Origin of the sequence: Baekduia sp., from assembly GCF_035685985.1 — a bacterium.
In the GTDB taxonomy this organism is placed as follows: domain Bacteria; phylum Actinomycetota; class Thermoleophilia; order Solirubrobacterales; family Solirubrobacteraceae; genus Baekduia.
This window is the reverse complement of sequence record NZ_DASRZV010000021.1, coordinates 1-46,053: the sequence shown is the minus strand read 5'-3', so window position 1 is coordinate 46,053 and position 46,053 is coordinate 1. Positions and strand designations below refer to the sequence as shown.

General features: G+C 70.0%; 40 protein-coding genes and 1 pseudogene. 21 read left to right on the top strand and 20 right to left on the bottom strand.

Annotation, left to right across the window (positions count from 1 at the left end; translation table 11 throughout):
- Positions 1 to 186 precede the first annotated feature (186 nt).
- The 5 genes from VFG42_RS11495 to VFG42_RS11475 all read left to right on the top strand — a co-directional run bounded on the left by VFG42_RS11495 (position 187) and on the right by VFG42_RS11475 (position 5,379).
- Positions 187 to 567: a hypothetical protein gene (locus tag VFG42_RS11495; RefSeq protein WP_324908459.1), complete on the top strand. Its 381-nt coding sequence runs from the start codon at positions 187 to 189 to the stop codon at positions 565 to 567.
- Positions 564 to 1,022 (top strand): hypothetical protein, encoded by a 459-nt coding sequence (locus VFG42_RS11490; RefSeq protein ID WP_324908457.1) that lies wholly within the window; start codon positions 564 to 566, stop codon positions 1,020 to 1,022. Before VFG42_RS11495 ends, VFG42_RS11490 begins: the two co-directional genes overlap by 4 nt.
- Positions 1,023 to 1,257: 235 nt before the next feature.
- Positions 1,258 to 2,577 carry a sigma-70 family RNA polymerase sigma factor gene (locus tag VFG42_RS11485; RefSeq protein ID WP_324908455.1) on the top strand — a complete coding sequence of 440 codons (1,320 nt, stop codon included), beginning with the start codon at positions 1,258 to 1,260 and terminating at the stop codon, positions 2,575 to 2,577.
- A gap of 95 nt (positions 2,578 to 2,672) precedes the next feature.
- The gene (locus VFG42_RS11480; protein ID WP_324908453.1) at positions 2,673 to 4,790 is read left to right on the top strand and encodes a hypothetical protein; all 2,118 of its coding nucleotides are present in this window, start codon (positions 2,673 to 2,675) and stop codon (positions 4,788 to 4,790) included.
- Complete coding sequence (locus VFG42_RS11475) at positions 4,768 to 5,379, top strand: hypothetical protein (protein WP_324908451.1); 612 nt, start codon at positions 4,768 to 4,770, stop codon at positions 5,377 to 5,379. Before VFG42_RS11480 ends, VFG42_RS11475 begins: the two co-directional genes overlap by 23 nt.
- A gap of 28 nt (positions 5,380 to 5,407) precedes the next feature.
- Here the strand turns inward: VFG42_RS11475 and VFG42_RS11470 are convergent, their stop codons facing one another.
- Positions 5,408 to 6,184, bottom strand: a complete 777-nt coding sequence (locus tag VFG42_RS11470; RefSeq protein ID WP_324908449.1) for a hypothetical protein — start codon at positions 6,182 to 6,184, stop codon at positions 5,408 to 5,410.
- 707 nt (positions 6,185 to 6,891) lie between these two features.
- Between VFG42_RS11470 and VFG42_RS11465 the strand changes: the two genes are divergently transcribed.
- The 7 genes from VFG42_RS11465 (at position 6,892) to VFG42_RS11435 (ending at position 15,776) form a co-directional block, all read left to right on the top strand.
- Positions 6,892 to 7,638 carry a hypothetical protein gene (locus VFG42_RS11465; protein ID WP_324908447.1) on the top strand — a complete coding sequence of 249 codons (747 nt, stop codon included), beginning with the start codon at positions 6,892 to 6,894 and terminating at the stop codon, positions 7,636 to 7,638.
- Positions 7,635 to 8,033, top strand: coding sequence for a hypothetical protein (locus VFG42_RS11460; RefSeq protein WP_324908445.1), 399 nt, complete (start codon positions 7,635 to 7,637; stop codon positions 8,031 to 8,033). The genes VFG42_RS11465 and VFG42_RS11460 overlap by 4 nt, the downstream gene beginning before the upstream one ends.
- Positions 8,030 to 8,620: a TcpE family conjugal transfer membrane protein gene (locus VFG42_RS11455; RefSeq protein ID WP_324908442.1), complete on the top strand. Its 591-nt coding sequence runs from the start codon at positions 8,030 to 8,032 to the stop codon at positions 8,618 to 8,620. Before VFG42_RS11460 ends, VFG42_RS11455 begins: the two co-directional genes overlap by 4 nt.
- Positions 8,605 to 11,022, top strand: coding sequence for an ATP-binding protein (locus VFG42_RS11450; RefSeq protein ID WP_324908440.1), 2,418 nt, complete (start codon positions 8,605 to 8,607; stop codon positions 11,020 to 11,022). Before VFG42_RS11455 ends, VFG42_RS11450 begins: the two co-directional genes overlap by 16 nt.
- A gap of 250 nt (positions 11,023 to 11,272) precedes the next feature.
- Positions 11,273 to 13,222, top strand: coding sequence for a hypothetical protein (locus VFG42_RS11445; RefSeq protein ID WP_324908438.1), 1,950 nt, complete (start codon positions 11,273 to 11,275; stop codon positions 13,220 to 13,222).
- Positions 13,219 to 14,184, top strand: coding sequence for a lytic transglycosylase domain-containing protein (locus VFG42_RS11440; protein WP_324908436.1), 966 nt, complete (start codon positions 13,219 to 13,221; stop codon positions 14,182 to 14,184). Before VFG42_RS11445 ends, VFG42_RS11440 begins: the two co-directional genes overlap by 4 nt.
- Entirely contained in the window at positions 14,181 to 15,776 is a 1,596-nt protein-coding gene (locus VFG42_RS11435; RefSeq protein WP_324908434.1) for a type IV secretory system conjugative DNA transfer family protein, read from the top strand. The genes VFG42_RS11440 and VFG42_RS11435 overlap by 4 nt, the downstream gene beginning before the upstream one ends.
- 27 nt (positions 15,777 to 15,803) lie before the next feature.
- Here VFG42_RS11435 and VFG42_RS11430 read toward each other — a convergent pair whose 3' ends face one another.
- The 12 genes from VFG42_RS11430 to VFG42_RS11375 form a co-directional block, all read right to left on the bottom strand.
- Positions 15,804 to 17,336, bottom strand: coding sequence for a DUF5677 domain-containing protein (locus VFG42_RS11430; RefSeq protein WP_324908433.1), 1,533 nt, complete (start codon positions 17,334 to 17,336; stop codon positions 15,804 to 15,806).
- A gap of 183 nt (positions 17,337 to 17,519) precedes the next feature.
- Positions 17,520 to 18,254, bottom strand: coding sequence for a hypothetical protein (locus VFG42_RS11425; protein WP_324908431.1), 735 nt, complete (start codon positions 18,252 to 18,254; stop codon positions 17,520 to 17,522).
- Complete coding sequence (locus VFG42_RS11420) at positions 18,217 to 18,660, bottom strand: helix-turn-helix transcriptional regulator (protein ID WP_324908429.1); 444 nt, start codon at positions 18,658 to 18,660, stop codon at positions 18,217 to 18,219. Before VFG42_RS11420 ends, VFG42_RS11425 begins: the two co-directional genes overlap by 38 nt.
- Positions 18,597 to 21,680 (bottom strand): MobF family relaxase, encoded by a 3,084-nt coding sequence (gene mobF / locus VFG42_RS11415; RefSeq protein ID WP_324908427.1) that lies wholly within the window; start codon positions 21,678 to 21,680, stop codon positions 18,597 to 18,599. Before mobF ends, VFG42_RS11420 begins: the two co-directional genes overlap by 64 nt.
- Before the next feature lie 105 nt (positions 21,681 to 21,785).
- Positions 21,786 to 22,286 (bottom strand): sigma-70 family RNA polymerase sigma factor, encoded by a 501-nt coding sequence (locus VFG42_RS11410; RefSeq protein ID WP_324908425.1) that lies wholly within the window; start codon positions 22,284 to 22,286, stop codon positions 21,786 to 21,788.
- 158 nt (positions 22,287 to 22,444) lie between these two features.
- The gene (locus VFG42_RS11405) at positions 22,445 to 22,687 is read right to left on the bottom strand and encodes a hypothetical protein (RefSeq protein ID WP_324908423.1); all 243 of its coding nucleotides are present in this window, start codon (positions 22,685 to 22,687) and stop codon (positions 22,445 to 22,447) included.
- A complete protein-coding gene (locus VFG42_RS11400) occupies positions 22,687 to 22,914 on the bottom strand; it encodes a hypothetical protein (protein WP_324908421.1) in 228 nt (75 codons plus the stop codon). Before VFG42_RS11400 ends, VFG42_RS11405 begins: the two co-directional genes overlap by 1 nt.
- A complete protein-coding gene (locus tag VFG42_RS11395; RefSeq protein WP_324908419.1) occupies positions 22,914 to 23,204 on the bottom strand; it encodes a hypothetical protein in 291 nt (96 codons plus the stop codon). Before VFG42_RS11395 ends, VFG42_RS11400 begins: the two co-directional genes overlap by 1 nt.
- 167 nt (positions 23,205 to 23,371) lie before the next feature.
- Positions 23,372 to 23,785, bottom strand: coding sequence for a hypothetical protein (locus tag VFG42_RS11390; RefSeq protein ID WP_324908417.1), 414 nt, complete (start codon positions 23,783 to 23,785; stop codon positions 23,372 to 23,374).
- A gap of 150 nt (positions 23,786 to 23,935) precedes the next feature.
- The gene (locus tag VFG42_RS11385) at positions 23,936 to 25,546 is read right to left on the bottom strand and encodes a ParB/RepB/Spo0J family partition protein (RefSeq protein WP_324908415.1); all 1,611 of its coding nucleotides are present in this window, start codon (positions 25,544 to 25,546) and stop codon (positions 23,936 to 23,938) included.
- 248 nt (positions 25,547 to 25,794) lie between these two features.
- Positions 25,795 to 26,097, bottom strand: coding sequence for a hypothetical protein (locus tag VFG42_RS11380; RefSeq protein WP_324908413.1), 303 nt, complete (start codon positions 26,095 to 26,097; stop codon positions 25,795 to 25,797).
- 218 nt (positions 26,098 to 26,315) lie between these two features.
- On the bottom strand, positions 26,316 to 27,206 hold the full coding sequence (locus VFG42_RS11375; protein WP_324908410.1) for an ArdC-like ssDNA-binding domain-containing protein: 891 nt from the start codon (positions 27,204 to 27,206) through the stop codon (positions 26,316 to 26,318).
- Between the two features lie 285 nt (positions 27,207 to 27,491).
- Between VFG42_RS11375 and VFG42_RS11370 the strand changes: the two genes are divergently transcribed.
- Positions 27,492 to 33,497 carry an AAA family ATPase gene (locus tag VFG42_RS11370; RefSeq protein WP_324908408.1) on the top strand — a complete coding sequence of 2,002 codons (6,006 nt, stop codon included), beginning with the start codon at positions 27,492 to 27,494 and terminating at the stop codon, positions 33,495 to 33,497.
- A 125-nt stretch (positions 33,498 to 33,622) separates the two neighbouring features.
- Here VFG42_RS11370 and VFG42_RS11365 read toward each other — a convergent pair whose 3' ends face one another.
- Positions 33,623 to 34,810, bottom strand: coding sequence for a hypothetical protein (locus tag VFG42_RS11365; protein WP_324908406.1), 1,188 nt, complete (start codon positions 34,808 to 34,810; stop codon positions 33,623 to 33,625).
- A gap of 99 nt (positions 34,811 to 34,909) precedes the next feature.
- On the opposite strand from VFG42_RS11365, the gene VFG42_RS27540 reads away from it, so the two are divergent.
- From VFG42_RS27540 to VFG42_RS11340, 6 genes are all read left to right on the top strand, one after another.
- Positions 34,910 to 35,119, top strand: a complete 210-nt coding sequence (locus tag VFG42_RS27540) for a helix-turn-helix domain-containing protein (RefSeq protein WP_414642372.1) — start codon at positions 34,910 to 34,912, stop codon at positions 35,117 to 35,119.
- A 42-nt stretch (positions 35,120 to 35,161) separates the two neighbouring features.
- Complete coding sequence (locus VFG42_RS11360; RefSeq protein ID WP_324908404.1) at positions 35,162 to 36,400, top strand: site-specific integrase; 1,239 nt, start codon at positions 35,162 to 35,164, stop codon at positions 36,398 to 36,400.
- Between the two features lie 52 nt (positions 36,401 to 36,452).
- Positions 36,453 to 37,250 carry a hypothetical protein gene (locus VFG42_RS11355; protein WP_324908402.1) on the top strand — a complete coding sequence of 266 codons (798 nt, stop codon included), beginning with the start codon at positions 36,453 to 36,455 and terminating at the stop codon, positions 37,248 to 37,250.
- A gap of 119 nt (positions 37,251 to 37,369) precedes the next feature.
- Positions 37,370 to 37,765, top strand: a complete 396-nt coding sequence (locus VFG42_RS11350; RefSeq protein ID WP_324908400.1) for a hypothetical protein — start codon at positions 37,370 to 37,372, stop codon at positions 37,763 to 37,765.
- Positions 37,766 to 38,483: 718 nt separating this feature from the next.
- Positions 38,484 to 39,173 carry a hypothetical protein gene (locus VFG42_RS11345; protein WP_324908398.1) on the top strand — a complete coding sequence of 230 codons (690 nt, stop codon included), beginning with the start codon at positions 38,484 to 38,486 and terminating at the stop codon, positions 39,171 to 39,173.
- Between the two features lie 273 nt (positions 39,174 to 39,446).
- Positions 39,447 to 40,421, top strand: a complete 975-nt coding sequence (locus VFG42_RS11340; protein WP_324908396.1) for a glycosyltransferase — start codon at positions 39,447 to 39,449, stop codon at positions 40,419 to 40,421.
- Here the strand turns inward: VFG42_RS11340 and VFG42_RS11335 are convergent.
- The 3 genes from VFG42_RS11335 to VFG42_RS11330 form a co-directional block, all read right to left on the bottom strand.
- A complete protein-coding gene (locus tag VFG42_RS11335) occupies positions 40,382 to 41,158 on the bottom strand; it encodes a glycosyltransferase (protein WP_324908394.1) in 777 nt (258 codons plus the stop codon). The two genes, VFG42_RS11340 and VFG42_RS11335, sit on opposite strands and share 40 nt — an antisense overlap.
- Positions 41,155 to 41,913, bottom strand: coding sequence for an acyl-CoA desaturase (locus tag VFG42_RS27535; protein WP_414642375.1), 759 nt, complete (start codon positions 41,911 to 41,913; stop codon positions 41,155 to 41,157). Before VFG42_RS27535 ends, VFG42_RS11335 begins: the two co-directional genes overlap by 4 nt.
- Positions 41,914 to 42,163: 250 nt before the next feature.
- Positions 42,164 to 42,961: a hypothetical protein gene (locus VFG42_RS11330; protein ID WP_324908392.1), complete on the bottom strand. Its 798-nt coding sequence runs from the start codon at positions 42,959 to 42,961 to the stop codon at positions 42,164 to 42,166.
- 157 nt (positions 42,962 to 43,118) lie between these two features.
- Here VFG42_RS11330 and VFG42_RS11325 point away from each other — a divergent pair, with 157 nt between their 5' ends.
- Together VFG42_RS11325 and VFG42_RS11320 are read left to right on the top strand one after the other, a co-directional pair.
- Positions 43,119 to 43,436: a hypothetical protein gene (locus tag VFG42_RS11325; protein WP_324908390.1), complete on the top strand. Its 318-nt coding sequence runs from the start codon at positions 43,119 to 43,121 to the stop codon at positions 43,434 to 43,436.
- Between the two features lie 30 nt (positions 43,437 to 43,466).
- Positions 43,467 to 44,237 (top strand): FkbM family methyltransferase, encoded by a 771-nt coding sequence (locus tag VFG42_RS11320; RefSeq protein ID WP_324908388.1) that lies wholly within the window; start codon positions 43,467 to 43,469, stop codon positions 44,235 to 44,237.
- 178 nt (positions 44,238 to 44,415) lie between these two features.
- Here the strand turns inward: VFG42_RS11320 and VFG42_RS27530 are convergent, their stop codons facing one another.
- The 3 genes and pseudogenes from VFG42_RS27530 to VFG42_RS27525 form a co-directional block, all read right to left on the bottom strand.
- Positions 44,416 to 44,826, bottom strand: coding sequence for an RNA polymerase sigma factor (locus VFG42_RS27530; protein ID WP_414642371.1), 411 nt, complete (start codon positions 44,824 to 44,826; stop codon positions 44,416 to 44,418).
- A gap of 404 nt (positions 44,827 to 45,230) precedes the next feature.
- Complete coding sequence (locus tag VFG42_RS11310) at positions 45,231 to 45,425, bottom strand: hypothetical protein (protein ID WP_324908384.1); 195 nt, start codon at positions 45,423 to 45,425, stop codon at positions 45,231 to 45,233.
- Between the two features lie 296 nt (positions 45,426 to 45,721).
- Positions 45,722 to 46,048, bottom strand: a pseudogene (locus VFG42_RS27525) (M20/M25/M40 family metallo-hydrolase); the annotation flags it as partial.
- Positions 46,049 to 46,053 lie beyond the last annotated feature (5 nt).

Sequence of the window (46,053 nt, the reverse complement as noted above, 5' to 3'; positions counted from 1 at the left end):
CCCGCCATCGCCTACCTCGCCCGCAAACAAGCCGACGGCAAGACCCGCAAAGAAGCACTCCGCTCCCTCAAACGCCACCTCGCCCGCACCATCTGGCACCACACCCAGACCGCCACGACTTGACATAGGAGCAACCCCGCGACCGTTGACGCGGCCCGGGGGCATGGCCCAAGGAGCCGTAACTCCATGAGCACCCGGGACGCTATCCCGGATGACGACGCGCGCGTCGTCATCCCCGCGCACTTGCGCGGCATCTTGCGGCACGCCGCTGAGACCAAGCTGCAGGAGGCCTGCGACGTGGCCTTCCCGCCGGACCGGCGCGATGAGGTTGTCGACGCCGTGCACGTCCTCGACGCGCTCGAGGCCGAGGAGGTCTCTGTCGGCCTCGTCACGACCCTCGTCCGCGACGCGATCGCGGAGACGGACGGCGAGCGCGTCGAGCCGCACACCATCGAGGCGATCCGCCTCAACGACCGGCTGTCCGGTGTCATCCGGGAGTTGGTCGAGTTCCGCGACACCCTCGGCGGCCTGGAAGGTCCCGAGGCGGCCGGCGGAGGTGCGCGATGAAGGTCGTCGGCACCGGCGCGCCCGTCGCGCTCACGCTGCGCCTGCGCGAGCGGGAGCTGAGGGGCCTCAGTGACGAGCTGGAGCACCGCCGCCGCGTCGTGGACGAGGCGATGGAGACCGCGATCGACCAGGGTCGCGGGTTCGTGTCCGAGCGGGATGACGGGCGGACGTCCGCCGAGATCGTGCTCGCGATCGTGGCGATGCAGGATCTGATCACGCGTGCGGTTCCCAACGCGGAGAGCCGCTTCGTGATCACCGGGCCCACGTGGCTGCTCGGGCCTGCGATCCGTGGCGCCTCGATCGACGCCACGGAGCGCCTGGTCGATGCGCTGCGCAAGTTCGCCGACAGCGGTCGCTCAGCCGAGGGTCTTCGGGATGCCGTGGGCGACGCGTCGGCCTGGAGCGAGACGCTGATCGGGCTGGACCACGCCGAGAACTTCGGCTTGAAGGCCTGAGACCAGCGAAGGCCGGCGCCCGTCGCGTGCGGGCATGCGCCAGGGTGAGGAGATCCTGGCGCAGCATGAGGAGCACGCGAGAGGGCGCCGGCCGGCTGGGAGGGCGGACCGGCTCAACGCATCCACGTGCTCAAAGCGCACGATCGCGATGAGACTTTGAGCGCAAAACCGGTCCACGAGGATTCAGTCGACGAGGTTCGCGGTAAACCCTCGCCACCAATTGGGGTGAGGGGTAATGAGCGAGCTCGTCGACAGAGAGAGCAGCGGCCATGTGCTGATCGTCGACATGCCCTCAACTGGCTCTCATCTCTCGTCGCGCGACGCGGACATCGAGCGCGACTACGCCGAGCATCGCGCGGCGGTGCTCGGGATGCTCCGCGCCGACTTCCCTCATCTTCCGGATCCGGACGAGATCTACCAGGAGGCCTGGGCCGAGCTGCTGGCGCTGGAGGCCCGCGGCGAGGTGGTGCACCATCGTCGCGCGCTCCTGAAGAAGATCGCGTGGCGCCGCGCCGTGGACGCCGCCAAGCGCCGCCGCCCCGACGCGCTGGACCCGTCGAGCCCGGCGTTCGCCGAGATCAGCGACGATGAGCCGCTCCCCGACGAGCAGGCTCAGCTCCGGCTCGACGCCGATGCGCTGCGGGTCGTCGTGGAGTCGCTCGACGAACAGCAGGCCGCAGTCCTGAAGATGCGGTTCGACCAGCAGCTCTCCGCGCGCGAGGTCCAGGGCCGCCTGGGCATCAGCGAGAAGCGGCTGGAGGCGATCGTCACCGCGGCCTACAAGAAGATCGCCGCACAGCTCGATCCCGATCCCACCGGTGAGACGCGCTGGATCCGGCGCCAACGCAGCCTGCTGCTGGCCTGCGAGCTGGGGATCGCGTCGTCGCGGCAGCGTCGCCGCGCGCAGGCGATGGTCGACCGCGATCCCGCGTGCCGCGCCATGCTGCGCGCGATGCGGTCGGGCCTCGACGACGTCGCCGCCGTCCTGCCGGTGCCGGTACTGGTCGAGGAGCACGACCGGCTGCGCGGCGTCGCAGGCGCCACCGGTCGGCTCGACGAGTTGCTGGCCGGAGCGCGTCAGCTCGGCGAGCGGCTCACCGGGCGCGGCATGCCGGACAGCTCCGTCGCGGAGCAGATCGGCGTCGGCGGCGCGAGTGTCGGCGCTGGCGCGGCGACCGCCAAGATTGTGGCGTTCTGCCTCGTGCTCGGTGGAACGACGACCGCGGTCTGCGTCGACGTCGTCGACCATCTCCACGACCGGCCGGCAAAGGCGGCGGTGCCTCCGCACCGTACGAAGCCGCGCATCGTCGAGCCGGATCGGGCGCACGTCGAGGTCGTCCGACTGCTCAAGACCACGACCACGACGCGCTCGAAGACCAAGAGCAAGAAGACGAGCCACCGCGAGGTCCCGGTCAGCTCGCCCGAGTCGACGCCACCCGCGTCACCGGCGCCGAAGGGGAGCACGGAGTTCGGCCCGGGCAGCCTGGGCAGCACCTCGGCGCCGAAGCAGCCCGCCGCCGCGCCGCAAAACGGGGGAGGGGAGTTCACGCCGTGAGTCGACTAAGGAGCACCGGTTCTCTCCAGGAGGCTCGAATGACCCGACTTCTTCCGCTCCTTGGCGCACTGCTCGTCTTCATCGTCGCGGTGGCGATGCCACGCCCGGCGATGGCGGGCGGCTACGACGTCATCGCCTGCAACCAGACCGTGGCAGGCGGCGCCAACCACTCGTGGGGAGCCGCAGCCGACGGCGGCATGACCGCCTACACCGACTGCCCAGCCGGCCAGGGCATCGTCGCGCGCAACGTCTATGACGGCGGGGCTACGGGCTTCCTGCAGGGCGCCTACGCGATCTTCGATGCCCCGGACGGCACCTCGGTCGACTCGTTCAGCCTCGAGGTGGGCCTGCGGCGGAACGACTGCAACTGGGGCGTCGAGATCGTCGGCGGGAACCGCGACCTCGCCGGGAACGTCCTGTTCGGGCTGCCAGCGGGGCAAGCCTGCGACAGCTGGCTCCAGACGCCCGACGAGAACACGTTCCTGGGCGGCCGCTACGGCTATGCGGTCGGAGCGCCGCGCCTGCGGATCGAGACGCGATGCGCCGCCGCGTCCTGCTCGCGCAACGGCGTCGCGGCGATCCACATCAAGAACGTGGACGTCCGCGTACGCGACGACGTCCCGCCCGCGCTGTCCGCCGGCCGCGGCGGGCTCTGGGCGAGCAGCTCTTGGCTCTCCGGCACACAGGCGATCGGCTTCAACGGCAACGACGGCGCCGGCATCCAGCAGCTTGCCGTGGCAGTGGACGGGCAGACGGTCGCGTCGCAGGCGGGAGGCTGCGACTACACCTACGCCTCGCCGTGCCCGCAGCTGACGCTCGACCGGGATCTGGTCACGGCAGGTCTGGGCGTCGACGGCCCGCACACGCTCACCCTCTCCGCCGTCGACGGTGGCGGCAACCCGGCGTCGGTGTCGCGGACCGTGTACATCGACAACTCCGCGCCCGACGCGCCGCAGAACCTCAGCGTCGTAGGCGGCGACGGCTGGCGGTCGACGAACGACTTCACCATCAACTGGACGAACGTGCCGCCGAAGGCCGGCGCCCCGGTGGCCGCCGCGGAATGGGACCTGTGCCCGAGCCCGCTCGGCACCGCGAAGTGCACGCACGGATCGGTTGGCGGCAAGGACATCAAGACGGTCGAGCACCTCAAGCTGCCCGCGCCCGGCGCCTACACCTTGAAGCTCTGGCTGCGCGACGAGGCGGGCAACCAGGACGCGCGGCTGTCCGCGCCGCCGGTGACGCTGCGCTACGACGACGCCAGCCCCAACCTCGCGTTCCTGGCGCCGGACCCGAACGACCCCACCTTGGTCGCGGTCCAGACCAGCGATCGCGGATCGGGCGTCGCCACGGGCCAGATCCAAATGCGGCGTCAGGGCAGCACCGGCAACTGGCTGACGCTCCCGACCGCCGTCCAGGACGGCCAGCTCCAGGCCCACATCGACGACGAGCGCCTCGGCGATGGCGTCTTCGAGCTCCAGGCGACGGCGTCCGACGCGGCGGGCAACCAGCGCACCACGACGACCCGGACCGATGGCGCCGCCGAGACGATCTCGCTGCCGCTGCGCCTGAAGACCAAGTTCAAGTCCGGGGTCGTGGTCCGGCACGGACGGCGCGCGCACCTCGCGCGGTCGGCCTACGCCCGCTACGGCCAGCTCGTCCGGGTGCGCGGCACCCTCAAGAGCCCCGAGGGCAACCCGCTGCAGGACGTCGAGGTCCAGGCTTGGACCCAGATCAAGGACGGCGTCACGCCGCCGCGGCTGGTCGCCACCGTGAAGACGACCCGCACGGGCGCGTTCTCGTTCTTGGTGCGGAAGGGACCGAGCCGCGCGATCAAGATCCGCTACGCGGGCACGGCGCAGATCCGCAGCGCGACCGAGAGCCTCAACCTGAACGTGCGGTCGAAGACCTCGATGCGCCCGAACCACCGGCGGCGTGTCAACGGCGAGTCCGTCCGCTTCCACGGACGGATCAAGACCGGCCGCATCCCGCCCAACGGCAAGATCGTCGAGGTCCAGGTCTGGATCCGAGGCAAGTGGCGCACCTTCGACACGACCCACGCCAACCGCCGCGGTCTGTGGAGCTACGACTACCGCTTCGACGGCACGCGTGGGAACCAGAACTACCGCTTCCGTGCGAGAGTCCCGCGCGAGACGGGATATCCGTTCGCGACGGGCCGATCGGGCGTCGTCCGTGTTCGAGTCCATGGGGTCTAGGGGGAGAGACTCCTCGCCGCAAGCCTCTGTGCCAAAGGGAGACACGATGCTGCACCGACTGCTCAACCGCCTCAGCTATGCCAACGTCGTCGCGACGATCGCGCTGTTCGTCGCCTTGGGCGGGACCTCGTACGCGGCGCTGAAGCTGCCGAAGAACAGCGTTGGCTCGGCGCAGATCAAGACCGGCGCGGTGCATACCGGTGAGATCGCCGACCGCACGATCCGGCTCGGGGACATCAGCTTGAGCGCGCGCGGCTCGCTTCGCGGCCAGACCGGAGCCCAGGGCGCTCAAGGCAAGCCCGGGGTCGACGCCATCAAGCACTTCGCGGTCCTCAACTCGGGCGGCGTGCGGCTGCGGGGCGACGCGACGTCCGGCGGCAGCGCCGGTGGGGTCGGCAACTACACCGTCGGCTTCGCCGAGCCGATCAGCGGCTGCGCCTACTCGGCGACGCTCGGCACGGCCGACGGCTCCAAGGCGCCTGCAGGCCGGATCACGGTCAACGACCAAGGAGGGGCGGTGGGCGTCCAAACCTACGACGCGTCGGGCGCGCCCGCCGATCTGGGGTTCCACCTGATCGTCGCCTGCTGAGATCGGGCGGGTCCCGGCGCGAGGGCCGTCACTCGGTCGGCTCGTCCTCCTCGCGCATCAGACGCTGGAACCGATGCTCGCGCCACAGCGCTAAGGGCGTGTGCGACCGCACCCAGACCTGTCGCGCCGACTGGGGCAGACGGGACCGGGTCGGTCTGAAGGGCCTGACCCATTCGAGCTGGACGCCAGCGAGCCCTTCGCCGTCCTCGGCCTCGCGAGCGTCCCACTGCCACACCTTGACGTGCGCCTCCCAGCGCGACGCGCGGGCGTTGCGCGCCTGCAGCTCGATGGTGACGCGCACGACGTCGTCCTCGGGCAGGAACACCGCTCGATCGGCGTCCGGCGCGGGGTGTACGCAGAGCATGCCGTGGGAGGGATGCTCGGCGGCGGACGGATCGTCTCCGTTGGAGGCGATTGCCGCATGGATGTGGTCCGCCGTGCCGAGGCGCACGAACTGGAGCGTGCGGACGGATCGCGGCGGGACGGGCACGTGGGTCTGGCCGGCTGAAGCCAACTCGAAGCGCAGGGCGCCACGCGAGACCGACGGGACCTCGAACTCGGGGATCGGCCCGGCCTCCGTGGTCTCCGGGCCGAAGCGCTGGTGCACCGACACGACGGCCTCGACGTCGTCGGCTTGCGTCCGGCCCCGGTTGATGACGAGCAACGTCACGACGTGCGGGCGTCTCGGCTCGCCCGAGACGAAGATCGCCTCGTCGCTCTCGAGCGCGTCGTCGTCGTGCTGAAGCACGAGCTTCGGGCGACGCCACCACCGCTGGAGCGGTGAGCCGAACAGCGCGACGACCACCGCGGCGCACGTGCCGATGGCGCCCACCCACGTCGCAGCGTCGGATCCTCCGCCGTTCATCGCGACGTCCAAGGCTAGAGGCGCTCCCTGACGCCGACGCGCGAAAGGGGCGAGGGGTGATCGTGCCGGCCATCGACTAAGGAGCGATGGTTGCCTCACTCCGACCCAGGTCCACCACCTTCGAGATCACGGATGACTCGGCGACCGTGGAGACGATCTTCGTCCCGGCCCAGCGCCGTGGCTCGCGGTGGGACTCGCGGGTCGCGGCGGTGGTCCTGGCGGTGGGCGTTGTCGGTGCTCTCGTCGTGTCCGCACACCCGGCCGACCGTGCCGCGGAGGGCCGGTCGGCCGCTGCGAGCGCCCCGTCGCTGGCCACGGTCGCGCCCGCGCGGACGGCTCCGGCGCCTCGTACGCGGCCGCTCCCGCGGCGTCGCTCGGCACCGGTCAAGCATCCGAAGCGACGTCACCATCACCGGCGTCGCGCGACGCGCCGCCCGGTCGCGGTCCGGCCGCCCGCGGCATCGGTGGCGACGACCCCGGCGCCGCGCGTCGTACCGGCGCCCGCACCGGCGCCGAGGCCCGCGCGCTCGGCGGGCACGACCTCGCGGGAGTTCTTCTAGATGTCGCGCCGACCTCTCGTTCCGCTTTCGGTGATGCGGTGGCGCGCTCGCGCACCGCGCGTCGCGTTGATCGCCTGCTGCGCCATCTTGAGCCTCTCGGGGCTGCGCACGGCCGTCGGCGGAGACCGCGGCGTCGCGACGGCGCGAACGCAGACGGTCGCGGTCGACGGCTCCCTCGATGGCTTCGCCGAGGGCTTCGCGCGCGCCTACGTCGCGCCGCCGAGCGCCGATCCGTCCGGGCGTGAGCGTGGCCTGAAGGCCTACGGGTTCGTCGACGGGGCGTCGGCGCCCGCGAACGTCGACGGCATCCGCGTGCGGTGGTCGGCGGTCGTCGCGTCGCAGGCCCGGCCTGGGGGCGGGCGGACGGTCACCGTGCTGCTCGACGACGGCCGCCGGTCGTGGTTCTTGGCGGTGCCGGTGACCGTCGACCGCGCGGGACGGCGCTCCGTCCCGTCCCCACCCGCTCTCGTCGGTCCGCCGGCCGTCCGCTCCGATCCCGTCTCGTCGGCGGAGCTCGAGGTGGACGACGCCGAGCTGCGCCAGGTCGTCCAGCGCGTCGTGCGCCACTACCTCGCCGGCGATCGCGTGGACCTGGCCGCGGACCTCGCGCGCGGCGCGGTCATCACCGTGCCGCCGACGCCGACCCGTCTCGCCGACGTCGACGCCACGACGTGGGTCACGCGACCCAGCCGGGTCGCCGTCGCCATCAGCGCGTCGGGCCCTGAAGGCGTCCGGCTCGCCCTTCGCTACGAGCTGCGTGTCGTCCGGGCGGGCGGCCGGTGGCTCGTGCGCGGAATCCAGGTCAACCCACTCGACAGGGAGCAACAACCATGACATCCCCCGCTCACGCCTCCGACCGCCGATGCCGACCTCGTCGGCGCCTGCGGCGCCCCGACACGGATCGCGCCGCCACGGCGCTGCGGCGTCTCCGCCGCCTCGCGGTCGGCACGGTCATCGCGCTCCTCGTCGCGGCGCTCGGCGCGACGAGCGCGATGGCCGACCCCGGTCAGTTCGGCAAGAACCTCGGCGATCAGGTCAAGTCGCTGTCGACCGGGCTCTTCCTCGCGGTCGCCGGTCTCGTGACGCTGCCGATCCTCGGGCGGCGCGACGTCAACGGCGGCGTCGTCTTGGCGGGCCTGGTCGTCGTCCTCGGCGGGTTCATCTTCGCCCAGGACATGGTCAAGCATGTCATCGTCGATCTCTGGAAGACGCTCCCGGACGGGGCATGAGCGACAACCAGCTCATCCTCCGGTCGTACCGGCTGGCGTTCGAGGTCGAGCGGCGTCTCCATCGCATCGACCGCTTCCGGATCCCGGTCCCGTACGGCATCCCGCTCGTGGCGCTCGCGTACTGGGCGGCGGTGATGGCGGTGTTCCTGCTGCTCGGGACGCTGCCGATCGCCGGCGTCGCGCTGGGCGCGCTGCCCTGGCCCGTCCGCCTGGTCCTCCTTCCCGGCCTCGTGACGCGGGCTCTCTGCCGCCCGCGGCCGGACGGGCGGCCCACGCACGAGGCCATAGCCGCCTACGTCGCGTTCCTCGTGTCGGCGAGGCATCTTGTAGGACTCGCGCCTCCGCCTCGCGGTCACGGCTGGCTCGGCGCGGTCGCGATCGCCGCGGACGAGCACGCGGTGCGCTCCCCGCGCGGCGTCGTCCGCGGACCGTGCACGGTCGTTCTACAGCGGGCGGCGCGTCTGGAGCTCCGGGCGCGCGCGGTCTCGCTTGCGCTCCTCGATCGCGACGACGAGCTGCAGGAGCCGCAGGCCGTGGCGCTGTCGGCAGGGGCGCGGATGGAGGTGAGCCCGTGCGGCCGCCGCTGAGCTTCGCGTGGCGCAACGTCCTGTTCGGGGCGGACGCCGACGACGCCTGGGCGCTCTACCGCGTCCACACCGCCTCGTACGGCGGGCTGTCCGCGGCGGCGAAGATCGAACGGCTGGCCGCGCTGGCCAGCTACGCGACGGTCGCCGAGGCCGACTTCCAGATCCTCCGCGTGGCGCGGGCGTGGTCGGCAACCGTCTACGCGGACGCGGCGTCGACGCTGCTGGATCCCGCGCACGGGCACGCCGATCGCCTGGCCGGGCTGGTCGCCGAACACGAGGACCAGATCGGCACCGGCGGCGCGACGACCTCGGAGGTGTTCCTCTCCGTCCGGCTCGCGCCGCCGTCGGGCGTCCGCCCATCGCCACGCGGGATGCTCGGCGAGCTGCGCCGCGCGCTGGGCCTCAGCGACGCGCGGGCCATCTCACAGCGCCAGCTCGACGCCGTCCTCGATCGCGAGGGGACGGCTTTCGCGCGGGCAGGCGACTACCTCGACGTCGAGCGCGCGACGACGACCGAGTTGGTGTGGTTGCTCCGGCGCACGGCGCTGCGCGGACTGCACGAGCCGGAGTGCGATCCCTTGTGGCAGCCGCCCGCGCTGGTCCTGGACGCCGACGACGAGGACGGCGGGCGCCGGTTCCGGCCACTGGACGCCTGCATGACGGCGCTGCTCGACGAGCCGGTGACGGTCAGCCGCGACACGTTGGAGATCGGTGACACGGCGCAGGCCGTGCTCGTCGCCGGCGTGTTGCCGGAGACCACGGCCTTCCCGGGCCGGCAGGCCGAGCTGCTGTTCGCTCCGCTGGAGGCGGTCGGATTCCCGGTCGACGCCTGCTTCTCCGCGCGCTGGATCCCGAACGACGCCGCGCTGGCGCTGGTGCGCCGCCGGATCGTCGACGCCGATCATGCCTTCGACGAGGAGAGCCTCGGCGACCACGGCCCGACGTCGCGCACCGCGGCACGGCCGGAGCTGGTTCGCGACCTCGAGCAGGAGCTGACCGCGAGTGATCGCCCGCCGCTGCTCCGCGGACAGCTCGGCTATGCCATCGCGGCCTCGTCCTCGGCGGAGCTCGACGAGCGCGTGCGCACGCTGCGGCGCGAGCTGGCGCCGATCGCCCTGCACCGCCCCAAGGACATCCAGTTGCCCCTCTGGGTCGGCCACCTGCCCGCCCAGCTTCCGCGCGTGCGCCGGTACGACGACGTGCTCCTGCCCGAGCAGCTCGGCGCGATGGTCCCGACAGCGACCCATGCCGTCGGCGCCCGTACCGGCCTGCTGATCGGCCACACGATCTCCGGGTCGCGGCGTCCCGTGCTGTTCGATGTCCAGCAGGGCTCCCGCGAGGACGACGCGCCCGCGGTCCTGTGCACGGGCACGCCCGGCCGCGGCAAGACGACCACCGCCCAGCTCCTGGCGGTGCTGGCGTTCGTCACCGGGTCCTGGGTGGTCGACATCGACCCCAAGGGCGACCACCGCCTGGCCGAGGCGATCGGCGAGGAGCACGTCGACCACGTCGAGATCACCGCCGACGATCGCGACCGAGGTCGCCTCGATCCGATGCTCATCGCGCCGCGCGACATGCGCGTCGAGCTGGCCTACTCGTTCCTCACCGAGCTGCTCCCGGCGCCGGTCGCGCCGACGTGGCAGACCGAGATCCGCGCGGCCGTCGCCGAAGCCGTCGATCGCGGGGCGCGCAGCAGCGGCCTGGTGCTGGAGCGCCTGGAGCAGGGTGGGGAGGACGCGCACGCGGCGGCGCGCGCGCTGGAGATCCACGCGGCCTCCGGCCTCGTGCGACTGGGGTTCGCCGACCGTGGCACCGAGCCGCCGTCTGGCGCGCGCCGTCCGGTGACGAGCATGCGCATCGCCAACCTTGCCCTCCCGGAGGCCGGCACGCCGCGCGCGGAGCTGACGCCGGAGGAGCGCACCGGGCGCGCGCTGCTGCGGCTGCTGGCGGTTCACGCGATGGACCTGCTCTCCAGCGACCGCGCGCGGCACAAGCTCCTGATCCTGGAGGAGGTCTCGCAGCTGGTCGGTGACGCCGTCGGCCTCTCGCTGGTCATGCGGATCGTCAAGTGGTGCCGCAGCCAGAACGGCACGCCGATCCTCATAGACCAGCTGCTCGACGGCCTAGACGCCGTGGTCGACCTCGTCGGCTGGCACTTCGCCTTCGGCGTCAAGACCGAGCGCGAGGCCAAGCGGATCGTCAACCACATGGGCTTGGACGCCGACGACCCGAGACTCGTCTCGCGCCAGCAGCGCTTCCGGCGGGGGCAGTGCCTGGTGCGCGACTACGAGGGCCGCGTCGGCGCCGTGCAGATCGACCTGGGGAGCCTGCTCGCCGAGCTCGCCACCACGCCGCCGTCGCGTGGCGCCGCGCAGGACGATGACCAGATGGCGTTGTTGTAGGCGCTTGCTGCTCGCCGTCGCGGTGAGCGTCCTCGTCTCCGCGCCGAGCCCCGCCAGCGCGGAGACGACCCGGACGGCGTCGACAGCGGCGCCCGCCACGACGGCGGCGCCCGCCATGACGACGGGCGCCCCGCCGTCATCGTCTGACGACGCGTACAGCGACCCATCGCGCTCGCTCGGCGCGACGTCGCCGTCGTGTCGCTACGCGCTGTCGGACGTCGCGCGGCGGAGCTGCCGCGCGAGCGGTTCGGTGGCCGAGCCGCATCCGCTGAGCAGCTACGGGATCGACGTGCGCGTCGGGTTCTCGATCACCGATCCCGGCAAGTCGTTCCTGGCCGCGCTCCAGATGCTGGGCGCGGGGGTGTGGATGGCACTCCTGTACGTCGTCAAGGGCGTCCTGCTGTTGTTGGAGTGGTCGTTCTCGCTGGACCTCACCAACGAGGCGATGCCGCAGGTGCGAACGAGCCTTGCCCGCCTGCACGACCAGGCCTTCGGCGACTGGTGGCTGCTCCTGGCCATCTCACTGACCGGCCTCTGGGGGATCCACCGCGGGCTGGTCCAGCGGCGCACGACCGAGACGCTCGCCGGGTTGGCGGCCACCGTCGCGCTCATCGTTGGCGGCCTTGTGCTCATCAGTCGCCCCGACGACACCGTCGGCTGGATGGCACGGGCGACCAACGACGCGGGCATGACCGTGCTGGCCGCGGGCACGGGCGGCAGCGCGCGCAGCCCGCGCGACGCGCTGGCGTCCTCGATGGGCGAGGTCTTCGACACGACCGTTCGGCGCCCGTGGTGCGCGTTGGAGTTCGGCTCCGTCGACTACTGCGACAAGCGCATGGGGGACCGCGCGCATCCGACGAACGCCGAGGTCTGGTTGCAGTACCCCGCCCAAGGCTGGCAGCGTGGCCGGCTGCACACGTTGTTGGACAAGAAGCAGGGCGACCACTTCAACTTCGACCCGGTCCACAACACCAAGACGCTGCTCGGCATCGACGACGATCGCAAGCTGCCCGACGACGTCGAGACGCTCGTCCATCGCGATCCGCCGCGGGCCAGCCTGCAGGACGCGGGCGGGACGTTCCCGCGGCTCGCGCTGCTGGCGATCGTCCTGGTGGGCCTCAGCGGTGCCGTCGCCCTGTACTCGTACCTCGGCGTCCGGCTCGCGCTCGCCGCGGGCCTCGGCCTGGTCCTGCTTCTCATAGCCCCGCCGATGCTGTTGGCGCCGGCGCTCGGCGATGGCGGCCGCGCGACGTTTCTCGCGTGGCTCAAGCGCCTGCTGGCGGCCACGATCGCCAAGTTCATCTACGCCGTCTTCCTGACCGTCGTCCTCGCGGCCGGGCGCGTCTTCGGCAGCCTGGAGTTTGGGTGGTTCGGAACGTGGTTGCTCCAGGCCGCGTTCTGGTGGGGCGTTTTCGTCAAGCGCCACGACCTCATCAACTTCGTCGCCGGTGGGGTTCCGCACCAGCACGGCGAAGGGCTGGGTCGGGCGCTTTCCCACGGCTACTACGCGTGGATGCTCGGGCGCGGTGCCCGGCAGGCAGTGGGCCGCGCCGTCAGTCCGGTCGGTGCCGGCCGTGACGTGATCCAACGCGGGCGGCATGACCGGCAAGAGGCACGGGCCGCGGCCACGCGCTCGCTGGCCCAGGAACGCCTCGACACCCGTCATCGCGACGAGCTGGCGGCCGGTCAGACCCAGGGGCGCGGCGTCGTCGACCGGCGCGACGCGTTGCAGCGCGAGCTGCGCGCGACCGACCGCCGGCTCGCGGGGCACGACGAGGCGGTCGCCGTGGCCAACGCCACCAAGTCGAAGCCGCCCGCGCCCAACGCCGAGCAGCGCCAGCTCCTCGAGCACCGCGAGCACCTGCGCGGGCTCCTCTCCGACCCCGTGGCCGCGGAGGCCGAGCAGGTCGTTCGTCACGCCGATCGCAACCGCGCGCTCACCGGCGACCCGATCACCCAGAAGGACCTCGAAGTCCATCGCGCGCGCCGGTCGTCCGAGCTCCGAGACGTGCGGACCCCGGAGACGCGCGAGGAGCGCGATCTGCTCGCGGCCGCCCAGGCCGGTCCAGGCGAGCGGGCAGCTCAAGAGCGTGGACGTCGCTGGCTGGACGACGACGAGCTGAAGCGGCGCCGCGCGGACGAGCTGGCCGAGCTCCGCGCACGCCGACGTCGACAGCGTGCCGGGCGGGGGCGGCGATGAAGCTCGTCGGCGGTCTCGCGGCCTCGCTGCTCGCGGCGTTCGTGCTCCTCGCCGCCGTGCTCACCGGCTGGACGCTCACGTCCGGCGCGGCCGGTCAGACCGACTGCGCGGGCGCTGGGCTCGCCGGGACCGTCCCGGCGGAGCTCCAGCCGCTGTTCAACGATGCGGCCAAGACCTACGCCTTGGGTGCCGAAGGTCCGGCGATTCTGGCCGGCCTGACCAAGGTCGAGTCGGACTTCGGCCGCAACATGGGTCCGTCGAGCGCCGGGGCGGTGGGCTGGACGCAGTTCATGCCCGGCACCTGGCGGCAGTTCGGCGTCGACTCTGACGGCGACGGTCGCGCCGATCCCATGACCGCGGCCGACGCCATCATGTCGGCCGCCCGCTACCTGAAGCACTTGGGCGCCCCAGGCGACTGGCACCGCGCGCTCCTGGGCTACAACCACGCCGAGTGGTACGTCCGGAAGGTCCTCGACCAGGCGCGATCGCTGACCGCGAAGGACGCCTCGGCGGACGCGTCGCTCTGCACGGACGACCTCGCGCTGCCGAGCGGCGCGGGCGGTCGCCTGATCGGCGGCGGCCGGATCGTCCCGATCCCGGGAGAGCCCGGGATGACGATCGACGAGCGGCTCGTCCCGGACATCCAGTTCCTCCGGGCGAAGTTCCACGTCACCGTGACGGCCGGCTACGCCCCGACCGGCCACGCCCAGCACGGCGAGCATCCGCTCGGTCTCGCGGTCGACCTCGTGCCCGGCCGAGGGGGAACCTGGGACGACGTCGACGCGCTCGCTCGGTGGGCCGAGCCGCAGCAGAACCATCCGCGACCGCCGTTCCGTTGGGTCGGCTACGACGGCGACTCCGGCCACGGCCGCGGCAACCACCTCCATCTCTCGTGGATTCACGGAGCCGCGCCCAACGGGCCGCCGGCGCCGTGGGTCCAGGTCCTGATCGGAAGCTCATGAACAACGAGAAGAGCACCAACAAGACCGAGCCGAACGCGCCGATCGAAGGTCTCGGCTGGATGATCGGCGGGCTGGCCATCGCGACGATCGTCGGATGGGCGGTCGTCGTGCTCGCCGGGCTCCTGGGGCACGGGCACGTGCCGCCGGTGGGACCCGCGATCGGGCTCGTCTCGCTGCTGCGCGTCCTGGGCTCGGGCCACTGGTCCGATCCCGCCGCGGCGTACCCGCCTGACGTGCGCGGGTCGCTTCCGGGTCCGGTCCTCTGGTGGTTGTCGGCCATGGTGGTGATCGGCCTGACCGCGACGCTCGTCGCCGCGTTCCTCCGCCACGTCGAGCCCGAGATCGCGCGCGAGCGGCTCGGTCGGCGCTCGTTCGACTGGCGCGGAGCCCGTCCTCGGCCGTGGGCGCGGTACCGGGACCTGCGCACCGGGCGGTCGACACCGGAGGGCTTCTCGCTCGGCCGCCTCGATGGACGGCCGGTGTTCGCCGACGAGGAAGCTCATGTTGTCGTCATCGCTCCGACGCGGGCCGGCAAGACGACGCGCTGCGTGATCCCGTGGCTCCTCGAGCACGACGGCCTCGCCATCGTGACCAGCACCAACCGCGACGTCATCGTCGCGACCCGCGAGGCGCGCGAGCGACGGGGCACGACCTACATCTACGACCCGTTCGGCACCGAGTCGCTGAGCTGGTCCCCGCTCGCGGGATGCGAGCGCTGGTCGGGCGCGCTCCGACAGGCGCAGTGGCTCGCCGACGCCTCCTCCGACGGCGACTCCGAGATCGCCCGCTACTGGCGCGGTGAGGCCGCCAAGCTCCTCGCGCCCCTGCTGCACGCCGCGGCTCTCGGCCAGCGCGACATGGCCACGGTGCTCGCGTGGGTCGACGCGCAGGAGACGCGGACGGTGACCACGATCCTCAACGCCGCCAAGGCGGATGCCGCCCGTGAGCAGCTCCGCGCGATCACCGAGCTCGACCCGCGCAACCGAGGCACCACCTACATGTCGACCGGCTCGGTCCTCGCCGCCTACCGGTATCCGGAGGTCCAGGAGACCGATGAGGCCGGCTTCGCTCCCGACCGCTTCCTCGCCTCGGCGGCGGACACGCTCTTCCTCGTCGCCGAGGATCGGCATCAACAACTCGTCGCGCCCTTGTTGGTGGCGTTGCTGGCCGCGCTCCTGCACGAGGCGATCGAGAGCGGGGCCTTCCGAGACGGAGATCGCCGTCTCCGTCTCCTCCTCGACGAGGCCGCCAATGTCGCGCCGCTCGCCGACCTGCCCCGCACGATGTCCCAGGTCGCGGGCCACGGCATCCGCGTGGCCACCGTCTGGCAGTCGCTTGCCCAGATGCACGAGCGCTACGGCCGCGGCGCCGACACGATCATCGCCAACTCGACCGCCAAGCTCTACCTCGGGCCGATCACCGACGACGCGACGCGCAAGCACGTCGCGGGCGCGCTCGCGAGCCGCTCCGACGCGAAGGACGACCATGGCGCGACCGCGCGAGCGCTGCAGCAGCTCGTCGGCGATCGCGCGCTCCTGATCTCCGGGGCGCGCGCACCGGCCGTGACGACGCTGAGACCCTTCTGGCGCTGAGCTTCAACAAGACCGCCCGGAACGTCTCTATTCGAGCGTGTCTGCTTCAGAAGGGTCGTCGTGCACGTACATCGCGGCGTCGAAGGCTGCCCACACTGGCGCGAAGTCTCCACTGACATCGATGCCGTACCGGCCAAAGATCGCGACGATCCCCTCCTCGGCGATCTGGAGAGCGCTTCCGATCGCCTGCGGGCCGATCGTTCGTTCTGACGCTTGGAACGCGCCGATCCGGTGACCTCCGTGGATGGGCTCGTCGCAGATGACTGTGTCGCCGTCTCGCACGGACGGCCACTCACCGTGATTCTCGGATGACATCGGTACGAACGACAGGTCGTAGAGACGCTTCAGGTCGCACTCGATCGCCATCTTCCGGATGGTGGTGTCGGAAAAGGCGCCGACGTTGACGGGCTGCGCCCACTCGGCGAGCTCGAGGTTGACGCGGTGATCGAGGTACTCCAAGAACTGGCGCGCGTCGTCGTCAGGGTTGTCCCCGAAGTCGACCTTGATGTGATCTCTCAGGAGCTTGAGGTTCCCGAGGCCGTGCTCCTTGTACGCCTCAAAGAGTGCTGGGTCGTTTCGGCGGCTGAGCCATGCGCTCACGATGCGCGTCTCGACCAGAGGACGAACGTAGAAGCTCGCGGTCGCCGGCGACCACGCAGAGGGTCGATCGAGGAAATCGAGCACCAAGCGGTACATCCGGGACGCCATGCCGAACAGCACCGCGGTCGCGTCATCTGCTTCCGGGGCCGTGTAGGCAGTAAGTTGCGCGTCGCGCAGCTTGTCACCCAATGCTCGGGCAGCGTCAAGGAGCGTGCGAATCTCGGAGAGTTGGAGCACCGGCTCGGGATCGAGCGGGCCGTCGCCTTCATCTGTCATTGGGTTCTCGCTTACATCTACATGGAACCGGCACGGAGCCAGTTCGCGGCCGCGCCTCCAGAAGCCTCGGGCCCAGTCCAAGGACGACGAGTCCTCAGAGACTTCGATGCCGTGCATGCTGCCCCAGGTCGCGCGCATCATCGACTCGACCATGCGCTGCTCGCGCTCCGAAAGATTGTTGGGGTACTTCGGCGCCATCTCCATAACCGAGCCGACGGAGTACATGAACTTCCCGTGAGTCACCATTCGGGAGATAGCGGCCATGCGCAGTCGGGTGGAGCGCATCCCCGACTTGTCCATGTTGTCCTCGATCACGCTCTGAAGGAGCGGTATCCCGATGCTCGGGTCAGGTTCGAACGATTGGTCGCCGCCGACGAACAGCCAGGATGCAGGGCACGTCGGGAAGAGCGCGAGGGCGTGCGACAGGGCGGAGGGAATGGCGTGCGGTGTCTCGCGTTGGATCGCCTTCCGCGCGGCGATGCGATCGGCCTCTGGGACCAGTGCGAACGAACTCAACCGACCGTCCGCAATGCGCCGACCCTCTGGGACGAAGCGATCGATGACGTCCAAGGGCCGGTACACGGCGCGCCACTCCGACCGCCGCCCCAACATGACGGCGATCCACAAGAAGTCCGGCAGCATGTCGCGGTGCCAAGCAACCGTCTTGAGGTTGTCGTACTGCATCAGCGGCGGGATGAACCGCTTCCCGCGGCGGACGTGCCCTTCCAGCACAGATCCCTGCTTGGACCGCGAACCTCGGCGACGTCGACGTGGGTCCTCCTGCGACACGCTCCGACGTTAGCGGGGCGTACGGACTGCTTCAGTTCTCAAACGAGCGTCTCCGAGTATGACCCGAGCGCTTAACCGCTACGCCTTGGGTGGCGGCTTCTCGCTGACGATCGGCTTGCCGATCTCGCCGTCGACCGTCTTGACGTAGGTGGTCATCAAAGAGATCGCCCACTGACGGAACGCGAGCGCGGCATCGCGGGCGACCTCGGAGCGTTGGAGGATGGTCTCCTGTGCTGTACCGGGACCGAACGCGAGGCGGATCGCCGCCTCGTCGGCGTAGGTGAGCGTCGTGACGTTCGTGTCGCCGTCGTGGTGCGCGTAGGTCGGGAAGTCCTTCATGTCGGCGAGGACGGCGGCCAGCTCGTCATCGCTGGTGGCATCGGACTTGTAGGCGGGATCCGGCGACGGATAGTGGAACGTGTGGTGACGGATGCGCTCGAGCGAGCCCTTGCCAGCTCGTTGGAGGGCGCCGACCACGCGGGCGAGCTGCTTCCGCTCCGCGGCTGGAACCCGGGCCAGCAGCTTGCGGACGTCCGCGAACTCCTGGCGGTAGTAGTTGATGGCTTCGACGGCCTCCACCAGGTGCCCGGTGAGCAGGCGCACGCGGTAGGTGAAGTCCTGGCTGTGCTCCCGGTTCGAGCGGAGCAGGTCGTGCAGCGCGCGCTCGATGTCGTTGCGGGCCATCGACATGGCGACTACGAAGCGGGCCTCCGGCCTGTCTGGAGGGAACACGTCGGCGACCGGGTCGCCGGTGTCCTCGTCAGGTGGCTGCTCGTCACTCATGCGGGCGGGTCGACCGGGCGGGTCGACCACCAGATGGTACGGCTCGCGACCTGGAGCTTCTGCGCGACTCTCGCGTGCGACTGCGGAGATCGGGATCGCGATTGGCGCCTACGCCGGCCATCAGCGCGACGGGGGTGCTCTCCAACGCCGCGGCCACCCGTGCGATTGTCCGGACGCCCGGATCGATCTTCCCGCGCTCGATCCGCCCCCAGTACGACGCGTGCATGCCAGCACGGTCGGCAACGATCTCCTGCGTCAGGTCCAGCGCCTTGCGGCGCGTCCGCACGTTGGCCGCGAACTGCCGGAGCGGGTCGATGCCTGAGGAGCCCGGCCTCGGCGCGATGACCACTGCCGTTGGGGGCGGCGCATCCTTCAGCGCTTTGATCTCGTCGGGATCGAGGTGCCGCAGCTCGATGTACGCCCACCCGCCGGGCATGGATGGGGAGGAGTACCGAGCCACGACCTCGTCCTTGAACCTGAAGTCGCAGACCGAGCAGAGCCCGGTGGCACGTATGCGTTCTCCTCTGGGTGGCATGCGTAGTCAAGAGGGGCCGGAGCGGCAAACTCGCCCCTACAGCTCCATCCCCGGACCGTCGATGTCGGGCGCGCGCGGCAGTAGGTCAACCGCCGGCGCGGAGGCGGAGACGAGGGTCGCGGCATCGCGCATCCACCGCTCTCGCTCAACGAAGCCGGCAGGGCAGACGCCGAGGGTCGCGGTCGCTTCTCGATCACAGAGGACGATGCGCACCTGGTCCCGATCGATCGTGACCGGCGCGAGCGCGTGCTGTTGCAGGGGCCGGTCCGCGGCGACCCCGACGCTGGCCGCCTCGGCCTGCTGCGACCATCGTTCGATCGCCTCCATCTGCTGACCGATCTCGTGCTCGATGGCGGCGTGGCGCGACCGTCGCAGCCGCCCCAGCTCGGCCTGCTCCGCGCGCATGGCCTCGATCCGCCGCCGACCGGCCTCGATCTCGCGCTGGGCTGCCTCACGGCTCGATCGCCCGCGCCGGCGCGGTCGGCGACGTCGAGCGCCAGCTCCTTGCGGCGGCTGGGCGTGAGCATCGCGACGACGTCCTCGGCGACGACGTCGTGATCCGGCTCCAGCCCCGGCAACGCGCGCTCGACCGAGCCGGGGGAGACGATGTAGAAGCGCGCCTGCGATCGGTGCCGGCTCAGCGCTGTGTACCCCCACTCCCGGTAGAGCTCGTCCGAGCCGAGGACGAAAGCCTGGTCGACCGTCGCGCCCTGCGCCGCGTGCGCGGTCAAGGCGTAGGCGTGATCCAGCCGGCCCTCGTCGAGGTACGCGGAGTCGAGCCTGCGCTCCGTGCCGTCCGCGATCTGGAGCGAGACCGTTCGAGCCTCTAGGTCGACGCCTACAACTTCGCCGCGCATGCCGTTGACGACATCCGCGCGGCGATCGTTGTGGCGCGCGATCACGCGGTCGCCGACGGCGAACGCGCGCTCGCCGGCCGCCAGCTCGTCGGTGCCCAGGCGGCCGTCGCGATGCATGCGGTGCCGCGCCCGCGCGTTCAGCTCGGCGACGTCGGCCCGGCGGTGGGCGATCATGACGGCGTCGTCGCCTTCGGCGCGGCGACTCGCCTCCCACCAGTCGTCGACGAGCGTGTCGCGAAGCTCGTCTGCCGTCGGCCGGGCGACGAGCCGCCCGCGATCGCGATAGGCCTCGCTCCACGTGCGGACCTCGCCGCGACGCAGCTCGGCGAGCGCGTCGCGGTCCCAGACCTCGGCCTGGCGGTGGACCTGGTGCAGCTCGACCGCGCCCAGCTCGCGCGCGAGCCGCCGGAACGCCCCGCCTGCGTCGATCTCCGGCAGCTGACGGTCGTCGCCGACGAGCACGAGCTTCGACTGCGTCTCGGCGGCGTGGCGTGCGAGCCGGTCGATCGTGCGCGAGCCGACCATGCCCGCCTCGTCGACGATCAGGACGGAGCCGTTGACAAGGCCATTGCCTTGATCGATGTCGAGCAGGAGCCGCGCGATCGTGGCGCTGTCGATGCCGGCGAGCGACTCCATCTCCACCGCGGCGCGCGCGGCCAGGGCCGCTCCGAAGACGCGAACGCCCGCGGCCTCCCATGCGTCGCGCGCGGCGGTGAGACCGCGGGTCTTCCCGGTGCCCGCCGCCGCGCGGACGACCTGCACGCCGTCGCCCGACGTCGTCAAGCTACGCGCCATCGCCGACTGCTCGCCCGCGAAGCGCTTCTCCCGCGCGAGCCGCTCGTCGACCTGGTCGGGGACGAGCGCGGCGACGCCCGTAGCGCGGCGGTGAACGGCGTCGGCGACCAGGCGATCCTCCAGCGCGAGCATTTCGGGTGTCGAGTGGCGGGGGCCGCCGAGGTGCCCGCGCCGGCCGTCACGCTCCAGCTGGATGGCGTGGCGGGAGTCGAGCCAGCGGTCGGCCAACGCCTCGATCCGCTTCACGGTCGCGCCCTCGCGATGGGCCTCCGCCCAGTCCCGCAGGACGTCGCGACGGTCGAAGGTGGAGGACTGCTCCGTGATCCCGCCGGGCGCGGCCATCGCGTCGGCGGTGGCGGTGAGGTCCGGCTCGACGGTGCGGCCCGGAGCACGGCGGTCGAGGACCAGCGACAGCACCTGGCGGTCGAGCCCGAGCTCCGCGGCGCGTGCGCGCCATTCCTCGCGGAGGCGACCGGTCGGCACGTTGTAGTCCTTGGCCTTGCGGGTCTCCAGCGCGGCGACCTCCGCCGCGCGCGCGGACCGCGCGCCGAGGCGCGCGAGGCGCTCCCGGATCTCCTGACTGCGGCGCGAGAAGTGCTTCAGGACCTCGTCGTCGATCCCGCTGATTTCCGCGACGCCGTTGTGGACGGGCTCCCACTCGACGCCGAGGTTCTGGGTCAGGTGGTGGCGCAAAGCGGCTTGGTAGAGGAAGCCGGCGGTGCGGGCATGGGCGTAGAGCGCGCGGCCGTCGAGCGCGGTGGCGGAGCCGGCGGCGGTGGTGGTGTTGGCGACGACGGAGTGGGTGTGGAGCTGGGGGTCCCCGGCACGCGAGGTCCGGTGACGGAAGGTCGCGATCGTCAGCCCGTCGCCGCGCAGGCGGTGCTTGCCACCCCGGCCGCGCCGTGTCCAGGTCGCGTGGCGCTCCACGTAGTCGAGCGCGTCGCGGATGGCTTCGTCGTGGGCTTCGCGGGCGGCCGCGGAGACGCCCGGGTCGCCGATGCCGTAGATGATCGAGACGGACTTGGGCGCGGAGAAGGTGAGGTCGTAGGCGAGGACCTTCTTGGGGTTGGCGGTCGGCTCGGTGAGGACGTTGAGGAACTGCTCGTCCTCGACGGCGCCGTCGAGCCCGCGGTCCTCGGCGCCGTGACCGTGCCACTGGCCCTGGGCTTCGCCTCGGTGGGTGTAGTAGTCGTCCTTGCCCTTGGCGACGGTGTCGATGTAGTAGCGCGGATCGCCCTGTCCGCCGCCGACCTTGCCGATCGAGAGCATGTCCCGTAGTCGACGGGGGAGCCCAACCACCCTCGCGCGATCGCACCCGGTGCAAGTGTGTGCCGGTCCTAGTGGTGGGGGCCACCAGAACCGTGAGGGTGCTGCTCAGTGCTCGTCGCGGACGAGGCGAAGGTGGCGCCTGGCGCGCGTGAGGTGACGGTTGACGTTGGTCTTGGTGACGCGTCGGAGCGCGGCGATCTCGTCGTAGGAGAAGCCGAGGATGAGCAGGGCGAGCGTGTCGCGCTGCCTGGGCGGCAGCGCTGCGAGGACGCGGAGCGCGTCGCGTGCGGCGGTCTGCTCGGCGAGTGCGTCGCGACCGGGATCCAGGCCCGGGAACTGCTCGATGCTGGGCTCCCGTGCGTCGCGCTGGTAGAGGCGCCAGGCTTCGCGGACGGCGACGGTGCGCAGCCACGCGAAGAGGGTCGGGCCGCGGTCGGGCTGGTGACGCATCAGCTGCAGCCATGCGAACGAGCACGCGTCCTCGATGACGGCGTCGTCGGCGTTGACGAAGCGGCGGACGGCGGCGCGCAGCGCGGCGCTGTGGGTCTTGTAGAGCTGCGTCTCGTCGCCTCGGAGCGGACACGCCTGGGGCGGTTCGTGAGCCACGATCTCTCCTGTCGGTGTGGTGGGCTCGGTCGGGGCCGGCCCGCCCGGCGCGCGCAGTCCGGTGGTCCATGGAGAGATCGAGGTGCCGCTGGCGTTGGCCACCGGGCGAGCACGTCGGGCATGCTCGGCTTCCGTGCCGAGCCGCCAGGGCGACAGGTTCAGTGGCGTTCGAGGTCGACGCGCAGGCGCTCGACCAGGGTGTCGGTCAGCGCGTCGAGGACGAAGCGGGCCGCCGCCCGCCCGGCGGGCGTCGTGACGATGCCGTCGCGCGGCGTCACGCCGCTGGTGATCTGCAGCGTCGCGAGCAGTTCGTCGAGGCCATCCGCCTCGCCCAAGACTCCGAAAGCGAACCGCATCACGGCGTGGACGTCGTCCAGGCGCGGTGGCACGGGCACCGGCATCACGCCTCGCCCTCCAGGCGCTTGAGCTCCCAGTAGACGACGACGGTCTCGAAGTTCGCAGCGACGCGGTCGCCGTGCTCCGCTGCGCGCGCGAGCAAGTGCGGGTAGATGGCCAGCGCGCCGGTACCGCGACGCAGCATGTACTCGGCCAGTAGGTCGGCGAGGATCTCGTCCTCCTCGCGCAGCTCCTCGCGCTCGACCGGGTCGTAGTAGTGGTCCTCGCACATCACGCCACCTCGTTGTCGGGGTAGAGATGCAGCAGTGGGATGTCGTCGCAGCGGCGGGCGTGCTCGACGTAGTGGGTGACGAGGCCGAGCAGCTCGTCGTGGGAGGTCAGGCCGCGCTCGACGACGTAGGTCCGGCCGTCGCCTTCGGCCGGAGCGTCGGTGACGCGGACGACGCCGAGGATGCGCTGGCCGCGGACGATCCGCTGGCCGGAGGCCACGGAGTAGCGCGACAACTCGACCAGCGCGCCGACCGACGCGGCTTGTGGTGGTGCTGGGTGGTGATCGGGCATGGCCGACGCTTTGCGCGCCGGCGCGGGGTGGGAGCAGGTCCTTGTCCTCGGAACCTGGCTGTTGATGGTCTTGTCCGGACGAGGCCTGCGACCGCCCTGAGCCGGCGTGCTTGGCTACGGACAGGATCCGAATCAGCCGCCCAGCACCAACCCCATGCGCTTGCTCGTCACGACCTGGGGATGACTCGCTCCGCGAGACGGCAGGCCACCCGAGCGACCAAGTCCTCCACCTCGATCAGCGTGGTCGGCTCGACGCCGTCCCAGACACCGGCGATCTCCAGCGACGTCGTCCGACTCGAGGCCAGGTCCAGCTCGGCGCAGATGCCGGCGGCGGCTGTGTCGACGACTTGTGCCTCCTGGCAGTAGGTCAGTCGCAGATCGGTGCTGAGGCGCTCCAAGCGCTCGACCAGCAACGCCATGATGTAGACCAGCTCCTCGGCCTGAAGCTCGATCGGGAAGCGAGAGTTGATCGACACCGTCGCGATCTCCCAGACGACGACCCCGATCGCGTCTATCGGCCCAGGTTGCACCACGACCTCGTAGCCGATCTCGCGTCCGAGGCCCCAGAGCGCGTCGATCACGACGATCGCCCGGGTGCTCTGCGTCGTTGGCATCAAAGGCCTCCGTGATCCGGGGCGCCGCCCGGTGCGGCACCGTCGCCTAGGTCCATGGCACGCACGGATGCGTGCCACCGTGGCCTTGGTCGACGGGCGCACCGGGCACCCCTCGGCCTACGTCTCGTCAGGGGCCGCCTGTTCGCGGGCGCGCGTCAGCGCCTGCTCGTAGTCGGTGTTGGCCCGCGCGACGGCGCGCTCCAGCCGGGCCATGGTCGCCGGAATCGCCGGGCGGCAAAGCTTGCGCAGCGCCTTGGCGGCGTGGTCTTTGTGCGACGTCCACCGGGTCGCGGGCGCCCGCTGGCTGCCGTTGACGACCAGGCGGCTCGCGTGCTGCTCGGCGGCGATGACCACCAGCGCGCGGCCGTAGAGGTCGGCGGCGGTCTTGGCGCCGTCGATGAACTTCCACAGCCAGGCGATCGCGGCCTGCGGGTCGCGGTGGTCGCCGTAGTCGTAGCGCAGGCGCCCACGGCTGCCGTCCTTGCGGGTCTTGGTGACGTCGGTGCGCAACTCCTCGATCAGCAGGCGAACCCCACCGGCGGCGACGCGGGTGATCCGATCGCCGCTCTGCGTGTAGGGGGAGCCGTCGGGGTCGGAGCCGAGCAGGGCGTAGACGAAGAACCGCGCGACGTCCATGTCGGCCGGGTCGACGCTCGCCAGCTTGTCGATGAGCGCGCGACCGAGGTCGAGGTTGACGCCGTGGGCCTGGTCGGCCAGCTCCTGCATCTGCGCGTCGCGATCGCGCTTGGCCACCGCCGCCGGATCGACAGGCTTGTCGGTGGCCTTGCTCGCCGAGCGCTCGGCGGCCCGGTCGGCCACCTTCTGCTCCAGCGTGGCGTGGGTGCGCCTGATGGCGGTCTTGACCAGCTCGCGGTAGAGGGCGCGGTCGACGATGAGCGGACGGCCGCGCTCGAACTCGATCAGCACGCCTGCCGCGCGGGCCTGATCGACGTCCTCGTCCTCGAAGCGCACGGTCGGCGGTCCGTAGGCGTGGCGGTCGAGCTGCTTGTGCAGCTTCTCGGCCTCGGCGTAAAGCTCGTCGGTCTTCTTGCCCAGCCGCAGCTCTGCGATCTCGCGGCGGTCGACCGTGGAGAGGTGGGCGGCGAAGACCTTGCGGTCACCGGCGTGCGTGAGCGCCGCGTCCAGGACCCAGCCGGGCTGGCTGGCGAGCCGCTCGGCCACCGCGGCGTTGCCGTCGTCGAGGTAGGCGATGAGGGCGTCCAGCAGCTGGGGCGCGACGGCGCCGATCGCGCGCAGCTGATCGACGGCGGCGAGATGGACGATGCCCTCGCCGACCATCTGCTGGGCGCGCTCGGGCAGCTCGAGGAGCTTGACGCGCGCGGTCACGCGCGCCTTCGGCCAGCCGAGGGCCTGCGCGGCGCCGTCCTCGGTGAGGCCGCCGTCGAGCATCGCCCGCACGGACTTGGCCTCCTCGTAGGGGTTGAGCTGCTTGCGGACGATGTTCTCGACCGCGCGGTCGGTGTGCTCGGTCTCGGCGTCGCGCAGGACGTACGGGACCTCGGCCAACTTGATGGACTCGGCGGCGGCCATGCGGTGGAAGCCGGCGACCAGCTCGAAGTCGTCGTCGCGCTCCCGCAACACGACCGGCACAAGCATGCCCTTCAACTTGATCGAGCCGGCCAGAGCCGCGACGTGCTCCTCGTCGAGGCCCCGGACGTTGTCGGGGATGTGGATCCGCGCGACCGCGACGGTTCGCGTGGACGTCATGGTGGTGGACATCTGCTGGTTCTCCTGTCGGAGTCGGGACCCGCCGGGGTGGCGGGCCGGTCATCCGCCATCCGCACGCCCGCCTGGGCGTGCCACCCTCGGGTGGCGGTCGGTCCGCCAGCCCGGCGGGCTGGTTGGGACCAACCGGCCGCGACGCTGCGCCGGACGTCGACGAGGCCCACCGGTGATCCGGCCGCGGATCAGCCTGCGGTGCTCGCGAGCACCGCTGCGGAGGCACGCCGCGCCGATCACGAGCGTCCCCGCTTCCAAGCGGCCGTGCTGCCGTAGCCCTCGGTCTCGATCTCATGACGGACTCGGGCGGCGTCGCCGCGCCCGGTGGCCATCTCGTCCTGCACGGCGCGGACCTCCCGGCGGCGATCGGCCACCGGCTCGGGCGCGCGGCGCTTCAACTCGGCGATGGCTCGCGAGGCCTCCGCTCGCGTGCGCAGCGGGACGAAGCTCACGCCGCGCTGCAGCGCCAGCTGCCGCAGGTAGCGCTGCTGCTTGGCGGTCGGTGGAGGCCCCGCGGTTGAGGGCTGGTGCTCGGTCATGGCCGCGCCGCAGCACGGCGCGCGGGAACGTCGAGGGCTCGCTTCGGCCAGGACCCGCAGAAGCGACGGGTAGCGCAGGGGCCTGCCGTCCGCCCAGCGCGCCGTGCTATCGGTGGCCGGACCTGACCGAGCACCAACCCACGACCTCAGACCGAGCGTGAAGGGCGTGCGGAGCGACCGGCCGACGGCAGGATCGCCCCGCACACCCTCGGGCAACTTCAGCTCGGCAACTGGTCGGGACGGTGGGGAAGGACTGCGTCCTCGATGCGTCGCGCGAGGCAGTCGATCGTCTCGGCGGCCTGCTCGATGGTCTCCAGCGGCGCGCGCTCCGACCACGACGCCAGGTAGGGGATCGAGTAGCTCGACGTGTCCAATCCCAGGCTGGCCGTCACCGTGAAGGCGACCGCCTCGACGATCAACTCCTCCTCGGCGTACGTCACCGGCGGGCGGTCCTCCTGCTCCCGGATCTCCTGCATCAACATGTGCGACAACTCGTGCACCAGCGTCTTGACCCGCTGGTTGACCGAGTTGTTGGCGTTGAGGCAGATGCGGCGGCGGCCGATGTTGCAGTAGCCGCCGATGTTGTCGTCCAGCAGCTCGGTGTACACGCTGTAGTCGCTGTCGGCGGCGACGGCCGTCAGCGGGCGAAGGGCCCAGGCGAGGTCATCGCCCTCGACGGGAGAGATCGGGGGCTCCAGCACCGCAGGCCGGGCGGGCTCGGGCAGCGGGTCGACCTGAGAGCGGTCGAAGACCGGACCCATCCGGAACCGGATTCGGGGCTTCTTGTCCTTGTCGGCGCCGGCCGCCTCCCACTCGGCGATCGCCTTACGGCTCGGCGGCACCGGCATCCAGATGTACAACGCCTTCTCGCCCCGCCGCACGCAGTAGCCGAGCTCCAACCACTTCCGAAAGCCCGTGACGTAGGTCGCCTCCGGACACTGCATCGCGATCAACAGCTGGTTGGCGAAGCTGTAGTTGTGGAACTTCGAACGGGCACGCAGCCAGCTCCTCCAGCCCTCGCTGGACTTCAGCGCCTCGACGGCTTGCGCGGCACGGTGGCGATCAGCCTCCCGTCGTTCCTGGCGCTCGGCCTCGGTCGTGATCGACACGAGATCCTCCTCTGCCGAGGTCCCGCCGGCTGCGGGACCGTTGCCATCCCGCCGCACGCACGGACGCGTGCCATCGTGGGGTGGCCGGTTCACGCAGCTTGTCGGGGAACCGAGAGGGTTCCGCGCTTCGCGTGGGCTCAGCAGTTCGGGTTAGTGGCGACAGGCCCGCAGGTGAAAGGCGCGTGCTGCCCGGGCCAGGGCCATGCTCCGACGCAGCGCCGAAACTCGATGTTCCGCCAACTGGGGTATTAGCCCACCCACCAGGCGCGTACGATCTCTCACCAGGTGCCTGCCACGCACGCCGACCCTGAGCCCGACGCGGCACCGCGCCGCAACGCACCCGGCGACGGTGAGCGTCGCGCCCTGCGCGGATACCTGCCTCAGTACAAGATCTCGGCCGCTCACATTCTCGCCGCATGCGAGCAGGGCACCCTCGTCGCGGTCGCGGTCGCCGACCCCGAGGCCGGGCGCGTCGACGACTTGCAGGTCCTCACCGACGGCCCCGCCGGCCCGCGGGTCGACGCCTTCCAGGTCAAGTGGAGCCAGGACGCCGCGCCGCTGGCCGACGCCGAGCTCCGCGCGCTGATTGCCGATGCGGTTGACGGCCGCACCCGCCTCAGCGGCGCCTGGACCGACCGCCGCGACGCCGCCGGTGCCCCGCCTGTCCGACGCATCGTCGTGCATCTGCACACCAACCGGCCCTTGTCGACCGCCTCGCTGCGCGGCGACGCCGGCCGCGGGCGCGACCTGACGCTGCCGCAGTTTCTCCAGGACGTCTGGCGTCCAGCCCGCAACGGCGCGGTCCAAGACCTCGGCGACGTCCCTGAACCCTGGCGCGACTACGTCGAGCAGCTCGCCGTTGACGCCCGCGTGACGGTCCCCGAGCTGCTCGCCGCCGCGCCCGACATCGCCATCGAGACCGGCCGAGAACTGCCCGAGGACGCCGAGCTCGAGCCCGCCCGCGCCACGCAGATGCTGCGCGACATCAACGCGCTCGTACTCGGACTCATGGCCGCGGTGACCGACAAGCGAAACCTCGTGGTCGTCGAGACGCTGCCCTTCTTGGAGCTCGTCGGCGAGGGCTTGGCCGATCGCTGGCAGCCGCGCTCGACCCACCACTTCCCCGTGCCGCCCGACGCTCAGGCGATGGTCGACACCGAGCGCGCGTTGGCCACGTCACTGGACGAGCTCTCGCAGGGCTATCTGTTCCTCACCGGCAGCCCCGGCTCTGGCAAGTCGACGCTGCTGACCTCTGCCTTGACCGGCGATCCGCGTCTGGTCGCCCGCTACTACGCGTTCGTTCCCGAGGACGACACCGCCACCCGCGGCGAGGCCCACGCGCTACTGCAGGACCTCCTGCTCGCGCTCGACCGCCGCGACCGCCTGCGGACGCTCGCGCCGCCGCGCGAGCAGCTCTCGCTGCTGCGCCAACGGTTGCGCACGCGCCTGCAGGAGCTTGGTGCCCAGGCTCGCGCCGCCGGGGCGGTCGCGATCGTCCTGATCGACGGCCTCGACCACGTCCTGCGCGACCCGGCGCCCGAGCTGCCCCTACTCAACGAGCTGCTTCCCGCGGGCGAGGTACCCGACGGCGTCCTGTTCGTCGTCGGCACGCGCAATGTCGAGGACCTGCCCGAGCACCTGCAAGCCGAGGCCCGGTTGTCGGGCCGTCATATCCGGATGACGCCGATGAGCCGCACCGCCACGCTTGCCCTTGCCGCCCATGCAGGCCTGCCCACCGCGATCGCCGAACGCGTCTGGCAGGTCTCCGACGGCCACCCGCTCCTGGCCCGCACCTTCACCAAGCTTGCCACCGGCCGCGAACCCCAGGACGCCCTCGAAGCGCTCGCCGGCATCCCGCCGCTAGACGGCGAGGCGATGCGCTACTACGAGACCGTCTGGGGCGACCTGCACGACGACCAGGACCTCGTCGTCCTCCTGGGCCTCGTCTGCCGTCTCCGCGGCCCCATCGATCTCGCCTGGTTGCAGGCGGGCGGCAGCAGCCCGGCGAGCATCGAGCACCTCGGCCGCCTCGAGCACCTCTTCCGCTCCGGCTCCGGTCGGCGCTGGACGTTCTTCCACGACTCGTTCCGTGAGTTCCTACGCGCCCGCACCGCCTTGCGCCTCGGCGTTCACGACCCCGACAAGGAGCGCGCGCTGCACGCCGAGCTCGCCGAGCGCTGCGCCGCGACGCCGGCCGACCAGCCTCAGGCTTGGGAGCAGCTGCACCATCGGCTGCGTGCCGGCGAGACGGCGGCTGTCATGCGGGGCGCCACGCCCGAGTTCTTCCGCGCGCAGATGCTCGCCCTGCGCCCGCCCGGCGACGTGCTGCCCGACGTGCGCGAGGCAGCCGCCGCCCTGGCCGCTGAGCACGACGCCGTCGCCGCAGTGCGCCTGTCCCTGGCGGCAGCCGAGTGCCGGATGCGCGACTACCAGCAATCAGTCGACCGCGACTTCCTCCGCCTGCTGCTTGACCTCGGGCATGAGGACGCCGCCCTCGCCCACCTGCGCCATGTCCGCGAGATTGCCGGCCGGGATGACCGGACGACCCTGGCGCTTCGCCTCGTCGTTGACCTCCACGACCGCGGGCTGAAGGCCGAAGCCGCACGCGTCTTCGGCGACTACGAGCCCCTCGAGCTGCTGTCCAACCGCCCGCGGCCGGACGCGTACACGGCCGTCCGCTCGCTTTGGGGCACGCTCTACGCGTGGGCGCAAGCCGCGGTCCTCGTCCACGGCGCCGCTTACGTCATCGAGCATGCTGCGCGCCTTGTCCTAACGCGGGCCGACCTCGATCATGGCGACGATCCCGCCCAGGCCGCCGCTCTCTTGCGCAACAACGTCCTATGGTCGGCTGCGGGAACCGCCGCCTACCGCGAGGACGAGGACGCGGCGCGCGCCCTGGTCGCTGCCTTCGACGACGACGACCTCGGCCGACGCGTGCGAGCCGCGACGCTGCTCGACTTCGCCGACGCGGCCCGGCGCGCAGGGAAGACGGAGTGCGCGGCCGAACACCTCGACCGTGCCCTGGACGGCCTGAAACCCGGCGCCTTGGACGAAGACGACGCGATCCAGGCGGCCGAGCTGCTCTTCCGCTTAGGCCGCCCCGCCGACGCCGCCGACTGGGTCTCCGCACTGGCGCCGATCGTCCTCCCGCCCAGCGCAAGCAACGACCGTGACGACCAAGCGTGGCGCTTGCTGCTCAAGCGCCTGCGTCTGCACGCCGCACTCGACGGCGCCCTGGAGCCGGTCGTCGTGTTCCCCGACAGCAGCCAGCGCTACGAGCAGGCGCGCGTCATCGTCGCACGTCACGTCGTCGTCCTCGGCAACCTCTGTGGCCGCCAGTGGCGGGGCGAGCCCGTCGCCGCCGCGGAGGTCACCGGCGCCGTCCAGCGCGTGTTCGCCCTGTGGGACCACGGCTCGCGCCGCGACGTTCGCGACCTCTGGAGCGCGCTGGGAGGGCGCCGGGTCATTGCTGAGGGCTCGATCGCCCTTGCCCGCGCGCTCGGCCGCGACGCCCTCCGCGCGCTCTGGGAATGGTGGGAGCAGCGCTGGGCGCAGCCGGGCAACGCCCGCAGCGGCGGTCTCGAGATTGTCGGCACGTTCGCCAGCGCGGGCATCGGCGCCGTCTCGACGCGCGAGCGGCTCCGCGCCTACGCCGCCGCGACCGCCCTGGACCTCGACGCCGAGTTCTCCACCTGGATTGAGATCGCGCACGCATGGCTGCAGGCCGATGACGCCGACGCCGCCCGCGAGGCGCTCACTCACGCCACCGCTGTGTCGTTCGGCATCGGCTGGCGCAAGGACTACCAGCTCACCACCTGGATCCAGCTCCTCCGCCCGCTCCTCGAGGGCCCCGGAGGCGCCGTGCTGGCCGACTGGCTCGTCGACCGCATCGCCGACCTTGATGAACGTGCGGAGGCTGGCGCCGCCGAGGACGCCGCGCGGACGCTGCTGGAGGTCGTCGGCTCGGCCCGTCCCGGGGACGTCCTTGCCATGGGTCGCGCGCTGCGCGACCGCGGCGTCCTTGACGTCGACGATCTCGTCACCGCGACGCTCGGCGCCATCGCCGCTACAGCCGGCGAGGGTTGGTGGACGATCGTCGCCGAGATCCTCGTCCCGATCGGCGCCGCTCCGATCGACCTTGAGCGCGCCCGCGCTGCGGCGCCCGACCGAGCCACGCTCCAGCGCCGCCTACGCGCCGTCGCCGACCGCGTCGCCGTCGAGGGCCGCCCCAGCGACCGGCGGGCGTGGCGCCGGGCTTTGATCGACGCCGCCTCGCCCCATGGCCTCGGCCCGTCCGACCTCGGCCTGGCCCCGTCCGACCTGACTGTCGGCGACGAGACGCCCGAGCGGCATACGGCGCGGGACGACGACGAGCCAGCGCCGTCGACCGACCCGCCGACCCTCGACGAGCTCCGCGCCCGCGCGCAAGGCACGACCGAGGGCGCCGGCCCGGGCGCCGAGCTGGCCGCTGCCGAGCTGGCCGCCGGCGACCGGGACGAGGCGTGGAACTGGGCGCGCCAAGCAGTAGAGCGCAGCACCGCCCAGGACTGGAATCGGATGTGGAGCGGTGGGCCAGCGCTGCGCGCCGCCCGCGTCCTGCACGCGATCGATGGCCCGCGCGCCCGGCCGCTGATCTTCGCCCGCTACGCCGCTCACGCCGCCGAAGACAGCTTCCTCCTCGGATCGATCGCTGACGACCTCGACCACGTCATCGACGTCTTCGCCCCGGTCGATGGTGACGCCGTGGCGCGCGAGGTCCTTGTCTATGTCGCCGCGCTGGCTGGCGTGCCGGCGCCGGACCTCAGCGATCCGGGCCCCGCCGTCGTCGACCAGCCCCATCCCACCGGCAGCGCCGGCTCCGCTCTCGAGCCCCGCCTCGTCGCTCAGCTCGTCGCCTGGCTGCTTGGCGAGTTGCACCTCCTGGCCTGGGCGAGCGCCCAGCGCGCGCTCCTGGCGCTACTGCGCCACGGCGATCCGACCGCGGCCTCCGCACAGGCCGCCATGCTCGCCGACGCGTCGATTCCGCCCGAGCGGATCATCGACGTGGTGCGCGCCGCCATCGCCGACCCTCCGACGCCTCTGCCCGACCAGGAGACCATGGTGGCTTGGCTCACCGCCCACGCCACCGGGCCGCGCCTGGACCTGCGCGCCGGCGCCGCCGACCTGCTGGACCGCCTAGGGGCACCCGCGCCGCCGAACCCGCCCGCCCGCGACGCGCCCGCCAGCCTGCAGCTCGTCGTTTCCCGTGCACCAGAGGTCCTAGCCGGGGCCGCCGACATCGGCGCCAACGACCTCGACGAGATGCTCGGTTACGACGAGCACGAGATCGCGCGGCTCGCGCGCTCCGCAGGCGTCGACCGCCACGCGCTTGCCGAGCGGATCCGTGCCCGCGCAGCCGACCACGCCGCTCGCCTGCCGACGGACCGGCAGGCCGCCGAGGGCTCCACCATCCTGGGCTGGGGCTTCGTGCGGCCCAGCGCCCAAGCCGTCGCGGCCGCCCAGCACGAGGTCGCCGCCGAGCTCGTCGATGCCGGCCTCCTCCCGGCCCGCGTCGCGCTGGCCGCACTCCGCTCCCTGACCGCCAGCCACGGTGATCTGCTGAGCCGGCGCCCTGCGCGCCGACCGCCGTGTGTGGCCACCGCGGCACCGCTCGCCGAGCGCGCGACGACCGCGCTATCACGCGCATGGATCGACGACCTCGGCGACGCGGCCGCGCGCCTTGCCCGAGACGACGACGGCTGGGCCGTCATCGGCGAGGTCACCGAGCTCGCGCTGCTGGACCGCTACAACACCCGCGAGGAGCGCGACCAGGGCCTTGCCCTCATCGACGCGCCCGCGTTGTTCACGCCCGTACGCCGCGCTCTGGGCGATGCTCGCGACGTCGGCCCGCTGCCGCCCGGGGCGAGCTTGATCATGCGCAACGCGCTTGCCGGCCTATCGTTCGCCGACGGCTACATCGGTCTGCACCCCGAGGCCGCCCGCGCCGCCGGATTGGCACCGGACCCCGACGACCCGCTTGCGTGGCGCCTGGATGGCTCCCCGGTCGTGCGGTCAGTCTGGTGGCGCTCGGGGTTCGCGTGCTGGCCGCCCCATTACGACCGGGACGAGGTCGGCGACGGCTGGCTCGTCGTCGCCACTCCGGAGGCTGTTGCGGCTCTACTGGCCGCTTTCCCGGAAGTGCAGGTGGGGTGGGCGGTGCGCCGCATGGTTCGCAACGACGACGGCGACCAGCTCCCCACGGCCGCGGCGACCGGCACCCGGCCGCCGGTGCACGAGCCGACCGCGAACTAGGCGGTGCGGCTCCACTGCTCCAGCAGCGCCGTGTACTTGCGCAATAGCTGTCCGGGTTCCTGATACCAGGAATTCGGCGTTGTCCTCCCGACCGCTGGGGCGGACAGATCAAGGGGAGATCGCCACTAGTCTGGACGAGCTGCGCCGCGGAGAGCCTCGGCCAAGTGCTCCTCCACGAGTTCGTTATCGCGAAAGAACAGCGTGACGAGCTCAAGCCACAGCTCGTTGCTCATCGGCCCGTCGACGCGCCAGAGCTTCCGTGCCCGCTCGAAGTGGCCCAGCGGTGCGTCAGGTCCGCCGGTGGCTGGTCCGTAAGTCTCGACGGGATAGCGCGCGAGCTTGCCGTCGACGTGCGTGAACCGCCGCTGCTTGGTGTCTCGCTCAGCGTGCAACTCCCGGTTGAGCACGGCGTTGAACCTGTCGCCGTGCCGATCGACCGCCGGTTTGACCTCTCGGACGTAGAGTCGTCGAACCGGATCATCGACGTCTCGATCTGCTCGGGCTCGCCAGTCGAACCATGTGCCAAGCAGTGGGTGGAACAACTCTTGTAGAGAATTGCGCGCGCCGGCGGCGTGGAACGTCGCTCCTAAGTCATGCGCGTCGAGAGAGTCGAGGACAGCCGCGGTCAGCCGCGGTCCATGCCAGTAGTCCTCCATGAGCCAATGAGGAACCTCGGCCAGACTCGTCGACTTGTACGGGTCGACGGCGATCCAGACCTCCAGCTCCGGCGACGAAGCCGCGAGTTCGAATAGCAAGCCGATGAGCTCGCGTTCTCCCGCGAGCAGACGATGCGGATATAGGACGAGATCGTCGTCGACCACCACGACGTTCTCGCCGACTTCGGCTGCCGCCCCCGCATGCTCTTGGGAAAGCCGGACGAGCCCGTCGTCGAACAACCTCGCCGCGACCTCTGGCCGGCCTGCAAGAGCCTCGTCGTCCGACTTCGGCAGAGCGAAGCTCGCGAGCGTCAACTTGCGGATCCCGTCGTCGATCGCCCGTTGGATCGCCGCGAACGCCAGCAGTCTTTCCCACGATCCGTCCGTCTCGGCTTGGGCGATCTGGTCTGGGAAGAACATGCCCGTGACGTACTTCGTCAGTGCCATGGCCTGTGGCCCGTGGGGATCCCCGTAGCCTGCGGCAAGGAATTCCGCCGCGAGGCGTTCCGCTTCCTCCTTCTCCTGGCGCTCCTCGGGGTATGGGCCGTCGCCCATGAATTCCTCGACCCGGAATCGACCCTCGTCAGTTGCCGCGCGCCGCAATAGCGCAGAGGTGTTCCACTCCAATTGCCACGGAGAGGCTGCGAACTCGGTCACGTGGAGACGGTAGCCATAAGGTCGGCGACTCAAGGCCAGGACTGCACCACGGCCTGATCCCGGACGAGGGGTGCCAGGCCAGCTCGTCGACTAAGGATCATGGGCGCAGGAGAGCGACCGAGTAGCGACGATCCGCTTCTCACGGCGGATGAGGTGGCGTCACTCATGCGCGTGACGACCGCCTGGGTGTATGCGGAAAGCCGCCGCAACGCACTGCCTCACGTCCGCCTCGGGCGCTACGTCCGGTTTCGACGGTCGGCGATTGAGCGCTGGTTGGACGACGTCCAGCAGGGTCCTCGGATCGGGTGACCGGGTGGGGGCGAGAAGTCGTGTCTGGGGCCTAAGTAGATCGTGAGCGACAAGCGCGACTACGGCACGGGGCACCTGTACATCGACCCCGATCGCAACGCCTACTACGGCCGCTGGCGCACGGCCGCCGGTCGCCTGTTGAACCGCAAGGTCGGCCCGGTGCGTCACCGTGGCGAGTCCGACGGGCTGACCCGCGCGGACGCCGAGAAGAAGTTCCGCAAGATGCAAGAGGACGAGGACCGCAAGCCACGGCCCGCCGCGTCAGGCCGCCACACCGTCGACGACGCGGCCGACTCGCTGCGCCAGAAGCAGGTCATCGAGGGCGCGCGCAAGTCCTACAAGGAGAACTGCGAGTCGATGCAGCGCGTCCACATCTCGCCGGCGCTCGGCAAGAAGCCTGTGGACCGTGTCACGACGGCGCAGGTCGAGAAGCTCGCCGAGGACATGCTCGCCAAGGGCTTGGCCCCCAAGTCGGTGCGCAACGTGATGACCTTCTTGCACTCGATCTTCGAGCACGCGATCCACAAGAAATGGGCGACCGAGAACCCGGTCCGCCACGCGACGCGCCCGAAGCGACGCCGTCAGAACGACGCCGACCCCGATCTCAAGTACCTGACGTTGGAGGAGCTGGATCGCGTGCTCGAGGCGATCCCGAACGAGGTCGTGTACCCCGAGCCGGCGCCGACACGGCGCGGGCGCGGAGGGCCAGCGCCACCGGTGCCGCCCGACGTGTGGGGTCCGGTCGTTCGCGTGGTCGTGCTGATCGCGGCGATCACCGGTCTGCGGCAGTCGGAGCTGTTGGGGTTGCGCTGGCGGCATGTTGATTGGGTCGCTCGTCGCATCCGCGTCCGCAACGCCTATGTGCGCGGAGAGCACTCGGGCGAGGGCAAGTCCGACGAGTCGACGCGCCGGTCGGTTCCCATCGCCGACGAGGCGTTCGACGCTTTGAAGATCTGGAAGGCGCGCAGCGCCTACAACGCGCCCGATGATCTTGTCTTCTGCCATCCCGAGTCGGGCAAGGAGTTGGACCGGACCAAGGTGACGCGGAAGTTCAAGCAGGGATGTCGCGATGCGAAGGTCCGGGTCATCCGCTTTCACGACCTGCGCCACACCTTCGGGACCCAGATGGCGGCGGCCGGTACGCCGCTGCGGTTCATCCAGGAGATGCTGGGCCACGCCGACGCGAAGACGACCCAGATCTACTCGCACTACCAACCGTCGGAGCGCGAGGTCGAGATGGTCAACACGGCGTTCTCACGGGATCGAAATACCGATGGCTAGGCGCGCTCCACCGACGCTGCAATTTGCGGTGTCGGGTGCCTATACTGTGGGCATGCCTGCTGCTCTTCCGCTGGTCACGCGCCAGGAGATCGTTCGCGACTTCCGCCTGGATGAGGCCGCGACGATCGACAACGGCATCCGCGCGTTGAAGGACAAGCATGCTCTGTCGCCAGGGTTGAGCTTCACGACACGCGGCATGGCGGGGCGCCTGGGGGGGCGCGTTCACCTCTACAGCGCGTTGAACCGCGACGCCGCTCGCGCCGCGCGACGCAAGGATTTCGCCACCGCGGAACGGCTGGCGAAGGCGGCGGCCCGACTCGACGCATCGCCGGAGGCCAAGAAGATCGCCGTCGCGCTGAGCACGATCGCCGATGCCGGCGGCGTCAGCAGCGCCGCCGATCTGGCCCGCCTGCTCGCCGCGCCGCAGCTCGCCGCCGAGGTCACCGGCCTGCAACGCAAGCTCGCCCGCGCCCGTCGCGGCCTGGACGCCGACACGACACCTGCGCAGTTCAGCGGGCGCATCGTCGCCCTGAGCGACGTCGCGGCGATGGTCGAGCTGCAAGGGCTGCCGGCTCCTGTCCCCGTGCCGGCGGTGACCGTGCGCGCGGCGGGGATCGGGACGATCGGCAGCGCGGTCATCGCCAGCTGGGAGATCCTCGCCGGCGGTCGCACGATGCTCTCGGTCGAGCCTGCGATCGAGATGCCCGACGTCAACGAGCTCGGCGAGCCGCTCGTCGATGTCTACGGCACGCCGTGGGGCAAGGTGCTCAGTGGCGTCGCCGCCGACGTCCTCACCGTCTCTGGCATGCCGACCGTACGCATCCCGGCCGGCGTCCCCGACGTGGAGTGAAAGCCGTCGACCTCCACATCCGGGGCCTGCGACCCGGCGACCGTGAGCTGCTCGGTCGCTTCAGCTGCAGCACGGGCGAGCCGTGGGAGGACGTCGTCGAGGAGCAGATCCGTGGCCCGTTGCCGCTGCGCTACCTCGACACGCCGCCCTACTTCGATGGGCGCATGCTGCTCGGCTTCGCGCCGGCTGGCGAGCTGCTCGTCGTCGGCGCCCATCACATCGAGCCGTCGTTGGTGCCCGATATCGGTTACACCGAGGTCATCGCCGTCGCGCGCGACGCGCGCGGTGTCCTGGTCGACCTGCCGGAAGGCGCGCAGGTCAGCCTCGGCCACTTCATGTTGTTGGTGATCTTCCAGCAGATGCGCTGGCTCGGCCGCCACCCACGCACGTTCGTGCGGGTCGACCGGCAGAACGTCCGCAGCCTCGCGCTGCTCGACCGGGTCGGGTTGACACAGGAGCGCCCCGACCCACAATCGGATCTCGTTCAGCGCTGGGGCGAGTTACCAGGCGCCTGATCGACTGGTCCTAGTCGGCGGTTCAACCTGGCGGACCAACGACGACCTAACTCTCGGACCCAAGCCGGCCGTTTACGCCTTCCGAGCTCGCATGGGTGCTGTGAAAGCTCGCGCGATTAGAGGATCGACGCAGCGACCAGTGCTGCGTTGACAACCGTGAGGCGACGATGGCCCATGTCAGGTTGACGAGGGTTCTCGTGTCCTGCGCGGTCTGGGCTGTCAACGTCTCGGCTTGCGCCTGGGAGGCTTCGGCCCGTAAGGACGGCCGTGTGCGTCACTGTCGTGCCGTCGGCATGCACGACCGGATAGTGGAACGGATCGTCTGGGAGTGCTTCGCCAACGATGATCCAGCCGGGAACCGTGTCGCCGAAGTGCTCGTGGGTCTCCCGCGGGACGTCGGGGCCGGGTCCGGCGTCGCTGTAGCGCAGAAGCTTGATGTAGGGGTCGGTTAGGAGCCCGCCCAGAATTCTCCTAGGCGTGAGCGCCGCCTCATCGGCTCCGCCAGCAGGTTGTGGTCGACGACCACAACCATCCGTCGCAACGATGGACGCTCGGTGAGCACCGTCTGCTGCTCGTTCCCAACGAGCTCGGGCCATGACCGCCGACCCTTCGATGCCCGCTCGGTGGGCTTGAAGTGGAGCACGGACCGAGCCTACTTCCACGCTTCTATTCCTTCCCGGGAAGGCAACGGTTGCGCTCGCCGGTACGGTCATGGTCAATGCTCACTACGCAGCAAAGCGTCGCGTTGTGCAACGAGATCGACGCCGCGTCATCGTTGTTCCGGCACGGCTTCTCAGTGCTCGACCGCTATCGCTCGCAGGTCATGGATGTAGAAGCCGTGTTCGTATGTCTGGCCGGCGGAACGGAGAAGCTCCTGAAGTTGACCGTCGGCGTGATCGCGGTAGAGGACGGGGAGGACTGGCCTAACCGGGCAACGATGAAGGCGAAAGGGCACCGCATCGTGGAGCTCGACTCCCTCGTCCGAGCTGAAATCGTCGCCCGAGCTGAACGCAGCTCGGCACCAGGGCTAATCGCCAAGTTGCTCGGGATGACCGACCGTCACGCCGGCATCAACCAGATCCTGGATACGCTGGAGCGCTACGCCGTCGATGGCCGGTTCTACAACCTGGATCTGCTCGGCGGCGTCAACGATGCGAGAGAGTCGCCCCAGCAACTGTGGGCTGAGCTGGAAACGCTGATCCTCGAGGCCAACCCAGAGATGTACGAAGGGCTGGTCTCGAACTATGACCACGTGCGGGCCGAGTTGAATGACATCATCGCTTGGTGTCTTGGCCAATGGTGTGAGCTCCTAACGCGAGCATGGATCACCGGTGTGTGCGGCGAGCTGGCTCGTCAGTGGAGTCCGCAGCTCAGTCTCGAGCATCCGCCTCCGAATGTGCGACTTTGACGCTGACGCGAGTAGCAAGGACGGCCGCGTCAAGGCGCGCCGCAGCCTTCGCAGCGCAAGCTCGCCCGCGCCCGGAGCGGCGCGGACTCCTCTCAACCTGACCCGTCAGGCCGCGAGATCTTCCGATACGCGGTGCCCTAGGCGCCAGCCGACGAAGGCGTAGGTCCTCGAAACTGAACCCGGGCATGGACGCCGAGCGGTGGGGAGCTATCATCGCGTGCGCCACGTCCGCATTCGCCATAATTTGCTAGGTCACGCGAAAGCTCATCGCTGATGCGCTGGAGGTCCTGGCGGACCTCCGACCCGCCATTAGCCGCTGCCAGATCTGGACTTCGCGTGAGGGCTCCTTTGGCTATCTTGCGCGGCGAGCGGACGTGGGAACCTCTCGACCGTGAGGTGCTGGCACCAAGGGGGACGAATGTCACGGATGGCAGCTCTATGACAATCTTGAGTTCAGGCGGCGGCTCCGACACTGGACCGACGATCTCGGTGGTGGTGCCTACCTGGAACGAAGCGCCGTGGCTACCAGTGCTGCTAAATCGGCTTGAGCAATGCCCGAGCGTTGCCGAAGTCATAGTTGCCGACCATGGCTCCGTTGATGGCACGCGGGACATTGCCATCGTTCACGGCTGCACCGTGGTCGAAGGCGGGCGTCCGGCCGTCGGAAGAAATGCCGGCGCGGCGGTGGCGACAAGCGAACTCATTCTGTTCGTTGATGCAGACGTGGCACTGACGTCACGAGAGGTGCGTGACATCTTGGCCGCCTTTGTTGCGGATCCGCGCTGCTCGCTAGTGCACCTCCGGTTGGTGCCCGCCACGAGACGACGGTTCGTTCGCTTGTGCTACTGGGTGGTGCACCTCTACGCTGCGGTGGGCGCGAAGCTTCGGGCTCACCAAGGCTCCGCTCCGCTCATCTGCGTCCGCCGCGAGGTGTTTCTCGCCGTAGAAGGATTCGACGAGCGAGTGACCGCAGCCGAGGACGTCGATCTGATCCGCCGTGTGCGCAAGAAATGCGGAGGAGTCACGTACCTGCACGACACGCGTCTGACGATCTCGGCGCGTCGGTTAGAGGTCGAATCCTTGCCGATATACGTGGGCAAGTGCATCATGTGGGCCGCGCTGAGAGCGCTCGGTTTTCGTTTCAGCATCTGGCCTTATAGTTGGACCGCGTACCCAGACGAGGTCGCCCTAAACGACGAGATGATTGCCTACGTGCGGTCGCCCGTGTCTGTCTCCTCCGCCGGATAGCCACCATAGGTGTAGTCGAATGGCGACTCGACGACGTCAAAGCGACGCGCTCGACGGAAGGCCTCATATGCGACGTTCTTGGCTGCGAGTCGCACGAAGCCTTCCCGACGATATCGGCGCAGATTGTAGAAAAGCCATGTTCGTGTGACGAAGGCGAACCTCGCGCCTGCCTTGACGGCGCGCGAGGCGTAGTCGACATCCTCGCCCATGCTCAATCGAGGGTCAAAACCGCCCACCGACCGGAAGATGTCGCGTGAGCTCAGTACGCAGAAGCCGCCGACGACGGGGTGCCTCGACCTCGCGAATGCTCGGCAGTACTGAAGTCCGATCCATACCGCCGCACGATCTCGAAGGCTCGACTCAGATGCTCGGAAGTTCGTCGTGGCCAGCGTTGCCCCCCGACGCTCAACGTCGCCAAGCAGATCCTCGAGAAATCTCGGCGGGAGCCGGACGTCCGCGTCGAGAAACAGCAACCAGTCAGCGTTAGCGGCTCCTGCGCCAGCATTTCGGGCGTGCGCGACTCCGCGGGGCGCTCGGACGATCGCTAGTGGCAGGACGTCGGCATAGGTGGCAGCGATCTCAGCGGTTGCATCAGACGATTGAGAATCCGCGACGACCACCTGCTTCGGCGGTCGGGTCTGGTTAACGAGATCGTCTAGTAGGCCGCCCACGTACGAGGCCTCGTTGAAGCAAGGGATCACGACACTTAGAGCCGCGTGCCGCGACATGCCGGTCATCGCGGAGGGGGCGTGAGACGGCTAGAAACCCGGTGAGGAGAAATCGTGACGACGTCCCAGATGAGCCCCAAGCGTTCGAGCACGCTGATGACCAATCCTCCGGGGTCTGGCTCACCGCTACGAACGCCAAACCGCGCGGAGTTAGGAAAGGCATGATGATTGTTGTGCCAAGACTCACCAAATGTCACGAGCCAAAGCCACCGGACGTTACGGGAGGCGTCGGGGGTGCGGAATGTGCGCGCGCCGAATGAGTGGCAGATAGAGTTGACGCTGAACGTCGCATGCTGGAGTAAGAAGACTCGCACCAGCCCTCCCCATAAGAAGCCCGACATAGCGCCCTCCCATGTTCCCGTGAAGGTCAGACCCACGCCGGCGGGCAAGGCCAGTCCGGCGGCAGCCCACACTGGGAACGTCCGATGGAGCCATCGAGCGTCGCGATCCGTCAGGAGATCGGGAATGTAGCGGTGAGGGTTGGCTCCCTCTTGGTCCGAGAACATCCACCCGATGTGGGCGTATAACAGCCCGCGAAATGAGCTGCCGGTTGCATGAAGGTCCCCTCGGTGGGGCGTGTGCGGATCTTCCGGTAGGTCCGCGACCTCGTGATGTCGTCGGTGGGTGGATACCCAGTCCAAGACCGGCCCTTGTACTGCCATCGATCCAAGAATCCCCAGGCCGATCTTTACCGGGCGGGAGGTCTTGAAACTACGATGGGTAAAGAAGCGGTGGTAGCCGATAGACGTTCCGGCGACGGTCATCGCGTACATCGTCAGGAGCGAGGCGATATCCCATGGGTGGAGGCTGCCGCCCCAGGCGAGCGTTGCTGCTGCTGCGGTTCCGAGCAACGGAATCGTCACCGCTAGTGCGATTGCGACTCGCTCTCGCCCCACATGGTCCCGGGGCAGCGTTCGAGTAATCGTGCGGTTCTTCGGGCTTAGATCGGGCATTGGAAAGCGCGCGCGCTCATCGGTCGCACCTGACTGGGAAGGAGGCTGTCGCGATCGGGCCTCAAGGTTCCGACTCCCCCGGGTAAGCGGCGTCTTTCGTTAGAGGATCTGGTGGCGCTGGCACTTGCGGATCAGTGAGAGCCAGCGCATCAGTGCCTTCGGCCGTCTGATCACCGGGGCTCGACGCCTCAGTGGATTTGGCCGTCTTCGATTTGGCACGAGCGTCCTCCGGAGAGATCCGCTTGTACGCGCCGCCGACCAGAATCGAGATCGCAAGAGAGAAGATCGCTAACGCCGAGGCGAGGTAGAGGAGTACATCGAACACCTCGTGAGCGTTCGCAGCGTGGCTCGAGTTTGAGAGCCGTATCAACCATCCAGCGGCAAGGAAAATCGCCAGCAGGAAAAACATCGTCACGTTCTCGTTGCCTAGCGAGACCAAGCGAGTCGCCTGCCTGCCGCGCTCTCGCCGCCGCTTTGACAGGAAGTCTTCGTAGCCAAGGTATGGCCCAGAACCGAGGCTAGTGACGACAGCTTTCTTTAGCCGCCGTTCGACATAGCTTGCGGCGTCGATGATCGCGACATCATGATCGGAATGGCGCCAGAGGAAGACGTTGATGGAGAGCGCTGCAAGCGGTACCAAGATCACGATCTCGCTATGTACGAGCGTCGCTCCACTTCCAGACACGCCATGGTCATTGGCAAACTTGACGAGGAAGCCGGTGATCGCACTGACCAATGCCAGCAGAAGATTCATGTTCTTGTGCTGTAGATCCAGCCGCATCAGGATCTCTGCGCGAAGGGCCTTGTACTCTTCGAGTAGAGCGTTGACGCTCGTCGATACTTGTTCAGGATCTGCCACCAAGCGCATCCTATCTCTGGCGTATTGGCATATGCCAGTGCGCGATACGCTCCGCTCAGGGCGATGAAGCGGCCTGGAGAAACGTCTGCGGCTATGGTCTACTGGCGCGATGCGCACGTCTCGGAGTAGGCTCAGAAGCGCGGGTGCGGTATCGACGGTGGTCGTCGCGGTGTTCATCGCCGGGCGGGTCAGCGCCGGCCCAGTCCTGCCGCAGCAGCCTGCGCTCGCTGCGCCGCTGATCAAGCACGGCCCCGCTGCGTCGTTGACAGTGAGAAACGTCGCTGACGGAAAGGCTTACCTCATCGCGCGCGGCAACCAGTTGCGAGATGATCCGACGCGGTTCAACGGCAGCCTTACCGTCAAGCGCCTGCCCACCAAGGGCAACTACGTTGTCGAAGTCAGGGTCGCGTCGGCCAAGAAGGGCGGCGCTCCCTACGTTCTGCGGTACGACGCTGCGATCGTGCCGGCTTCCTGAGCGACTGCGACTGCGACGCGAGCAGTGCGCATGAACCTCGGACTCGGTTGGGCGCGTCGATTCGCTGACCGACTGCGCTTCGCGAGGGTTCGGACCCCTCTAAAGGCAGAGCAGCGCCGGCAACTGCTTGCGTCTCTCGGGGTTACCGTTGTGATTGATGGGGGCGCGAACGTCGGTCAGTATGCGATCGACGAGTTGCGGCAAGGCTCCGGATGGACAGGGCGAATCGTCTCGTTCGAACCTGTCCCGACGACGTTCGCGTCATTGGCGCGCCGTGCGAAAGAGGATGCACTGTGGCAGGTGCGCTGCGAGGGGCTAGGCGATGCGGCTGGCACCGTGACATGCCACGTGCCGCGGTTCGCGAGCGACATGGCGTCGGTGTCCGAGCTCACACCGACGGCTCGAGCAATCGCGGGCAGCCAAGTGGTCGACCAGTGCGATGTGGTCATCGTCCGTCTCGACCAGTGCGACGGAGTCGTAGAGTCTGACGATGTCATAGCCCTCAAGCTGGACGTGCAAGGCCATGAGCGCTTCGCCATTGACGGAGCTGCGGGTGTGCTCGAGCAAATTGCTCTGATCGAGTGCGAAGTTGCGTACGAGCCGTTGTATGAAGGCCAGGTTCCCTTCGTTGAACAGCTTGGTCAGATGGCTGAGTGCGGGTTTCGACCAGTCGGTGTGTACAACAACCTAATGTTTCGCGGCGGGCGCATATTTGACGCAGACGTCCTCCTGGTCAGAGACCGACCGTCCGATGCTGCCTCTTCGGCGGAGCAGTCCATCTCATGCTGTGGACCGGGATAAGTCGGCGGAGGAGTGGCCGCGGGTCAAATGGCTTACTAGGCTGGGGCGAGCTCACGTTGTCCGAAGGCAAGGTCATCGCCAACGGGCAGCGTGACGGCGACCAGGGCGAGAAGCCCCCGGCTGCTTGGTGAGCTGCCGGTCCTGGTGGTGGGGGCGATCGGAACCGTGAGGGTGCTGCTCAGTGCTGGTCGCGAACGATCCTGAGGTGGGCTCTGGCGCGGGTGATGTGGCGGTTGACGTTGGTCTTCGTGACGCGGCGCTGGGTGGCGATCTCGGCGTAGGAGAAACCGAGGATGAGCAGGGCGAGCGTGTCGCGCTGCTTGGGCGGGAGCTCGACGAGGGCGCGGAGCGCGTCGCGGGCGGCGGTCTGCTGGGTGAATGCGTCGTGGCGGGGATCCAGGGCGGGGAACAGCTCGATGCTGGGTTCCCGGGTGTCGCGTTCGTAGAGGTGCCAGGCCTCGCGGATGGCGACGGTGCGCAGGCTGGGCTCGATGGTCGAAGTGCCTGAACTCGCGCGTGATGATTCGAGCGATGGCGAGACTGCAGCCGTCCTTCTCGCGGAACAACTTGCGGAACAAATTGAGCGCAAATCAGGGCAACTGACTCACCACGAACCCGCATGGATACTGGGGCCAGACCTAAGAGCCACTGGTCCGCATCGGCTGGGGGCCGGGCGGTCGCAGGTTCAAATCCTGTCTCCCTGATACACAAGAAAGGCCCGCATTTGCGGGCCTTTTGCGTTTCCGGGGTAGGGTCAACCAGCGAGGGCACAGGTCCGGAATCGCCGTGTTGCGGGGACAGGACCGGGCGGTCGCAGGTTCGTCGGACGGATCGTCCGTACTGCTTCGCGCTTGTGTTCAGTGGCCAGATGCCGACCATGGCCGTAGCACGAGGACGAGGTCCGTTTGGAACTTGGCACCGTATGGAAGGCACGCGCGGGCGAAAGACGTTGGCCGAGCTGGGTGGCGCCAACGTCGCGTGCGCCCTGGGGCACTACTGATCGCGCAGGGCGGCTGGCGCGGTCAGCATCTCGTGGCCGCTGGCGTAGCCGAGCTGGAGGCCGCGCTCCCAGATCGACTCGTTGGGTGCGTGGATGGGGTCGTCGGGCAGCGTGAAGCCGGTGACGATGGTCGGGATGCCTTTGGCGGCGAAGTCGGCGACGATCGGGATCGAGCCGCCGGTGCGCACGAAAGGCGGGGGTGTGGCCGGTGGCGCGTTCGATGGCTTGGGCGGGCGCCCGATGCGGCGAGTGTCTGGTCGCCGTCGGGCAGGGCGGACCAGGAGGCGCGCTCGGCGTCGGCCACGGGCGCGATCCCGACGCGCAGCTCGTCGCGCAGCAGGCCGGTCTCGGGGTCCGGCAGGACGGCGGTCAGGGCGCGGTGCAGGGCGTGCAGCGCGTTGAGGGCGGAGCCGCCGAAGAGGCCGGAGTGCTGGTCGCGGTCGGCGGCACGGACGTCGAAGGTCGTCAGCGCGGCGCCGCGCAGGCCGATGGTGATCGCGGGCAGGTCGGGGCCGACCATGGCGCTGTCGTAGACGATCGCGGCGTCGGCGCCGCGGGTGTCGGTGGCCGGCCAGGCGGCGATCGACTTGCCGCCGGCCTCCTCCTCGCCCTCGATCGCGATGCGGACGTGGACGGGCAGCTCGCCGGCGGCCGAGAGGTCGCAGGCGGCGGCCGGCAGCGGCAGGAAGTTGCCCTTGTCGTCGGCGGCGCCGCGCGCGTAGATGCGCCCGTCGCGGACGGTCGGCTCGAACGGCGGCGTGTCCCAGAGGTCGAGCGGCTCGGCGCCCTGGACGTCGTAGTGGCCGTAGATCAGGA

Bases quoted from the DNA above. Each gene is read 5' to 3' on its own strand.
- mobF (WP_324908427.1), bottom strand. From the start codon at position 21,680: ATGCTCTCGATCGGCAAGGTCGGCGGCGGACAGGGCGATCCGCGCTAC.
- VFG42_RS11440 (WP_324908436.1), top strand. From the start codon at position 13,219: ATGAAGCTCGTCGGCGGTCTCGCGGCCTCGCTGCTCGCGGCGTTCGTG.
- VFG42_RS11385 (WP_324908415.1), bottom strand. From the start codon at position 25,546: ATGACGTCCACGCGAACCGTCGCGGTCGCGCGGATCCACATCCCCGAC.
- VFG42_RS11380 (WP_324908413.1), bottom strand. From the start codon at position 26,097: ATGACCGAGCACCAGCCCTCAACCGCGGGGCCTCCACCGACCGCCAAG.
- VFG42_RS11355 (WP_324908402.1), top strand. From the start codon at position 36,453: ATGCCTGCTGCTCTTCCGCTGGTCACGCGCCAGGAGATCGTTCGCGAC.
- VFG42_RS11430 (WP_324908433.1), bottom strand. From the start codon at position 17,336: ATGCAGTACGACAACCTCAAGACGGTTGCTTGGCACCGCGACATGCTG.
- VFG42_RS11455 (WP_324908442.1), top strand. From the start codon at position 8,030: ATGAGCGACAACCAGCTCATCCTCCGGTCGTACCGGCTGGCGTTCGAG.
- VFG42_RS11485 (WP_324908455.1), top strand. From the start codon at position 1,258: ATGAGCGAGCTCGTCGACAGAGAGAGCAGCGGCCATGTGCTGATCGTC.
- VFG42_RS11480 (WP_324908453.1), top strand. From the start codon at position 2,673: ATGCCACGCCCGGCGATGGCGGGCGGCTACGACGTCATCGCCTGCAAC.
- VFG42_RS11345 (WP_324908398.1), top strand. From the start codon at position 38,484: ATGCTCACTACGCAGCAAAGCGTCGCGTTGTGCAACGAGATCGACGCC.
- VFG42_RS11340 (WP_324908396.1), top strand. From the start codon at position 39,447: ATGCGCTGGAGGTCCTGGCGGACCTCCGACCCGCCATTAGCCGCTGCC.
- VFG42_RS11320 (WP_324908388.1), top strand. From the start codon at position 43,467: ATGAACCTCGGACTCGGTTGGGCGCGTCGATTCGCTGACCGACTGCGC.
- VFG42_RS11495 (WP_324908459.1), top strand. From the start codon at position 187: ATGAGCACCCGGGACGCTATCCCGGATGACGACGCGCGCGTCGTCATC.
- VFG42_RS11405 (WP_324908423.1), bottom strand. From the start codon at position 22,687: ATGCCGGTGCCCGTGCCACCGCGCCTGGACGACGTCCACGCCGTGATG.
- VFG42_RS27540 (WP_414642372.1), top strand. From the start codon at position 34,910: ATGGGCGCAGGAGAGCGACCGAGTAGCGACGATCCGCTTCTCACGGCG.
- VFG42_RS11335 (WP_324908394.1), bottom strand. From the start codon at position 41,158: ATGACCGGCATGTCGCGGCACGCGGCTCTAAGTGTCGTGATCCCTTGC.
- VFG42_RS11490 (WP_324908457.1), top strand. From the start codon at position 564: ATGAAGGTCGTCGGCACCGGCGCGCCCGTCGCGCTCACGCTGCGCCTG.
- VFG42_RS11435 (WP_324908434.1), top strand. From the start codon at position 14,181: ATGAACAACGAGAAGAGCACCAACAAGACCGAGCCGAACGCGCCGATC.
- VFG42_RS27535 (WP_414642375.1), bottom strand. From the start codon at position 41,913: ATGACCGTCGCCGGAACGTCTATCGGCTACCACCGCTTCTTTACCCAT.
- VFG42_RS11400 (WP_324908421.1), bottom strand. From the start codon at position 22,914: ATGTGCGAGGACCACTACTACGACCCGGTCGAGCGCGAGGAGCTGCGC.
- VFG42_RS11420 (WP_324908429.1), bottom strand. From the start codon at position 18,660: ATGCCCGGCGGGTGGGCGTACATCGAGCTGCGGCACCTCGATCCCGAC.
- VFG42_RS11395 (WP_324908419.1), bottom strand. From the start codon at position 23,204: ATGCCCGATCACCACCCAGCACCACCACAAGCCGCGTCGGTCGGCGCG.
- VFG42_RS11460 (WP_324908445.1), top strand. From the start codon at position 7,635: ATGACATCCCCCGCTCACGCCTCCGACCGCCGATGCCGACCTCGTCGG.